This is a genomic window from Rhodococcus ruber (assembly GCF_027270735.1).
Lineage (GTDB): Bacteria > Actinomycetota > Actinomycetes > Mycobacteriales > Mycobacteriaceae > Rhodococcoides > Rhodococcoides rubrum_A.
Window position 1 is genome coordinate 1 of sequence record NZ_JAPWIJ010000018.1, and the last position, 56,308, is coordinate 56,308.

Genomic DNA, 56,308 nt, shown 5'->3' on the forward strand with positions numbered 1-56,308 from the left:
CGAGTCACACCTTCCACCTCGACGAACAACTCCAGTATCACTGAGCGGAAACTCGTAGCAGGGTACGAGTTTCTGCTCACATGCGGCGAAGCCGCTCAGGCGTGCTTGGTGATCAGGTCACCCACCCGAGGCAGTGCCTCGGTGACGTTCTTCTTGGCCGAGCCCCGCAGGCTGCCGTAGAACTTCTTGACGACGGACTTGTCGGTTTCCTCGATACGCGCATCGGTGACCGAGAGCAGCGCGTCGGATGCGGCGTCGCCATTGGCGGCGAGATACTCGCCGAACGTGCCCTGCGGAGCCGCGTTGTACGACTGCCAGAACGGGTCGAGCTTGTCCACGAAATCGGGCCACAGAGCAGAGACCGCGCTGTCGATGTACGACGGCCCGACCTTCTTCACTGCGCCGTATCCCCCCTTGACCGCGAGTCCACTCGCGCCCTTCTTGTCCGCAACCTCGGCGTCGATCAGAGCCAGGACATCGACGCGCAGCGCGTCGGCCTTCGACTCGTCGAGCAGCGAATCCTTCAGTGCAGCAACCACTTCGAAGTTCCTCCCAGATGTGTAGCGGCCCCACGCGGACCGGGCGCAAGACTACCGCAGAAGGGCGTGGCAGCGCCGAACTCGATCGATCCACCACTGCGTGCGCTCGGCGTCGGCACCGAGTTCGATCAGGGCCTGCGCATCCGGTTCGACGCTGTCGACCGGATACGTTCCGTCGACCACGTCCAGTGCCGGTGCGACGTCACGGACGAACAGGCTGCCCGTCCCCAATCCACAGGCGAATTCGAGATGCGGCAGCGCAGCGGCTGCGGCCAACCCGGCCGAGATACCGACCGCAGAATCGAGCGCACTCGACACCACCACCGGCACGCCGTACTCCGCCAACCCGCCGGCCAGTTCGAGCACCGCCCGCATCCCGCCCAGCGGAGCGACCTTCAGCACCGCGATGTCGGCGCCACCGGCCCGCACGACCTTCATCGGGTCCTCGGCTCGGCGGATGCTCTCGTCGGCGGCCACCCGTACCCCCGGCGTCCGACGCCGCAGTTCGACGAGCTCGGCGACCGAGGCGCACGGTTGCTCGGCGTACTCCAGCGGACCGTCGGCTGTCAGGGCCGTCAGCGCCTTCACCGCCTCGTCGACGGTCCAGCCGCCGTTGGCGTCGATTCGGATCCGCGGCACCAGCTCGCGTACTGCGCGGACGCGTGCGACGTCGTCGGCCAGGCTCTGCCCTTTCTCGGCAACCTTCACCTTCGCCGTTTCGGCCCCGGGAGACCGACTCAGCACCGACGCCACGTCGGAGGCGGGCACCGCAGGAACCGTCGCGTTCACCGGGATGCGTCGACGCAACGGGCTCGGCGGGCCCTCCCACGCAGCTTCGATCGCCGAGGCCAACCACGGAGCCGACTCGGGATCGTCGTACTCGGTGAACGGCGAGAACTCGCCCCACCCGGCGGGCCCGTGAATCAACATCACCTCGCGGGTCGTGATGCCGCGAAATTTGGTCCGCATCGGCATCGAGAGCACGTGTGCGCCGTCGAGCAGATCGTCGACCGCCGGGATCATTGCTGCCCCGGGAGCAACTGCACCATCAACGCCTCACAGTCGGCCAACAGGTTGCCGTCCAGATCCGTGAGCCGAGCGTTGATGAACGTCTTACGTCCTTCAACCCTGTCCACCGCACCCTCCACGATCAGCTCGGTATTCAGCGGCGTCACCTTGCGGTAGTCGATGTGCAGGTACGCCGTTCGGCTGATCGGTCTGCCGTAGGCATGCTGGATCAGGCCGAAGAGATCGTCGAACAGCAGTGGCAGCGTGCCGCCGTGCGCGGCGGAGTTACCCCCGAGGTGGAAGCGCCGGAACATACCCCGGCTGCGGACGCCGTCGGCGTCGATCTTCTCGATGATCCAGGGCATCAGCAACAACGAGCCTCGACCCGGCAGACGCGGAACTCGCCCGGCCGTCTGACGTCCCTCGGCAACCACGTGCGGCGTCAACAGCTCGATCAATTCTCGGGCCTTGCCTGCGGCTGCCTCGGCGACCTCCGCAGGCAACGAGGTGGACACCGCGAGGTCCTGCACCGTGCGCAAAGCCTCGAGCAGCTGCCCGTACTCCGGGCCCACCTTCGCCGGCACGAAGCGCGGGAAGCCCCCTCGGGTCGTTCCGCGGGCTCCACTCCTGTCTCCGTGATGGTCGTAATCGCGGTCGAGCTGCTTCGGATCGGTCATGACTGCACGCTAGCTGCACCGACCGGTCGGCACGGATGCAACCCCGACCACCGTTAAGCTGACGCCCGTGACCTTCACTCCCGAGCTGTGGCTCCCCGTTCCCGGTTTCGAAGATCTGACCGACATCACCTATCACCGGCACGTGTCCGACGCGACCGTGCGAGTTGCGTTCGATCGTCCCGAGATTCGCAACGCGTTTCGGCCGCACACCGTCGACGAGCTCTATCGCGCGCTCGAGCACGCACGGGTGAGCTCCGACGTGGGCACGGTGCTGCTCACCGGAAACGGGCCGAGCAGCAAGGACGGCGGCTGGGCCTTCTGCTCCGGCGGCGATCAGCGCATCCGTGGACGAAGTGGCTACCAGTATGCGGACGGTGAAACGGCCGAGACCGTCGACAAGGCTCGCGCCGGCCGCCTGCACATTCTGGAAGTGCAGCGGTTGATCAGATTCATGCCCAAGGTCGTCATCTGTCTGGTCAACGGCTGGGCAGCCGGCGGAGGCCACAGCCTGCACGTGGTGTGCGATCTGACGCTGGCGAGCCGCGAGCATGCTCGGTTCAAGCAGACCGACGCCGACGTCGGCAGCTTCGACGGTGGCTACGGCAGCGCGTACCTGGCCAAGATGGTCGGCCAGAAGTTCGCCCGAGAGATATTCTTCCTCGGCGAGACGTACTCGGCCGAGGAGATGCACCGTATGGGCGCAGTGAACAAGGTGGTCGATCACGCCGAACTCGAGAACACGGCCATCGAGTGGGCAGCGAAGATCAACGCGAAGTCTCCCCAGGCGCAACGGATGCTCAAGTACGCGTTCAACTTGCAGGACGACGGCCTGGTGGGCCAGCAGTTGTTCGCCGGTGAAGCGACTCGCCTGGCGTACATGACGGACGAGGCCGTGGAGGGACGCGATGCCTTCCTGGACAAGCGCGAGCCCGACTGGTCGCCGTTCCCTCGATATTTCTGATCCCCCCGATCTCCGACAGCCCTGTGGACTCGATGACGCATCGCCCCCGCCACGGCGGTGCTGCCAACGCGGTCCGAGCCTGGTTCTTTCAGCCCTTCGACTACCGCTGGATGGCGGATTTTCAGAACTCGCGTCTCACCGGACGACTCATCCGATGGGTGATGGCCGTCCTGACGCTGAACTACGGCGCACTTGCGGTGGTGTCCCTCTTTTCCGCGGACACCTCGCGGAGCGTCGTCGCGATCGGCTGGAAAGCCGTCATGCTCGTCATGGTCGTGGTGGTCGCAGCGGCGTGGATCACCAGACCGTTCCCCGGCCGATTGGGGGTGGTGGCCTTCGCTGTGTTCGCGGACTTGGGCACGGCATCCGCACTCCTGATCAACCCGATCGTGGACGCCGTTCTCACGTGCGCACTGTTCGCCGTGATCGGCACCTTCTGCACGTTCTTCCTCAGCCCGCGCTGGCTGGTGGCCCATTTGTTCTTCGCGGTGGCGTGCACTGTCGCGGCCGCAGTAGCGACCCACGCTGCCGACGACGTGGACATCGCATCGTTGATCTTCCGGACCAACGTGGTGCTGTTGGCGATTGCCGGGGTTCCGCTGACCTCGCACCTGCTGGTGACCGTCCTGACCGAGGATGCTCGAAGTTCTGTGCTCGATCCACTCACCGGGCTGCTCAATCGACGCGGACTCGATGCGGCCGTGGACGACGTGTGGCTGCTCGGGCGGGATCAGGATCGATGCGTGGCGGTGCTGGTGGTGGACATAGACCGCTTCAAATCCATCAACGACCGCTACGGGCACGAGGAAGGGGACGCGGTCATCGTGCGCGTCGCCGAGCGGCTCGAAACTCACCTCGGTGAGTACGGGGTGCTCGCCCGCACCGGCGGTGAGGAGTACCTTGCCGTGGTGTCGACGTCGCGATTGCACGTCGACGCGCTGATCCATGGAGTGCGCCGAGCCCTACGCGACCCGGCCGACTCCGTCTCGGTGACCGTCAGCATCGGGGCAGCCATCGTGTACTGGGATTCGGCGCTGTGGGATCGGGACATCGACATCGTCACGCGTGCAACACGGGTGGCGGACTCGATGATGTACGAGGCCAAAGCTGCGGGCGGCGATCGGGTGATCAAGAGCGTGCTGTGAGAGGACCCGTGGTATCCATGCGGGGTGGACATCCTCGCTTCTCGGACAATTCTGCGCCCGGCCGACTATCGAAAGACCCTCGAGTTCTATCGCGATGGCCTTTCCCTTGCCGTGTTTCGGGAGTATCCCGGCGGCACCGTGTTGTTCGTGGGCCAGGGGTTGCTCGAGATCGCGTCGCATCATCGCGGTGACGAGCCAGGAACGTTCGCCGGCGCGCTCTGGCTGCAGGTACGCGACATCGATTCGGCCACCGAGGAATTGGAATCGGCTGGAATTCCGATCGTGCGCGAGGCGCGAACTGAACCGTGGGGCCTGATCGAAATGTGGATCGAGGATCCGGATGGGATTCGGATCGTGCTGGTGCAGATCCCGCAGGATCACCCGCTCCGACGGGACAACCGCTAACTACTGCCGGCGCTGTCGGCAATCGTGCGCAGTACCGACTGCGCCGACTGTGGACGCGACCACAGGTACCCCTGTGCCAGGGTGCACCCGAGCTCGAGTGCAGCATCGGCCTGTTCGCGGCTCTCGATGCCTTCTACGATCATCGTCAGTTCGAGGTCCTTCGCCACCCCAGCCAACGACCTGATCATCGCCCGTCCGGCGACCGTATCGACGAACCGCGTCAGGTGACCGTCGATCTTGATGCCGTCGGGCTGCAATGTCACCAACCGCTCGAGCGAGGACCAGCCCGAACCGAAATCATCGAGCAGCACCCGGAAACCCAGCCGATGCACGTCGTCGATATGCCTGCGCAGCAGCGGCCCCGGTGTCACCGCGGTGGTTTCGGTGAGTTCGAGCGAGATGGACGACGGAGACACCCCGGACGACGCGATGGCGCGTTCGAGATGGCTGACGCCGTCGGGGTGGGCGAGGTGGCGTCCGGAAATGTTGACCGTCAGTCGAAGGTCAGGACGGTGGACGTGCCACTTCTTCATCTCGGCCGCGGCCTGAGCGAGCACACTGAGGTCGACGTCGATGATGAGTTCGCTGGCCTCGGCGAACGGGACGAAATCCGCTGGTACCACCATCCCGCGGGTGGGGTGGTGCCAACGAGCCAACGCCTCGAAGCCGACGATCTCCTCGGTCCGCAGATCCACGATCGACTGGAACCAGGGCACGATGTGACCGTCGGCGATGGAGTCGGCGATGTCGTTGTCGCTCCCCAGGCGGATGACGCCGGATCCGACGCGGCGATGCAGATCGAGTTGCTCTTCGAGTACCGACGCGAACTGTTCGAGTTCCTGCATCTGCTCACCCGAAAGTGATCGCGGCGTGCGATCGAGTAGGCACAGTGTGCCGATGACCAGGCCCTCTCGACCGCGCAACGGAACGGAGGCGTACGACTCGATGCCGTTCTCGTCCAGGATGGCGCGCTGCCGGGTGGTGGCGTGAACGCGTCCGTGCGCGACGACTGCGGGCACCCCGGTGCGCACCACGTCGTCGCACAGCGTGTCGGCTCGCTCGACGGTGGACACCGGCGGCCCGCCGACGTTGACCAGCGTGTACTGAGTGTCTTCGTCGAGCACGTTGAGCTGGGCGATGGCGAATCCGACGCTGCGAGCGGCGAATTCGACCGTCGAACGCAGCGCGGGAGTGGTGGCCTCGACATCGAGATATCGACGAGCGGAGTCGCTCTGTCGGCGAGACTGGGAGCGCGCGGTGTCCGCGACCTCACCGTCCACCGGCATCTCCTCACCCAAGACGACCGGGCCCGTTCTGGAACCGGATCCAGGTGAGCTTAACCGTGCAAGATCGGCAGATTCGACCGATAGCCCAACTCGGAGTGGTCACAACGACGGATAGCGCGTGTGGAGCAGCCGGTGCCGCAGCACCGCAGCTGCAAGCCGCCTGCCTTCGTCGGTCGCGACCGATCCGGCAGTAGACGACCCGGACGTACGATCGCGATCCGACAACTCGACTGCTCCGAGTGCGCTCAGCTCGACGACCAAGGTCCTGGCCAGGGGTTCGGCATGCTCGGGAGCCGGAACCTTGCCTGCGTGGGTCCACCCCTCCGCACGCAACAGTCGCGCCAGGTCGTCGGCGCTGGTCTCAGTATCGGCGACGTCCTGACCGACGATCATGCGAGCGAGAACGACCTCCGCGGCGATAGTGTCCGGGTGATATCCAGTGCCGACGAGGCCGCCGGTGAGCACACGCCACAGCCCGTCGGAGCTGAGCTGCCGGGTGCGGGCAGTGGGCACCAACCGCCCGGCGGAACGACGCAGCAGACGCACCCTCATGAGCAGGCGTCGGAGCACGAGAACTTTCTCGGTGTCGAGTTCACGACCGACATGCTGATCTTCTGGGTCATTCCGCAGGCTCCACTCCCGCGCACGCTCGTTCGGAGAAAAAACGGTGTTTGCGATGGTTGCCACGAGCTCGTCGGGCAAGTATCCGGCATCGGTCAAGGTGACACCGTCGCCGATGCATCCGATGAAGGTCTCCAGCCTGCGAACGCAGCCGTACATCGGCTCGACGGCATCGTGCAGCGCATCGCGCAGCCCCAGATAGAGCTCTGCCCGCGGTGCGCTGTAGCTGCTCCAGAGTTCTATGCGGTGGTCGAGCAGCTGTTCCAGCAGAACGGCCTCGCAGCCGTCCCTCCCGCGATCGGCGGTCAACACCGCGTCGGTGACGCCGCGTCGCCGCATGGCCCGCGCGTTGGCACCGAGAGGTCTACCACCTGGCCTCGACGGATCGAACTCACCGGCGATGGTCGCCACTTCCAGTGTCTCGCCGATCTTTTCGACGATGACCCGCTCGATGCCGGTGGGGGCGTCCTGCCAGGTGACCAGTTCGGTGTCGAGGGCACCGATGCCCGACTGATCGGTGGCCGCGCGGTACTTCTGCAACCAGGCCGCATCGTCGGGTGTTCGGACGAGCTCCTCGGTGACCGCGCTGCGCGCGATGTCCGCGTATACGACGCGGCCGAGTCGGTCGAGCAACTCGCCGAGCGCGCGAGCAATGTCGACGCCGCGATCGGGACCCTCCGCGGCGTGCCGCAGATAGACCCAGAGAAAGGACTGCACAGAATGTTGAGTGGGGCCAGCCGGCGGAGACACACCGATCAGACCGTCCCACCCCAGACGCGCATCGGCAGCGAGCGCGGGATCGACGGAATCGAAATACGACAGAGCGGCCGACACCGCGTCGTCCATGCTCGATCCCTTCACGGTTCCACTGTTCCACAACGGCTCGGTTCGAGACGACGACCGCCGTGTGCTGCGACACAGCAAAATTGGACATATAAGGCAATTAGGTGAACGGGAGATGAACTGCGGGCGACTTCACAGCGCCCAAGAAGAACACTTCGCAAGAAATTTCCGCGAAACAACGTTCATGTCCCACACTTTCCACCGTGAGCGCTGAATTTCTCGTACTTCTCGTGGTGGTCGTGACGGCATTGGCCTTCGACTTCACCAACGGTTTCCACGACACCGCCAACGCCATGGCGACGTCGATCGCGACCGGGGCGCTGAAGCCCAAGGTCGCGGTCACCCTGTCTGCCGTCCTCAATCTGGTCGGCGCCTTCCTATCCGTAGAGGTGGCCGCCACCGTCGCGAAAGGCATCGTCAACCTCGGCGATACCGGCGGCCAGGCCCTGCTGACCATCATCTTCGCCGGCCTCGTCGGCGGCATCCTGTGGAACCTCGCCACCTGGCTCCTCGGCATCCCGTCGAGCAGCTCGCACGCACTGTTCGGCGGCCTCATCGGTGCCACCATGGCGGGGCTTGGAACCAGCGGTGTCGTGTGGGACGGGGTATGGAGCAAGATCGTGTTGCCCGCCGTGCTGGCTCCCATCGTCGCCGGCCTCGTGGCCACCGTCGGCACCTGGATCATCTACCGCATCACCAACGCAGTGCCCGAGAAGTCGAAGGAGCGCGGATTCCGCTGGGGCCAGATCGGTTCGGCTTCGCTCGTCTCGCTCGCACACGGCACCAACGACGCCCAGAAGACGATGGGCGTGATCTTCCTGGCGCTCGTCGCCTACGGCACCGTCTCACCCGATGCCGAGATGCCCCTGTGGGTCAAGGTCACATGCGCGCTCGCCATCGCGTTGGGCACCTACCTCGGCGGCTGGCGCGTCATCCGCACCCTGGGCAAGGGCCTGGTCGAGATCGCATCTCCGCAGGGCATGGCCGCCGAATCATCCTCTGCAGCAATCATTCTGACGTCGAGCCACCTCGGACTCCCGCTCTCGACCACCCAGGTTGCCACCGGCTCGATCCTCGGATCGGGACTCGGCAAGCCCGGTGCCGCAGTGCGGTGGAACGTCGCAGGCCGTATGGCCGTCGCCTGGGTCATCACCTTGCCGCTGGCCGGAGTGGTCGGTGCCGCGTGCTGGCTGCTCGCCCACACGATCGGCGGTCTACCCGGCATCCTCGTGGTCTTCGCCATCCTCGTCGGCCTGGCCACCGCCATGTACATCCGCTCGCGCCGCGAACCCGTCGATCCGGACAACGTGAACGCCGAGTGGGACGGCGGACTCGTTCCCGCCGCCACCGAAGCCGACTCCCCCGCGAAGGTCTGAAGACACCATGGAAACCCTCAAGCACACGCTCGATTCGCTCTGGCAGGTCGTTCTCGTCGGACTCCTGCTCGGTGCCGGACTGCCCGCGATCTTCGCTTTCGGACTCAAGGCACTCTCGGTCGGTGAGCCCTCGGACGAGGCCACTGCCTCGGGCACCACGCGCGTGGCCCGGCCGGCAGTCGCCACCGCCGCGGCCGTTCTCTGTTTCGTAGTAGTCGTCGTCGCGATCGTCGCCGGAATCCTCTTCATCATGAAGAACTTCCTCGACAGCACGTTCGGCATCTCCGTCTTCTGACACACCCGAGAAGGGGTACAGCTCTCATGACCGACTCCACCAAGACCGCATTCCCGGCCTCGGTGCTCGAATGGCTCCGAGCCGGATATCCCGAGGGCGTTCCGCCCAAGGACCGTTTCCCGCTCGTTGCGCTCCTGCGCCGCGCAGCACTCACCGACGCTCAGGTGCAGGAGATAGTTCTCGAACTCGTCTCTCCCGCCAACGGCGCACTCGACGACGGTGCCATTTCGACCGACGAGATCGCGACGTACATCCGCGAACAGATCGACGCCGAGCCGACGGCCGAGGACATCTCTCGTGTCTCGGCGCGGCTGGCAGCCGGTGGTTGGCCGCTCGCGGATCCGGCGGCCCTGTAAGTCCATGTCGGTCCCGTCGTTCCTCCACTCGATAGTCGGGTGGCTTCGCGGTGGTTATCCCGACGGGGTACCCGAAGCGGATTACGTTCCCCTCCTTGCTCTTCTGAATCGGCGACTGTCCGACGACGAAGTGCAGTCGGTGATGGATGCCCTCATCGCCGACGGCCGGCTGCCTGCCGACAAAGCAGGTATTTCCGTCACCATCACCAAGGTCACCAACGAGATGCCCCGGGAAGAAGACGTCAACCGGGTACGAGCGAACCTCGCCGCCGGTGGCTGGCCCCTGGCCGACCCGTTCACGCTCCGCCGCGAGGACTAATCTCGCACGTGTGCTCGAGAGCGTTCCCATTCCGACCGGACCGGCCGCGGCAGACATCCTGCCGCGGCTGAGCCGTGTGCTGGCCGGTGACGGACCGGCCGTACTTCCTGTTCCCGCCGACGATCCACGCGAGATCCGACGCCTGCACGACGCGTTGGCCCCCGGAACCCCCATCGACGACGACGTCGCATTGGTCGTCGCAACCTCCGGTACGACGGGAACACCCAAGGGCGCCATGCTGTCTGCGTCCGCTCTGGTCGCGTCGGCGACGGCTACCGAGGAGCGACTCGGCGGGCCTGGCTCGTGGCTGCTTGCGTTGCCCGCGCACCACATCGCCGGAATGCAGGTCTTGCTGCGCAGCGTGCTCGCCGGAACGTCGCCGGTGATCATGGATGTCTCCCACGGCTTCGACCCGGTCGCCCTGATCGAGTCGGTGGGCCGAATGTCGGGTCCCCTGCGCTACACGTCACTGGTTCCCGGCCAGTTGGTGAAGGCATTCGAGAACCCCGAGGCCGTTGCTGCGTTGGCCTCGCTCGATGCTGTGTTACTGGGCGGGGCTGCCACGCCGATACCGTTGCGGGAGAAGGCACATGCTGCAGGGATCCGCTTGGTTCGAACGTACGGAATGAGCGAAACCGCAGGCGGCTGCGTGTACGACGGAGTTCCGTTGCGCAACACGGTGGTGCGCATCGACGCAGGCAGAGTCGTGTTGGGCGGTAGGACCCTGGCCTCCGGGTATCGCGGATTACCCGAGCACCCGGCGTTCGCCGAGCCGGGATGGTTCCGCACGGACGACGCGGGAACAATGGTCGACGGGGTATTGAGCATTACCGGCCGACTCGACGAGGCCATCTCGACCGGTGGCCTGACCGTCGTACCGCAGGTTGTCGAAGCAGCGCTGGCAACGCATCCCGCAGTGCTGGAGTGCGCGGTCGTCGGGTTGCCGGACGAGCGCCTCGGCCAGAGAGTGGTGGTCGCAGTGGTCGCCTCTGCGCCGGTGACGTTGGCGGAGTTGCGTTCTCACGTCGAATCGTCATTGGACATCACGGCCGCGCCACGTGAGTTGTTTCTGGTGAAATCACTGCCGACCCGAGGCCCGGGAAAACTGAATCGAGCAGAATTGCGGACTGTGCTCGGGAAGCGCTGAGCGGGCCGCCGCTCGGCTCGTTCGGGCGCAAACGCGAGCGCGTTTGCGGCGGTCAGTTCAGCGGCGTGCCTTGATGGTGTATCGATTCCCATCCCGATGTCGCGCGTCGCCACAGCGAGGTTCGACGCGCTCGCTTGCCCGATGTTTGCGAAATCCAGTGCACAAGAACGAAATCCGTACCGACCGCTCGCCCACTCAGTTCGAGCACCTCGATCTCGACGGAATCTTCGGTGCCCAGTAGTTCGAGGATCGACGTCTTGTCCCACACCGCGCCCGAAGCTCCCACTTCGGTGAAGTCCTCGGCGAACAGACTGACCAGCCGCCCGCGGTTGCGTCGACATTCTGGGGTCTGCAACTCTCGCTCGAGCGCCAGAACAGTCGCAAGATCGGGGTCGAACTCAGTACGACCGGCGTCGTTGGGCAACATGAGTCACTGTCTCACGATGAGTCACTGTCTCACGCACAAACGCGAGCGCATTCGCCAGGTGCGCGCGAGATAGTCAGCGAACTCGCGCGCGTCCGGCAAACGCGCTCGCGTTTGCGCTCGATCCGGTTCCGGGTCAGGCTCAGCGCTCGATCAGCTCAACCCGCCATTTTCTCGTACAGTCGCTCCACGTCGGCGTCGGACCATCCCGGCGGATCGAGGATGTCGGCCCACATGCGCACCGCGTCGGCTCCGTAGCTGTGGCCGTGACCGTCGTCGACGTCGGTGGAGAAGACCTGATCGAAGGTCAACTGCCAGAACGTGACAAACGGGAACCACTGCACACCCGGGTCCACGTCGGTGCCACGCGGTTCGTTCAGCCAGTCGGGTCGGCCCAGAATCAGATCGGGTGACCACCACACGATGGGGTCGGATGCGTGCTGCCAGTATACGATTCGCGGCTCCTCCCACGGTCCGCCGATATCGAGATCACCGGAAGACCCAGCGAAACGGACGTGTTCGCCGCCGTTGATGACAGGCAGGATCTCGCGGGAACCGGCGTCGCGTCCACCGGTGATGCGGGCCCATTGAGGAGTGAAGTTCGGGTTGCCGACCCACAGGGCACCGTCGATGCGCGCAATCATGTCCTGTGCACCGCTGAATGCATCCTGCCCTCCGTACGCACCGAGGCTCTCACCGAACAGCACCAACTTGGGTCGTGAATCTTCCGGAAGTTCGCTCCACACCGCGTAGATCGCCTCGAAGAGTGCTCGTCCGGCATCCTGCGGAGTCTGACGGTCGGCCAGAAATGCCATCGGGCTCGGCAGGAACGAGTACTGCATCGACGCAATTGCCGAATTACCGCCGTACAGATACTCGAGGGGGCCGGCCACGGATTCGTTGACCCACCCACGTCCGGTGGTGGTCGCGACACCGAGCACGGCCCGCGAGAATGCGCCGGTACGTTCGAGTTCGGCCACCACGCGCTCTGCGACGCCCTCGACGGTGTCGGCCGACTCGACACCGGCGTACGCGCGGATCGGTTGCACTGCAGGTCTCCCGGTGAATTCGCTGATCTCGTCGGGCGATGCTCCCGAAACGACAAACCGTCGACCCTCCTGTCCCAGCGAATCCCATTCCTCGTTCGAGGCATCCGAACCCGAAAGCTCCTCCGCCGTTGGCTTTTCCACCCCATCGTGGTTGCCGCGATCGGCAGTCGATGCGGACTTCTCCGCGACGGCCACGATTCCCCGAATCAATGCGCCATTGACAGCGAACACCACCAGCAGGGCAACCACGATCACGCTGGCGATCCTCGCCACCGGCCTCGGTACGTACTGCTTGCCCCAGCGCGTCAGTGCCCGAGTCGCTCTGCGCAGCAGGCGTCCCAGAGCAAGCACGGCCACCGCCACCACCAACGAGAGCACCAGCACCGCGACATACAGCGGCCGGCCGGGGTCTTCCACGCCGACCAGCTTGCGGACGATCTGCTGCCACCAGGATCCGAGGATCAGGAACAGCGGAATCACCACCACCGCAGCCGCGGCCAGCGCCCACCACCCACGTCGACGCCACTGCTGCGACCAGTCCGGTGACACTCCGCAGAGCCGGACCACCCAGGCAATGAGGCATCCCACGCCGTAACCGATCGCGACACTGATACCGGTGGCCACCGCCTGCAGGTACCACGCACGGGGCAGCAGAGAAGGAGTCATCGACAGCGCGTAGAACACGAGCGCGAAAAAGATCCCGACGGGATGTAGTGCGCGGCAGTACCGATCCGCTCGTGAATCCCGCCAGTACGAACGTATCGAGGACGACCGCTGTGTGGTCACCCGACGATCGTATTGGCCCGCCGACTGGGCTGTACCCACTTCGACGTGCAAGCATTCAACGCATGAGTGTTCTGGTCTGCTTCCATGCACATCCCGACGACGAAGTGTTCGGCACCGGCGGGGTGATGCGTCTGGCTGCCGATGCCGGCCATCGCGTCGTTCTCGTCACGGCAACCGACGGTGCCTTCGGAGAGTTTCCGGACGGAATCCTCACCGACGGCGAGACACTGGCAGAGCGCCGACGCACCGAGCTGGATCGTTCGGCCGCCGTTCTGGGAGTGGACCGCATCGTTCGGTTGCACTACGCCGATTCCGGAATGGCGGGCACTCCGGAAAATGCCAATCCGGAGGCCTTCTGCAACGTCGACGTCGACACCGCGGCGGGGCGATTGGCCGACGTGCTGCTCGAAGAGCAGGCCGACGTCGTCACCATTTACGACCCGAACGGTGGATACGGCCATCCCGACCACATTCAGGTGCACGTGGTCGGCAAGCGCGCCACCGAGATCGCCGAGACCAGGTACGTGTACGAAACCACGACCAACCGCGATCACATGCGCCGACTGATGGAGGCAAATCCGCACTGGGGCGAGGAGGCGTCACCGCCGGACATGGAGACGTTCGGACTGCCGGAAACCGAGATCACCACGGTGGTCGACGTGTCCAGCGTGATCGCGGCGAAGCGAGCAGCCATGGAAGCGCACGAGACCCAGGTCGGCGATTTCGGTCCGTTTCTGCAGATGCCCATCGAACAACTCACCACCGCCTTCGGCACCGAATGGTTCAGGAAGCTGCGCGGTACCGGTGGCGTCGGCCTGACAGAGACCTCGCTGCCACTGTGACACCGAAGAACAGGTGACACCACACGGCAGGTGACGGCACGAGACAGGTGACGCAAGCGCGACGTACGCGTCGTGCAAGCGGTCGGGGCGATCGTTGTCCCCATGACCACACCAGCTATCGAGGCCGACGGCCTCGTCAAGACGTTCGGCAAGCAACGCGCGGTCGACGGCGTCAGTCTGATCGTCCCCACCGGGGCGGTCTACGGCGTACTCGGCCCCAACGGCGCGGGCAAGACCACAACGGTCCGCATGCTCGCCACCCTCCTTCGACCCGACGGCGGCTCGGCCCGAGTTTTCGGCCGAGACGTCGTCGCCGACGCCACCGCGGTTCGGTCGCTCGTCGGCGTCACCGGCCAGTACGCAACGGTGGACGAGGATCTCACCGCAACCGAGAATCTTGTCATCTTCTCTCGGCTTCTCGGCCTGAGTCGACGCGACAGCAAAGCCAAAGCCGTCGAACTCCTCGAGGAATTCGGGTTGACGGACGCGGCGTCGCGACCGTTGAAGTTGTTCTCCGGTGGCATGCGGCGGCGCCTCGATCTGGCCGCGAGCCTGATCTCGGCACCGCCGCTGCTGTTCCTCGACGAGCCGACCACCGGGCTCGACCCCCGCACCCGCGCCCAGATGTGGGACACCATCCGTCGGCTCGTCGCGGCGGGCTCGACCGTTCTACTGACCACTCAATACCTCGACGAGGCCGACCAACTGTGCGATCGCATCGCCGTCATCGATCACGGCCGCGTGATCGCCGACGACACTGCCGACGGGCTCAAGTCCTCGGTGGGCACCTCCGCGCTGTCACTGACTCTCACGGACCGAAACCAGATCGACGACGCCCGAGCTTTGGTTGCGAAGCAACTGGGCACCGACGTGTCGGTCAGCCCCGAGTCCGCTCGTCTGACTGCACCCATGACCGACACATCGATGACCCCCGACATCTTGATTCGCCTGCGCGACTTCGGCATCGACGTCAGCGAGATCACCGTCACCAAACCCAGCCTGGACGAGGTCTTCCTGACCCTCACCGGCAAGAGCGCAGACGAGGACGCAGCATGACCACCACTCTCACTCCGCAATCGTCGACGTACATCGACCCCGCCGACCGTCCGGTCGTCCGACACATCGGCCTGGCCCGCACCGCCGCCCAGTCCGCCACCATGGGATATCGCGGGCTGCTCAAGCTCCGACACAACCCCGAACAACTCACCGACGTGGTGCTTCTACCGGTGATCTTCACCCTGATGTTCAGCTACATCTTCGGCGGTGCGGTTGCCGGCGACGTCACGTCCTACCTGCCGATGATCGTGCCCGGAATCCTGGTGCAAACGGTGATCACCGGTTCCGTCGTCACCGGCACACAGCTGCGAGAAGACATGGACAAGGGTGTCTTCGACCGATTCCGATCTCTGCCGATCGCCCGAATCTCGCCGCTTGCAGGAGCATTGATGGCCGACGTCATCCGCTACCTGATCGCCGCGGTCGTCTGTTTCCTCACCGGGTTCGCGATGGGCTACCACCCCGCAGGTGGAGCACTCGGCCTCGTCGGAGCCGTCCTGCTGGTGATGTTCTGCGCCTGGGCGATCAGCTGGATCTTTGCGCTCCTCGGCACCGTGATGAACAAAGCCTCTTCGGTGCAGGGCATCTCGATGCTGGTGCTGTTCCCGCTGACGTTCCTGTCCAACGCCTTCGTCGACACCTCCACGATGCCGAGCTGGCTGCGAGCGTTTGCCGACATCAACCCCGTCTCACACCTGGTGACGGCGGTCCGAGAGCTGGCGAACAACGGGCACTTCGGTATTCACGTCGTGTACTCACTCGTCGGAGCCGTGGTCATCGTCGCCATCTTCGCCCCACTGACCGTGAAGTCGTACATGCGCAAGGCCTAGGACACGGGAAGCGAACTCAAGATCTCTTGCAGTGCAGCATGTCTGGTGATACCAGCAGCCCGCGCGATACCGGCGTCGACCGTAGGGTCACCGACAATCGCGCGGGCTGCGGCCACATGCCGATCGATGCGCATCGACGGAAAATCCTGGCGACCCACCGCCCGGTCCGACGCGGCCAGCAACCGAACTCCACGTTCGCGGTCCCCGCACTGCACCTCGAACGAACCCACTGCGCACGCAACAGCACCGAGCATCGGAATATCGTAGAAACCGCCAGGCACCAACGCATTCCACGGCGTGCGCACCAGCTCCCCCACCGCTTCGCGCATCTCCACCGCACGACCGTGCAATACATGCGCTCCGACGGCCGCGCACACCAGAATCGTCATGAACGGATCACTCGCGTCCTGCGACGGCCAGCCGCCGATGGCCAGTGCTTCCCGAAATTGCGCCAAACCTCGTTCGACGTGACCGTCTTCCACATCCGCCGCTGCCCGTGCCGCAGTCAGCGACGCAGACGTAGACTGCTGCTGCGCACGATCCCACCGAGCGCCGGAATCGTGCGCAGGCCCCCGATCAGCGGTGTCACCGGAATTGCCCGGACTCCAGTCCTGCGCCATACCTCCCGACGCCAATTCCTCCACCAGCGCCCGCCCCTCGTCCACCCGACCCGCGCCGATCAGGGCCATTGCCAGAAAGGTTCGGGTTTGCATGCTCTCCTCGTAGGCATGCATCGCCCACATGACATCGGCGGAGGTTCGATAGTACTCGGCGGCTGTGGCTTGATCACCTGCCAAGCCGTAGGAGCTGGCAAGTGTCTGCGAGGTGGACCCCACTGCCCACAGATCACCGCGACTACGCGCGATGGCGAGAGCGCGCTCACCGTCTCGAATCGACTCGTGCAATCGCCCCGAATTCTGTGCCAGCATCGCGCGAACGACGTACGAGTTGCAGCGAACGTCGTCGAATTCGGAGCGAGTGGCGAGAGCCAGTTTTCGGGCCAAACCCCGACCCCCGATGTGGTGAACGAGTACCTCGGCATTGAACCGCAATCCCGGTGAGATGTCGGTTCTGTGGCGCAACAGTTTTCGTAGATCGACTCGGACTCGCGCTACCCGACGCAGTTGTCGTCCGTACGCGAAATGCGCCGCCAGAACCAGCATGCACATGACGGCGTTGTCGTCGGGTGTCTCGGCGATCCCGCGGCGGATACTGCTCTGCACCCTGTCGGCCCAGTTCAGCACCTCGGAATGCGCGCCACGCATGGCCCAGAAGTAGCCCAGTACCGAGAAAAGAGTGCAGACGTGCTCCGAAACATCATGCGCGAAAGAATGTCTCATCATGGAGAGCAGGTTGTCGTGCTCCGCCTCGAGCAGTAGAACCATCTCGGCCGGACGCCCACCGGCATAGCCCGCGGAAATCCTCGTCGACACCGCAGTCGACCAGGCACGCAGGCGTAGGGAAACCTGCTCTTTCTCCCCACTCGCGTCCAACTGCTCCTCGCCGTACTCGCGGACGGTCTCGAGCATGTGGTAGCGCACGCCCGTCGAAGTCTCGGCAACGGTGACCATGGACTGGTTCACCAGACCGTCGAGCGCGAACGACACATCCTCGACCTCGGACCATTCCGCCACCGTTCGCGCCGCGTCGAGATCGAAGCCCGCAGGAAAACGACAGAGCCGCCGAAGAGTTGCCCGCTCTGTAGCGTCGAGCAGATTCCAACTCCAGTCGATGACCGCGTGCAAGGTTCGATGGCGTTCCGGACGGGTTCGGTCCGTCGATCGCAGCAGCGCGAATCGTTTGTGCAACCGACTGCCGATGTCCTCCACACTCATCGACTTCACTCGCGCTGCAGCCAACTCGATAGCCAGGGGCAGGCCGTCCAAAGTGCGACACAGAGCCGCGACCGCATCGGGTTCGAGCCGTACAGACGGGCGAACAGCACGAGCTCTGATGCAAAAGAGCTCTGTTGCAGGCGAATTCGGGCCGAGAATGCCGAGCGAGGGCAGCGGAAACACCGATTCGGCCGTCGACCCCATCGGCGAACGAGAGGTCGCCAATACCGTCACCAGATCCGTTGCGGCCACCAACTCGTCCACAACTGCCGCCACCTCGTCGATCACGTGCTCGCAGTTGTCGAGGATCAACAAGCCTCGGCGGGTCGAGAAGACGTCGACCAGACGCTCGTGAATCGAGTGCACCCGGGCGACCTGAAGACTGCCGACGGTGAAATCCGCCTCGGTCAATCCGAGGGTGGCTCCGATCGCCGAGGCGACGTCCTCGCCACTGCGCAGCGATGCCAACTCCACGAACGCCACCGGCATCGAATCGGCAGCTCGATGGCCCAGGGCATGCGCGATGCGTGTCTTGCCCGCGCCGCCAGGACCCAGGACGGTGGTGACGCGAGAGGTGCGCAGCAGTTCCTCGATCGCATCGATGTCGTCGCCTCGACCGATCAGGGCATTGGGCGCGGCACGAAGACCGATGGTCTGCAGCACCTTCGGTGCGTCGTGGCCGAGAATTTCGGCATTCAGTGCAGTCGTCGCGGGCGAGGGATCCGCTCCCAACCGCTCGGCGAGATCGCTGCGCAATTCCGCGAACACCGTCAGCGCGTCGTTGGGTCGGCCGACACCGTGCAGTGCGCGCATGAGGTCGGCGGCAGCCTGCTCGTCGGCTGGGTCTTCGGCCGCGCGGGCCTGCGCATGCGGCAGAGCGTCGCCGAATCTTCTCAGACCGAGGAGCGCCGCGACCCGCAGGGACTTCAGCGCCGTGCCGACCTTGTCGGCCTCGACCCGAACGGAGTCGATGGGCTCACCGCGCCACAGATCGAGGGCTTCGACCACCAGGTCGAGTGCATCCTGAAAGTGCTCCTCAGCGAGGTGACCCTCCGCGCCACGGAGCAGAGCACGGGCCTGGCCGAGATCGGTGTCCTCGGTACTCAGAACCAACCGATATCCCCCGGGCCCGCTCTCGAGAGCGCCCCTGGGCAGCGCCGATCGCAGCCGAGAGATCTGTGTCTGCAGAGCATTCTTCGGCGATCGGGGAGGCTCGCCGGGCCACAGCTCCTCGATGAGCACCTGCGAGGAACGCGCCCGCCCCGGATCCAACGCCAACGCCACCAGCAGAGCCTGCGCACGTGTACCCGATACCGGCACGGAACTGCCGTCGATCACGGTCGTCACGACGCCGAGAATCCCCACCACCGGAGGTTCGGCTGTGAGGTGCGTCGTCTCGGGATACGCGATGTCGTTGGGCACTGTCCTCAGATCGTAGGCCGCGGGGCCGAACCCTTCGAATTGACGTTTGGATTGTTTTGAGACCCTAACCAAACCGTGAGACGGTACAGTGACCCCGTCGCCTGTCTCGAGGGCGCGCAACGTACACCTGATCGCCGTCATCGAAATCGGAGAGGCCGGAGAAGAGATGCGTTCGTCCGTGGGTGTGTCACTGGGCACGTGCGGCATCCGCACGGCCCGGACCACCGAAGACGGCACCTGGACCGACGGCACCCCGTTCGACGACTGGCAGCTCTCCCCCTCCGCCGAGGACGTCGCGCGTGTGGTCCGCGGCATCGTCGATCGGCCCGACGCACCGCAGTCCCTCGGTGTCGCCCACCGCACCCCTGCCGAACGGGCGCACATTGCCGCAGCCCTGGCCGAGGAATACGTCTCCGACGTGCACCTCATCGACGAAACCGGCGCGGCCCTGGAATACCTGCGGCCCGGACTGCCGTCACACCACCGAACGATCGCACTGTTCGATGCCGGAGACACAGGGGTCGGCATCGACATCGTGGACGTCGAATCCGGCCGCTCCTACGGATCGACGCGCACCACCGCCATCAGCGGTAGCGCCTTCGACGCCGTCGTCCGCGAGCACATCCTCGGTCTGGGCATCGTGCGATCGCCACAGACTCCCGACGAGGAGAGTGCGCTGACGGCCTTCTGCCGCGGAATCAAGGAAGCGCTGTCCACGCACCAGACCACCAGCACACCCGACGGCGAGCACGTCCTCCTCGAGCGGCACATCTTCGAGTTGTCCATTGCGCGCTCCACCGAGCAGGCCGCCGCGACGGTACGACAACTCGGTCTCGAAGCCGAGTTCTATCCCGACGCCGTCGTCGCCATCGGTGGAACGTCCAATGTTCCGCTGGTCCGGGCCACCCTGGAACGCTTTCTGCAACTGCCGGTCATCGTCCCGGAACGGCCGGAACTGGTGGTTGCCGGTGGAGCGGCTGTCCACGCCACCCGCGTGGACGCGGCCCACGTGCCGCCCCTCGTCTCACACCGACCGGCATTGGCGCGGCTGGGAATGATCGCGCTGCCGATCGTCGGCGTCATCGCCGCCATCGGGCTGTTCACGTCCATCGGGTCCAGCGAGGGAGACCAACCGCTGAGTACCCCGGCCAGCGTGGGCGAGCGCGTCTCGCAGACCACGTCGCCTGCGGCCGGCACCACGACGACCTCGACCTCGACACCCACGCCCGACGTCCCGCCGCCTCCCCCGACGACGACCTCCGCACCGCCGCCTGCTGCCGATCCGGCCCCCTATGTCGAGTACCAACCGCACTACTACCCACCGGCACCTGCGCCGGCACCGACGGTGCCGCTGCCACAGATTCCCGGCGTCCAGATGCCTGTCATCCCACTGCCGGTGTTACCGCGCCTGCCGTTCTGACCGGCCGCGTTCTCGTCCGCCGGACGGATACGGAAGGATCGTCGCTCATGGCCACCACTGCACAATGGATCGAAGGTGCGCGACCGCGCACACTCCCGAACGCGATCGCTCCCGTACTCGTCGGTACCGGTGCAGCCGTGTCACTGGACGCCGGGGTGTGGTGGAAGGCGCTGTTGGCGTTGGTCGTGTCGTTGGCCCTGATCGTCGGCGTCAATTTCGCCAACGATTACTCGGACGGAATCCGCGGCACCGATGACGATCGTGTCGGGCCCTTGCGACTGGTCGGCTCCAAGGCGGCCTCCGCAGGCGCTGTCAAAAAAGCCGCCATCGGCTGCTTCGCCGTCGGTGCTGTGGCCGGTCTGGCACTGGCCGTGACCAGCGCCTGGTGGTTGGTCATCGTAGGTCTGGTCTGCATAGCCGGTGCCTGGTACTACACCGGTGGCTCGAAGCCGTACGGCTACAGCGGATTCGGCGAGATAGCCGTGTTCGTGTTCTTCGGACTCGTCGCAGTTCTCGGCACCCAGTTCGTGCAAGCCGAGCAGATAGACTGGGCCGGAGTGTTGGCCGCGGTAGCCGTCGGGTCGTTCTCGAGCGCAGTACTCGTCGCCAACAACCTACGGGACATCCCCACCGATACCGAGTCCGGGAAGCTCACGCTTGCAGTGCGATTGGGTGACACCCGTACTCGCTACCTGCATCTCGCACTGCTGGTGGTGCCGTTCGCGATGACGGTGGTGCTGATTGCCCGAACTCCGTGGGCACTGGTCGGCCTACTGGCACTCCCCTTCGCTGCTCGCGCGAACTCCCCGGTACGAAAGGGTGCGCACGGGTTCGAATTGATTCCCGCACTGCGCGATTCGGGCTTGGCGATGCTCGTCTGGGGAGCGAGTACCGGAGTTGCGTTGGCGTTCGCCTAACGCTTGTTCGCCTAACGCTTGTCGGGCACGAACGCGCCGAGCAGGAAGTTCACGATCGAGATGATGATCGCGCCCCAGAACGCAGCGGCGAATCCGACGATCTCGAGGCCGTAGCCGGTCTGCGACGACAACCAGCCCGTCAACAGCAGCATCAGCGCATTGATCACGAGAGTGAACAGTCCGAGAGTCAGAATCAACAACGGCAGCGACAGCAGCTTCACCATCGGCTTGATGAACGCGTTGACGATCGTCAGCACGGCTGCGATACCGAGCAGCACCACGATGTCCCACCCGTCACCGCGGCCCGAACTGGTGACGGTGATCCCGTCGACGAATTCCTTGGCGACCCAAATGGCAACAGCGTTGATCACGAGCCGAATCAGAAAGTTCATGGCGCCATCGTAGGGTTCGCAGCGATGGGCGGCTACGGCGTCCGGACGAGCAGGACCGTCGACCGTAGCTCGCCGAGCGAACAATGCCGCTGCACCAGTTCGGTGAACCATGGATCGGCACCTCGAACCAAACCGAGAAGAACATGTTCGACGCCGATCTTGCGATCGTGTCGTTCGACGGCTTCCTTCAGCGACAGCTTCAATACCTCCTTGGCCGATGGCCCGAACGGTATGCGATTCAGGCCGTCCGTCTGCGCCCCGTCGACGGCGTGCGGACCCAGGGCGGCGTCGACGGTCGTCAGGACGGCGTCCAGGTCGATCCCGAGTGAACGCAGCGCACGCGCGTCCTGGGACTGGGCATCCTCGAGTACTCCGTCGACGGTGAATCCGGCCTCGGCGAGCGCGTTCTTCAGCGGCTCTTCGGCAACCGCGAGCGCACCGAGGAACAGATGGGTTGGCTCGATACGCGGTGAGTGCAGTGCCCGCGCTTGTCCCTGTGCTCCCAGGACGACTGCTCTGGCGGACGTGGTGAATCGTTCGAACATGATTGTCTACCTTCCCTTTCCGCCATGCTTCTTGTGGACCGCCTGTCTGCTGACTCCCAGCGAATCGGCTATCGCCTGCCAGGACCATCCTTGACTGCGGGCGGTGCGAACCTGAACGGCTTCCAGCCGCTCGAGCAACCGACGAAGAGCCGCTACCGCACGCAGCCCCTCCCCCGGATCGGGACTGGCGGCTGCGGCTGCAAGTGCAGTGGCTTCGGTCATGGTTGTCAATGTAGGTTGACGGACCGATTGTTGTCAACCTTGATTGACAAGAAGGTGTTCGGATCCAGCACTCCGGGCAGGGTTCGGGCGGCGCTCAGCGATCCACGGCGATGTCGACCGACACCCGCCCGCGCTCGTCGCGGGTGGCCGTCGCGAGGCCTGTGTACCGAACGCCCCCGAGGTCGACGTCGACTCGACCGCCATCGTTCGTGAAGTTTCGCCACCAGCTCTTCTTGTCCGGCATCGCCACCCTGACTTTCAGGTGATCACCTTTCCGGCTGATAGCCAGCGGTAGTGAAATCTTCTTGCCGGACTTCCGGCCGGTGTAGGTCAGGATGCCCATCGACCGTCCGAGCACCCTGTCGAGCACCGGCGCCTTCATCGCGACCATGAAAACCCTGTTGAACGCTGCCGCCGATTTCTGAAATGTGTTCATCGTGCGCTCCTCCGAGCTCGCTCCCGCACCTGCTCGCGAGCGTAGCCCTCGTGCAGGTCGACGGGGCGCTCACTGCGACGACAGACCGACCTCCATCGACTCGGCGAGGATGGACAAGGCCTCGAGGACTCGCTCACGACGAGCGCCCAATGCGTCGAACAGTCGCCCGTGAGCCGCGAGCTCGCGGGGAAAGACGTCGTCCACAACACTTTTCCCCGTCTCGGTCAACGTGATCGAAGCAGACCGTCGATCTTCCGTGTTGGTACGGCGCTCGATGAAACCGCGGCGTTCGAGTTTGGCGAGTGCCTTGCTCACCCCGGCGCGGGTCATGCCGAGCAACTCCGCCAACCGCACCGCTGTCACCTGCTCGACTGCATAACGCAGGGGCACCATCAACTCCACCTCGGCGACGGAGACATCGGCGGCGGCGTATATCGGCTCGACGGCCAGATCCAGCAGCGCGACGATCCGTTTGATCTGGGCCACCACCTGCATCGGCGACGTGTCGAGTTCTGGATTGAACTCGGCCCACCGCGCGCAGGTCAGCTCACGAAGCGAGGCATCGGTCATCGGCACCACCAATTTTGTTAACCAGTTGACAGTTCTGTTACGTTCGGACTTTAGCCCATCGACTTCGAGGAGCTCTCTTGACATACGACACCGTGGTCGTGGGAGGTGGACCCGCTGGGCTCAGTGCCGCAACACTTTTGGCGCGGGCCCGCCGGCGCGTGATCGTCGTCGACGCCGGAGAGCCGCGCAACGCTCCCGCCGACCATGTTCACAACTTTCTCTCCCGCGACGGTTCCGCACCTGGGGACTTGCGCGAGGCCGGACGCCAGGAGGTTCTTCGGTATGGGGGAGATGTTCTGCAGGGCAACGTAACTCGAATCGAGAACGGCGTCGAGATCCACCTCGGTGATGGCACGGTCCTGAATTCGCGATCGGTATTGGTGGCCACCGGGCTTCGCGACGAACTACCCGACATCCCCGGTGTCCGGGAGCAGTGGGGTTCGGGAGTTCTGCACTGCCCGTACTGCCACGGCTACGAGGTACAGGATCAGCCCATCGCCGTTGTCGGCGGATCCAACCGACCGTTCACGGTCCATCAGGCTTCGTTGATTCGGCAATGGTCGGAGGACGTCGTCTTCTTCACCAACGGCATCGAACTGAGCGAGGGCGAACGCCTCCGACTCGACGCTCGCTCCGTCGACATCGTCGACGCGCCCGTTGCCCGAGTCGTCGTGCGAGATGGTTGCGTCGTCGGCATCGAGCTGTCCGACGGGACAGTCGTTCCTCGAACAGTGGTGTTCGTCGGCCCGACGTTCGTCCCGAACGACACGCTCCTGACTCCTATCGGGTGCTCCCGCCTCGACAACGGGTGGGTAGCTACCGACCCGACCGGGCTCACCAGTGTCGACGGCCTGTGGACTGCAGGGCGTCTCGGATTCTCCCGCCCAGCTGATCAATTCGGCGGCAGCAGGATCGAAGGCAGCGATCGCCATCAATCGCTACCTCCTCGAACTCGATGTGAATCGGGCCGTCAGCGCGCTCTGAGGGCCTTCCACCAGGGCCGAGGAATGTGTCGGTGCCCTGGTTTACGCTTGTGGCAACGAGGTCGAATACGTGTTCGATCTCCGGTCGCTGGGGGGTGACATGGGTCTACGAAAAGCAGCGTGGACGACGGACGATCATTCGGCGCTCGCTGATGTTCTGGGCGCGCGTGGGGCGATCAACGCTGCCGTCGCGTCGGAACTTGACCTCATGGACCGATATGTCCGGAATCGAACGGCATGCGCATCACCGTGGGACACCGGGGTGACCGAGAAAGATCTGTACAGCTCGGCAATCTGCGAACTGGCCGCGGCACTGTCGTCCACCTTTGCCGCCGTGAACAACAAGCTGCAGATGTGGCGTCAACTGCGCCCACTCGTGCGTCGGGCTTTCATCGACGGTGCGCTCGACCTGGAGCGAGTCAGGACGATCCACGATCATCTGCTTCATGCCCGGCCGGAGACGGTCGTCTCGCTCGAAGTCGAAATCCTCAAGGCCGCCGGAGAGATGGCCCCGGGCGCTCTGGGGCGCGAGATCGACCGACTGCTCATCGAGGCCGACGCCAACTGGGACCGCGCGGTGCGCAAGCATGCCGCGCGTACCGAGAAGCGGATCCGCCTTCGTCGCCGGGCACGGGGACTCTCCAGCCTGACCACACTGATGACCGACGGCGAAGCCGACGACCAGCTTTCGCGGATCGATGCAGAGGTCACGCGCCTCCACCCGGAGGATCCGCGTTCGGACGACCAACGGCGAGGCGACGCCCAGACTGCGTTGATGCGCGGCGAGGCACTGCAGTGCGAGTGCCCGACGTGCCAGGCGTCTCGCGATGATGTGACGGATCCGGAGGCCGCTGATACCCACGAGTCCCCCGACATCGGCGGTCCGAGTCCGGAGACAACCGAGCCCTCGGACACGAATGTCGAGGCAACCGATGAAACATCCAGCGACAGTTCGACTTCCGCTTCGGATCCGATGCCACCGGCCGCACCGCCACCTGCGCCAGGAACACCGGTGCCCGACACACCGCCGCCCGATACAGTGCCTCGATCGCGGCCGGGCGGAGGAACGCTGATCGAACGGTGGCGTGCCGTCGTCGGGCACGACCCCATCGGCGTCCACGCCGTGTATCCCGACGGCCACGGGGGCATGAAACTGCCGCCTCCGGGCGCACTGAGCTACACGCCCAGTCGAGCTCTCGCGGCGCGAGTTCGTGCCGAACACCCGTACTGCCTCCATCCTGGCTGCAACGTGCCTTCGGAACGATGCGACCTGGACCACATCGTCGAATTCGACCGACAACAACCCGAAAAAGGCGGCTGGACGATTCTCACGAACATCGGTCCGCGCTGTCGGCTCCACCACAACCTCAAAACGCGGAAATTGTGGCGCACCGAACTACTCCCGGAAGGAGTCCTGCATATCGTCGATCCACTCGGAAATCACTACTTCACCCCGCCCGCCCTGTGAAAAGGAATCACCTAGGGTTGGTTCGGTGAGCACCGCAAATCTGACCCGGACCGAAACTCGCAGGCGATCGCGGCACATCGGCGGGGTGAAGTACCTCGTCCATCTGGATCTCCTGCGGGCAGAGGACATGGATGTCGATACATTCGAGACGGTCACGACCATCGAATTCGACGCCACCACTGCGGCGACGTGGGTCGACTTCATCGGTGCCGCTGTCGACGAGGTCACCGTCAACGGCACCGACACTCAGGTCGATTACGACGGCGCTCGCATCCAACTGGTCGGACTCACCGAGCACAACATCGTTCGGATACGTGCACGCGGGCGATACAGCAGGTCGGGGGAAGGACTGCACCGCTTCGTCGACCCCGTAGACGAGAGCGTGTACCTCTACACCCAATACGAGCCGGCCGATGCTCGACGGGTGTTCGCAAACTTCGAGCAACCGGATCTCAAGGCCTCGTTCACGCTGACGGTGACGGCGCCATCGGCGTGGACAGTCTTGTCCAACCGCGCGGGGGTCACCGATGACACAGTCACTACGTTCGCCCCGACCCTCCCCATATCGACCTACATCACCGCGGTTGCGGCCGGTCCGTATCATGGCGTCGAATCATCACGGACGCGAGGCGAACTGACTGTTCCTCTCGGCGCATATTGCCGAGCCTCCCTCGCCGAGTATTTCGACGCCGAGGACATCTTCGACATCACGAAGCAAGGCCTGGACTTCTTCCACGAGAAGTTCGACTATCCGTACCCGTTCGGTAAGTACGACCAGATCTTCGTACCCGAGTACAACCTCGGTGCGATGGAGAACCCCGGGCTCGTCACGTTCACCGAATCGTACGTATTCCGTTCGGCGGCAACCGAAGCGCAGTACGAGGCTCGTGCCAACACGATCTTGCACGAGATGGCACACATGTGGTTCGGCGACCTCGTCACGATGCAGTGGTGGGACGATCTGTGGCTCAAGGAGTCGTTCGCGGACTACATGGGTGCGTACGCATCGGCCGAGGCCACTCGATTCACCGATGCCTGGGTCAGTTTCGCGAACCGCCGAAAAGCGTGGGCGTATCTGCAGGATCAACTCCCCACCACTCATCCGATCGTTGCCGACATCACCGATCTCGAGGCCGCCAAGCTCAACTTCGACGGGATCACTTACGCCAAGGGCGCGAGCGTGCTCAAGCAATTGGGGGCATTCGTCGGCGCCGAGGCCTTCTTTGCGTCCTCCCGCAACTACTTTCGCACCCATGCCTTCGGTAACACGACTCTGACAGACTTGTTGAGCGAGATGTCCACCGCCAGCGGACGCGATCTCGACACCTGGGCGGCCGCGTGGCTGCAGACCACCGGCGTGTCCACACTGTCCTATACGGGTGATGCCATCGAGCAGACCGATCCGCGTCCGCACCGCATCGCCGTTGGACTCTACGACCTGAACGAGGACGGGAATCTGACGAGAACCCACCGCCGGGAACTCGACATCACAGAAGCGCGAACACCGGTCGACTTCGAAGATGCCGCACTGGTTCTGCTCAACGACGACGATCTGACCTACGCCAAGATCCGATTCGACGAGCGCTCCACCGCCACTGTGCGGGCCCACCTCGATCGCATCGTCGACCCTCTCGCGCGAGGGCTCGTGTGGTCTGCGCTGTGGAATTCCACCCGGGACGCCGAGCTCTCTGCGCGCGAATACATCGATGTCGCAACGAGATTTGCAGCCAACGAGCCCAAGATCGGCCTCCTCTCCGCGGTGACGACCAACGTGGCATTCACACTCGGGCACTATCTTCCCGACGATCGACGGGACGAACCCACCCGGCAATGGCTGAATGCGTCGTGGGTGCAGCTGCAGTCGAGCGAACCCGGGAGCGACGCACAGTTGGTGTGGGCGCGTGCGGTCGCATCGACTGCGCAGCTGGACGACCTCCTGGCGGAGGATCTGCGCTCGCTGCTCGATGGAACTCTCACCATCGCGGGGCTGCGACTCGATCCTGATCTCCGCTGGGCATTCTGGCTGGCACTCGCCGCCACCGGCCACGCGACTGCCGACGACCTCGACGGCGAGCTGGCCTCGGACGACACCTTGTCGGGGCGTACCGCTCATACCGCGGCGTCGACGGCAATACCCGACGCCGCGGTCAAGGCGAGGGCGTGGGCCGCTGTAACCGAACGCGAGGACATCTCCAACGATGTGCTCGACGCCTTCATCACCGGCTTCGGGGCGGGTCACCGACCGGACCTGACTGCGCCCTACGACGAACGATACTTCGAGTCCATCTCGTCGTTGTGGACCTCACGCAGCATCGAGATCGCACGGCGAATCGTCGTTCGGCTCTTTCCGCAGCAGTCTTCGACCGACACCGCAGACGCGTGGCTCGCCGACCACGAGTGGGCACCGGCTGCGCTACGGCGCTTGGTGATCGAGCAGCGAGACCACCTGGCCCGGAGTCTGCGCGTCCAGGCCCGGATAGGGTGACGAACATGCCTGACCACGATGCTCGACGCTCGATCGCCACGTCCGCCCTGGCCGCCGGTGGCTTGGTCGGCGGCTTCGCTGTGGCCCGGCAATCGGGCAATCGGCAACTCGGCGGAGCAGTCCTTGCGGCAGTCGGCGTGGCGTGTACAGCGCAGTGGCAGAAATCCTCGGGCTCGGCTCGCGCCGGTGCGCTGCTCGGGACCTACCTCGTCGCGTTCGGCGCATCTCACCCGCTTGCGAAGAAGATCGGTGCGTGGCCGGCTGTCGGAGCGGTCGCCGCTGCAACGGCGGTGGCGTCTTTGGTCGTCAGCAGGTAGGTCGGCTCAGGTACCCGGTCAGAACGCCCCGGTACGAATGAATTCTTCGAGAGCGGCGGTCGGTTCTTCGAGATTCATGCCCTGGTCCGCGACCCAGGTGTCGTCGAAGTACGTCTGCGAGTACCGATCTCCACCGTCACACAGCAACGTCACCACGCTGCCGCGTCGGCCTGCGGCGATCATCTCCGCGATCAATCCGAAGGCTCCCCAGATGTTGGTGCCCGTCGATCCACCAACCCGCTTTCCGATTGCCTCCGAGGTGAATCTCGCAGCGGCGACGGACGCGGCATCGGGAACAGCGATCATTCGGTCGATCACCTGGCCGACGAACGACGGCTCGACGCGCGGTCGTCCGATGCCCTCGATGCGGGAGGACAAGCCGGTCTCGAATCCTGCGTCGCCGGTCTCGTAGCCACCGATGAACGCGGAATTCTCTGGGTCTACCACAGCCAGTTGCGTTGCGTGCCTGCGGTATCGGATGTATCGACCGATTGTGGCGCTGGTTCCACCGGTCCCCGCGCCCACCACCACCCAGTCCGGAATGGGACATTCCTCTAGCCGGAGTTGGTCGAAGATCGACTCGGCGATGTTGTTGTTTCCGCGCCAATCGGTAGCTCGCTCGGCATGGGTGAACTGGTCCATGTAGTGGGAGTCGGGTTCGGCCGCGAGCCTGTGCGCCTCGGTGTACATCTCGCCCGGCCGATCGACGAAATGACAACTCCCACCATGGGACTCGATAAGCGCGACCTTGGCCGGGCTGGTACTCCGCGGCATCACTGCGACGAACTTCAGGCCCAGCAGTCGAGCGAAATACGCCTCACTGACGGCCGTGGAGCCCGACGATGCCTCGATCACCGTCGTACGCTCGGTGACCCACCCGTTGCAGATCGCGTAGAGGAACAGCGACCTGGCCAGCCGATGCTTCAAGCTACCGGTGATATGCGTGGACTCGTCTTTGAGATAGAGCGAAATCCCCCACGCCGCCGGAAGGGGGTAACGCAACAGGTGCGTGTCGGCGCTGCGCTGCGAATCGGCCTCGATCAGCCGGACGGCATTGTCGACCCAGGTCCGTGATCCCGAGTGATCGACCGATGCTGTCATTTCTTGCCGTCGTCCCCGCGCAGTTTCGACTGCAGGTCCGCACGCGCGGTGCGCCGGTCCTCGTCGACTGCTGCGATGGATTCGTTGACGCGGATCCGCAGCTTCTTGAACAGGAGCAGCGACAGCGGCAATGAGATCAGGACTGCGAAAATCGCGGCGACGAGTACCGGCACCTCCACGCCGAACAGTAAACCGACGCCGACGATGACTGCCGCGATCACGATGACAAGGGCCAGTCGCGCGAAGGTGTAGACGCCGAGGTTCATGGCGAGGGACTTCTTGGCCGACCTACCTCGAACGGCATTTCCGCTGGTCGGTTCGCTGCTGTCGGCATTCATCGCGTCACTCACGGCCTCCAGGTTACCGGGCTCGCCGGGCATTCCGACCCACCCCTTCGGTGACCGATTTGTCCATTACCTCCCCTTTACCAACCTTGTATCAGTCGAGTACCTAGGGGTTCGAGTGCAACCATGGGTTCCGAACGCAGCAGACCGATATCTCCGGTTCGACGCAAATGCACCGAACCGCATCGTAGGAGGACACGACAGATGAGCGCACCCACATTCCACAAGGCTCAGGACTCACTGCTCACGCCGGGTCAGGTAGCCGCGCTTTTTCACGTCGACCCCAAGACCGTGACTCGCTGGGCCCACGCCGGACGCCTCGGATCGCTCCGCACTCCCGGCGGACACCGTCGATTCCGTGAGACCGAGGTCATGCAGCTGCTGACCTCTCTGACGACCGAAGCCGGCGCCCACCACTGATTCGGACGCGGTACCGAAGTACGCGCAAAATCCGCACCCGTACGAACTCATCGAACATTCTCAGGAATCTTCGATGCTCGACGGGTGCGGAGGGTGTTGCATCGCGGCTACCCTCGTAGTAGGAGGTGCGTCGTGATTTATCTATTGGCGTTGATCGGCTTGGTGGCAGTTGTGGTTCTGTTCTGGAAGGCTTTCGGTCCCAGCGCAGGCGCAGAACCGACCCGCACGGTCGGACCCGATGACGATCCCGATTTTCTGTGGCGAATCAACCGTGAAGCTCGCCGCGGCGGAAAAGACGGAACCGAGGCCGGCACCGAACCGACCGAGTAAGGGTCCGGCAGCTTTCAATTGGGGCGAGAAGCGGTGGGCGAGTCCGGGAATCCGGCCGCTACCGCTGCCGCCACTTCCAGCAGCGCCGTGCGGGTACGTCCACGCAGACGATCCAGCTCGATCTCAGCACCTTCCTCGAGATGCGGATCGAACGGAATCGTCCGTACGTGGGCGCATCGTTGCTCGAAGTGCTCGATGACCTTCTGCAAGTCGACTTTTCCCGCTCTGGGCCGAACGCCGTTGACCACGGCCACCGACGTGGCCACCAACGCGCGATACCCGTGAGCATCGAGCCAGTCCAACGTCGCCGATGCGCTTCGCGCACCGTCCACCGACGCCGAGCTGACGACCACGAGGGTATCGGTGCCTTCGAGAATGCTCTCCATGGCCGAATGCATCAAACCGGTTCCACAATCCGTGATCACGATGCTGTAGAACTTCTCCAACATGTCGACGGCACGGTCGTAGTCTTCGCCACTGAACGCCTCCGACGCCGCCGGATCCGAGTCGGACGCCAACACCTCCAATCGGTTGGCATTCTGCGACGTGTAGGCACGGACGTCGCTGTAGCGATCCAGAGAATCGATGTCACGCAACAAGTTTCGAACGGTTGCAGTTGTTTCGCAGGGAACCTTCTGCCCCAGTGTTCCGCGGTCGGGGTTCGCATCGATCGCGATCACTCGATCACCTCGGATGTCGGCGAACGTCGACCCAAGCGTCGCGGTGGTGGTCGTCTTACCGACACCGCCTTTCAATGAGAGCACCGCGACGCGATAACACCCCACGAGCGTCCGATCCACCTGTGCGGTCAGCTCGAGCCGACGCTGCTGAGCGGCGCTGTTACCGACATCGATGCGGCCTCCGGACATCACGTACAGCGCCCGCCGCCACCCGGAAACCGGTGCCACATTCGCCGATCGAACGAGCAACGAGTTGCCGAGATCGCGCGAGGAGACCGGCTGCACCGTCGGCCGATCACCCGGCAGGCTCTGACCGACCGCCACTGCCTGAGGAACCAGAACCTGCGCGTCGACGGCGCCGTGCTGCTGGGGATGGAACGGTGCGACGGGATGCGGATGCGGAAGTTGGGGCCACTGACCGGCCGGACCTGGCCACTGGTTCTGCGGATTCCTTTGCCCCTGCGGCGCGCCCTGCCCCTGCGGCACGCCCTGGCCCTGCACCATCGGCCCCTGTTGCACAACCTGACCCTGCTGCTGTGCCCAATTGTTCTGCGGTGCCCAATTGTTCTGCGGTCCCCAGTTGTTCTGCGGTGCCCCATAATTCTGCGGCATCCACTGCTGAGAGGGCGGTGGCCCCGATGACACCGGCGGACTCTCGATCGGCTTCGCCTCGGGCGGTGGGGCCACGGTGCTCTGCAGCGCAGCATTCGCCTGCTCAGGTGACGCTACTGGAGTCTTCGGCAGCTCCGTCGACGTCCCGCTCTCGGTGGTCTTGTCCACCTCATCGACCAGCAATGCCACCTCATCGGAACTCACGGCCGCGCCGGAATCCGCTACCGCATCAGATCCGTCGGCCGCAGCATCTGTCCCGCTCTCTGCTTCACCCCCGATGTCGGTCGGCTCGGAAGGATCTTTCGACACAACCGCAGATTCCGCGGTGACCGGCGGCGGAGTAGGCGAGGGCTCGGCATCGTGTGGCGCTACCGGTGGGTTGTCGACGCTCTCGGGCGGCATGGTGATGGGGGTCGAGCGAAACGGTTTCCGTTGAATCGCGGGTTTCTCGTCGGATACAGGTGTGGTTTCGACTGCGGCCGCGGGCGGGGCGGTTTTCGGCTCGGGGTTCACCTCGGGCTCCGCCGCTCGGTCGTCCGGCAGGTCGTCGTCCAACGGTCGGACAGGTTGCCAATTGTTCTCGTGCCGATCGGCCATGACCGATTTCCCCCCAGTTCGCGTCCTACATCCTTCGATCCGGCTCGGATGTCTCCCCCATCGAGCCGGATCGGACGCTACCAGCTGAGCGGCCTGCGCAGCGGCCGAGTGCTAGTTCAGGCCCGCATAGCTGTGCAGGCCTGAAACCACCATGTTGATGATGAAGAGGTTGAACAGCATGGCGGTGAATCCGGCGACGTTGATCCACGCGGCGCGGGTGTTGCGCCAGCCGGAGGTGGCGCGGGCGTGCAGGTAGGCGGCGTAGATGATCCAGGTGATGAAGGACATCGTTTCCTTGGGGTCCCAGCCCCAGAAGCGTCCCCATGCGGCCTCGGCCCAGATCGCACCGAGGATGACGCCTGCTCCGAAGAGCGGGAAGGCGACGATGGTCGTCTTGTATGCGAGTCGGTCAAGGGCCTGGGCGTCGGGCAGCTTGGATGCGAATGTGCCCCAAAAACCAACGCTTTCCTCGCCGAGGGGCTGCTTGATGCGCAGCAGGAACAGCAGGGACGCGACGCCGGAGACCAGCAGGATGCCGCTGCCGACGCTGACGATGGTGACGTGAATGGGCAGCCAGTAGGACCGCAGTGCCGGGACAACCGGGGCGGCGTCGGCGTAGAGCTTGGTGGCGGCGAAGAACATCAGCACGATGATCGGTGCGAGAACGAACACCAGCATCGGACGCATCGTCTTCTTGCGCAGGGCGACGACGGACGTCAGGGCCGCGGCTGCGGTGGCCATGGTGACGAACTCGTACATGTTGCCGAGAGGGAAGCGGTGCGTGGCGAACCCGCGCAGCACCACCGCGGTGATGTGCAGGATGAGGGCCGGCGCAAGCAATGCGAAGCCCATGCCTGCCAGGCGATCGGAGAGCGGGCGTTTCGGTGCTTCGGTGACGCGACCCGGCCGGGTCTCGACCACCGGGGCGCCTGCACCGACGAGTTCCTTGGCCTGAGCAGCCGTAGCCTTGGCTGACGCGTACTGAGCGATGAGCAGAACGAATGCGAGCACGTAAATGGTGAACGCTGATTCGAACGACCAATCGCTGTACTGCGAGAGGGTCTCGTTGATCGGCATCGGTCAGTTCTCCTGTTTCGAGGTGTCGCCGAGCAGGCGGGTGCACAGGCGGTCGAACTCTTCGCCCCACCCTGCCTGATCGGTGCGTGCAAGTCCGCCGAGGTCTACTACAGTACGTCGTGCCTGGGCGTCGGCGGTGAGCCGGACCCAGATTCTGCGACGCTTGATCACCAGTGAGACGAGCAGTCCGCCCATCATCGTGAGTGCGAAGACGAGCACCCAGGTCTGGGCGGGGTCGTGGGAGACCTGGAGATTGACGAACTCCTTCGCCCCGTCGAACGTGACGACGGTGCCGTCGCTCAGCGTCGCGGATTCTCCCGGCATCAGGTTGACGCGGTCCTGCTTGACCAACCGACCCTGGGCGATCATTTCCTGATCGAGCGAGAAGATGGACTGCGGTAGTCCGGTGTCGAGGCCGGTATCGCCCTTGTAGATGTCGACGGCGACGGCGGGGTCGTTCATCGCGGGGAAGCTCGACGACAGCAGGCTGCCGTGGAACGACGCCGTCGGGGCGAACAGTCCTTCGATGGCGATCTGGTTCTTCCGGCGGTCCAGGGGGTCGGTGTAAAGGCCGCCGGGCGGGTCCACGCGCAGCACGCCACTGGACAGGAAGGTCGTGGCGTCCGTCGGTTGCCACTGGATGGTGTCGGTACGGGTCTCACCGTTCGGGAACGTCACGGTGAAGGTCGGCGCGTAGCCGTGGCCCTGCAGGTAGACGCGGTCTCCTGCGACACGCAGCGGGTGGTTGACCTGGAGCTGATCGTCGCGCCACACATTGTTCGTCAGGTCGTCGCCGGCCTGGTATTCGATGTTGGAGGTGAACATCTCGGCCTGGCCGTTGTCCAAGTAGTCGGCCTGAAAGTCCTTGACCCGCAAGCACAGTGGCTCGAGGTCGGTGCCGTCGACGAGGTTGCCTGCGCGGAACGAGTCGTAGTTCGCGGGGGTCGAGGTGCAGAACCCGGGGCCGTCGTCGGCGATCACGATGCGGTTGCCCTCGTAGCCGAGCAGTTTGCCCATGGCGATCGCGGCCAACAGTCCGACGAGGGAGAGGTGGAACACGAGGTTGCCGAGTTCGCGGACGTATCCCTTCTCCGCAGAGAGCGTCACCGCTCCGCCGTCCTCGGTTCGCTGGGCGACGCGCCAGCCGCGCAGCTGAGCACGCACCTGCCCGGCAATGTCCTCGGGTGTGCCGTCGACGTCGTAGCGACTGTGGTGCGGCAGCCGCGAGAGGTTGCGCGGGGCGCGAACAGGCTTGGTACGCAACTGCTTTGCATGCTCGATGCACCGCGGCAGGATGCAGCCGATCAACGAGACGAACAACAGTGCGTAGATCGCGGTGAACCAGAAGCTGCCGAAGACGTCGAACAGCTCGAACTTGTCCATGATCGGGCCGAGGGTCGGCCGGTCGGCGATGTATTGATCGACCTTGCCTGCGTTGAGGCTGCGCTGCGGCACCAGGGCACCGGGCACCGCAGCGAACGCCAGCAGGAACAGCAGCACCAGAGCGGTGCGCATGCTGGTCAGACCGCGCCAGGTGTTGCGAATCAGGGCCACTCCCCTGCCCAGCACCGACTGCTTGTGAGGCGGCGACGCTTCGGTGCGCTCTTCGGTATCGGCGGTCATATCGGCAACACCACATCGGAGACGAAGGCGTCGCGTACCCAGCCGACGAACTGATCCCAGGCACCGGTGACCAGTGCAATTCCTACCGCTATCAACATGATTCCGCCGAACACCTGTATCTGTCGTGCGTGTGTACGTAGCCAGCCGACGCCTCGCAGCGCGCTGACCGAACCGAACGCGAGGATCACGAACGGCAGCCCGAGGCCGAGGCAATAGGCCACGATGAGGGTGACGCCGCGCGCTGCCGTCGCACCGTCGGTGCCGGCGGCGAGCGAGATGACGCCTGCGAGTGTGGGCCCGAGGCACGGGGTCCAGCCGAGTGCGAACACGCCTCCGAGCAGTGGAGCGCCTGCCAGTGAACCGATCTGCTTGGGCTCGAACCGCACATCGCGCTGCAGCGCGGGGATCAGTCCGACGAACACCAGACCCATGGCGATGGTGACGACGCCGCCGATGCGCATGAGCAGCTCACGGTTGATCGCCAGCACCGATATTGCCCCGAACACCGACGCGGTGGCGAGGACGAACACCACGGTGAAGCCGAGTACGAACAGGCCCGCTGCTCCGGCCACGCGCACTCGGCCGCTGCGCACCTCGGTCTTGACGGCGGCCTCGTCGGCGCTGACGGCCGGGGTGTCCGCGCCGACGACTCCGGCGAGATACGACAGATAGCCCGGCACCAGCGGTACGACGCACGGCGACGCGAAAGAGACGAGACCGGCCAGTACGCAGGCTCCGAGAGCCAGGATCAGCGGCCCGGAGGCCGCGGCTTCCTGGAAACTCGCGCCGACCCCGGCAAGGTAGATCTCGTTCACTGTTGCACTGGCTCCTCGGCTGCTATCCGTTCTACGACGGGCTGCAGGTCCTCGGCGAGCAGTTCACGCAGGAACACTGCGGCGACGCGGTGCTGTCGGTCGAGCACGATGGTCGTCGGGATGACGGAGGTGGGGACGCCACCGAGCGCATTGAGCGTTCGCATCGGCGGGTCGTAGATCGAGGAGTAGGTGACGTTGTTGCTGACGACGAAATCCTGTGCGGCGGTTTGCGATTCGTCGCGCACGTTGATGCCGAGGAATTCGACGCCGGAGGTCTTGGTGGCCTCGTAGACCTTCTCGAGATCGTCGGCTTCACCGCGGCATGGACCGCACCACTGGCCCCAGACGTTGAGGACGACGACGTCACCGTCGTAGTCCGACAACGATGTCGTCTTGCCCTCGGTCATCAGGTCGGGTCCGGACAGTTCGCCGAGCGCACCACGGTCGGACGGCGGATCGTAGAAGATATCGGTCTTGCCGCCCGGTGACACGAACTGGAAGGTGCCGCCCTGAGCAACCGCGTCGGTGCCGGTCGAACAGCCGGCGACGAGGGCCATCGCGGCAATTGCGATCAGAAACCTATGCACCGGTGATCCTCGGGTCGGATGCTCCCGCTGGCTCGGAGTAGACGAGGTCGACGAGCTGATCGCCCTCGTAGACCAGCGACGTCAACGACGCGAGTCCGCACTGACGATTGCGCGGGTCGTGCCACAGCCGGTCGCCCTGCAGGAAGCGGCGAAGCGTCCATACCGGGAGTTGGTGGCTGACGCAGACGGCCTCGTGCCCGACGGCCGCGACGCGGGCTGCATTGACGGCGGCGAGCATGCGATGCGCGATCTGCAGGTACGGCTCGCCCCAGGACGGGGTGAATGGATCGCGCAGCTTCCACCAGTGTCGTGGCCGCCGCAGTGCGCCGTCGCCTACTGCCACGCGCAGTCCCTCGAACTCGTTACCCGCTTCGATGAGGTTCTCGTCTTCGACGATCGTCAGGCCGTGCGCGGCCGCGATGGGAGCCGCGGTCTCCTGAGCGCGCAAGAGCGGAGATGCGACGACGTGAGTGATGTCGTGCCCGGCGAGCGCATCTGCCACCGACTTGGCCTGCGACTGACCGGTGACCGAGAGCTTGAAGCCCGGCAGCCGTCCGTAGAGGATGCCCTTGGGGTTGTGCACCTCGCCGTGCCGGAGGACGTGCACGATGGTGCGCGTCGTCGAGTGCGGATGTGTTGCGGGGGCCTCGGTCACGTCGGGGTCCTGTTTCTCGCTAGTCGGGTGGGAAGTCAGTTCTGTGTAGACGTCACAGTGGTGCCGCAGCAGCTGCCGCGGCCTTCGCGGCAGCCGGGGCCGCGTCGGCGATGATCGAGAAGGCGTCGTCGTCGAGGGCTGCGGAGACGAACCAGGCCTCGAATGCGCTCGGCGGCGGATAGACACCGCGCGAGAGAAAAGCGTGGAAGAACGCCGGGTATCGCCATGTCTGCGCAGCTTTGGCCTGCGCGTAATCGGTGACGGGTCCATCGGCGAAGAACACACTCACCATAGTGCCCGCGAACTGCACCTGATGGGTGACGCCTTCGGCGGTGAGTGCGTCGCCGAGCAGCGTTCCGAGCCGTTGCGAGTTTGCCTGCAACTTCGCGTAGACGGCTGCGTCGGCCAGTTGCAGGCTCGTCAGACCGGCTGCGACGGCCACGGGGTTACCGCTGAGCGTGCCCGCCTGGTACACCGGTCCGGCCGGCGCGAGGTAAGCCATGATGTCTGCGCGGCCACCGAATGCGGCAGCGGGCAGTCCACCGGACATGACCTTGCCGAAGGTGTACAGGTCGCCTGCAACACCGTCGATGCCGTACCAACCGGAGGCACTGACGCGGAACCCGGTCATCACCTCGTCCATGATCAGCAGCGCGCCGTGCTCGGTCGCAAGACGGCGCAGTCCCTCGTTGAAGCCGGTGACCGGGGCGATTGCGCCCATGTTGCCTGCGGCGGCCTCGGTGATGATGCAGGCGATCTGGCCGGGGTTGGCCTCGAACGCGGCGGAAACGGCGGCGAGGTCGTTGTAGGGAACGACGATGGTGTCCGACGCCTGTGCGCCGGTGACTCCCGGAGAAGTGGGGAGCCCGAAGGTGGCCAGACCCGAACCGGCGTCGGCGAGCAGCGCATCGACGTGACCGTGGTAGCAGCCGGAGAACTTCAGGATCTTGGTGCGGCCGGTGAATCCGCGAGCCAGACGCACCGCGCTCATGGTGGCCTCTGTGCCCGAATTCACAAGGCGAACCTGGTCGACGGGGCCGACTCGACGGACGATCTCTTCGGCGAGTTCGATTTCTCGCTCGGTGGGTGCGCCGAACGACAGGCCGGTTGCCGCGGCTTTCTGGACGGCTTCGACGATGGCCGGGTGAGCGTGCCCGTGGATCATCGGACCCCAGGAAGAGATGAGGTCGACGTAGGACTTCCCGTCGGCGTCGGTCATCGTGTATCCGCTGGCCTGCGTGATGAACCGCGGGGTTCCTCCGACCGATGCGAAGGCCCGCACCGGCGAGTTGACGCCACCGGGAATCACCGCGCTTGCGCGAGCGAAAAGTTGGGCCGATACGGGGGCGTCGTCGCCGAGAGGAGCAGTCACGACTTCCAGTGTCCCAGGTTCGGCGAAATCACCAACTACAGGGCGTAATAATGCACTCGCCCGACGGCCTCAGTCGCTGTCGGTTTTCTTGTCCTCGGGCATGAACACCATCGCGATCAGGATGATGCCCCAGATGCCGAGGGGCCACAGAGGCCAGTAGGAGGTCGGCTCACCGTCGGAGATCCACTGAACGGCCCAGATTCCGTTCATGACGACGGCACCACCGAACCACCAGCGCCACTCGTCCAGATACTCGCGCCACTCGCTCCTCGTGTGGGCGACGTCCGTTGCTTTCGACGTGTCGGCGGCCGGTAAGTCGCGAACGACCTCGGCCAAGTCACCCCGAGTGGTCGACGCCCATACCGCATCGAGACGCTGTTCGTACTCGACCAACGTCAAGCGGCCCTCGCCCATCGCCAGGCCGAGTGTGTTCACGACGACCTCACGCTCGTCATTGCTCACGCGCAGGTCCAGCCGATCGTTCTTGTCGAGATTCTTTCCCATGCGAAGCCTCCCGATACCCGTGTCCGTTTTGTCACCTTAACGGTTGAGTGAGCTGCACACCGGGTAGTTGGTTTCGATGACGAACACCGATAGAACGAACACCGAAAGCTCCGCGGACGGCGTTTCCAAAGTTGCAGGACTGATGTCCGAAGCCGGACTGTGCATGTTCACCACGGTTGGCCGAGACGGCCACCTCATCTCGCGTCCGATGGCGCTGCAGGAAGCCGAGTTCGACGGCGACCTGTGGTTTTTTGCCGCCCACGACTCGCGCAAGGTCGCCGACATCGCGGCGAATCCGACGGTCAACGTCTCGTTTCAGTCGGGCGAGGGTTGGGTGTCCCTGTCCGGCACCGCGGCCGTCGTCGAGAACCGAACGAAGGCCGAGGAACTGTGGAACACCCGGGCGGCCACGTGGTTCGAGAAGAACCCCGATTCCCGGGAGGTGGCGCTGATCCACGTGGCCGCCGAAGGTGCGGAGTACTGGTCGACCCCCGGATCGAAGGTCTCGAATCTCATGGCTTACGCCAAGGCCAAAATCACCAACGAGCGGCCGAATCTCGGCGAACACGAGGTCGTCGAGCTCGAGCTACCCCACAATTCGACCGACTAGTTCCGCTCGTGCCGGGGTGCTGTCGGGGGCACGTCCGGATCGCCCACGACGTTCCGGTGGCCTGTGACGTTGCGGTCGTCCGTCACACCGCGGTCGCTGGCGATGCCCCGGTCATCTGCGACGTTCCGGTCGTCCGCGAAGTTCCGGTCATCTCGCACGTTGCGGTCGTCTGTCGCGTTACGGCCGTTCTTCACGTCCGGGTCGATCCGATTCGCACGCTCGAACTCCGAGTCGACCTCGTCGCGGGACGACGCGGCGACACCCTGATGAGACTGCGCCTGCTGCGCAAGTTTTTCCGCCTCGGCGGCTTTGACGTCGGCCTCGGCCTGCGCCCGACGCGCTTTGGCCTCACTTTCGCGAGCCAGCAGCTCACGCTCCTCGACGATGGCCGCTTGATCGGCTGCCTTCTCGCGAATGTCGTTCGCTTCCAACCTCTTTCGTTCCTTGCCCTTGCGCGCCACGACCAGGGCGACGGCAACGACCAACACTACGACGACTACTGCAACGACGATCCACACTGCGGTACTCATAATTGGAACTCCCGATCTGTTTCGAATGCCGAAGCGGCAGACGTTCCCTGCCGGTTACCCGAGTAACGAATCAGTAAACTCGCCGGCCATCCTGCGGGCGAGTGCACCGAACTCCTTCTCGTCCAACGCGCCTGCACCGTCGGGCACACATGCGATCAGCTCGACGCCCGTCACGAGCGGCAATTCCTCCAGGTTGACCCGCGCCGCCAGACTCGGTTCGATCGGCCACGACCCGATGACCAGGCCGGAACACCTCACGCCCGCTGCACGCACAGCTGCGACGGTCAGCGCGCTGTGATTGAGCGTCCCCAGCTCTGCCCCTGCCACGACCAGAACCGATGCGCCGACGGCATCGGCGATATCGAGGGCGGTGAACCCTTCGGCACCCAGACGCACCGCTACTCCGCCCGCACCCTCGACCAGGACGAGGTCGTGCGTTTGGTCGAGTACGAGAACCGCGTCGACGACGTCGTCGAGTTCGAGCATTGCCCGACCCGACCGGCGGGCCGCGACATCGGGTGCGAGCGGCTCGGGGTACCGCGCTAGCTCGATTCCGCGAACTCCCGAAAGACGTTCCACCACATCGATATCCGACTCGTCCTGGCAGCCGTCACCCACTCCGGTCTGCGCCGGTTTGCATACCGCCACCGTCCGTCCGCGTGCCCGGGCCGCGGCCGCGAGCGCTGCGGTCACCACGGTTTTTCCGACGCCGGTCGACGTTCCGGTGACGAGCAGCACGGTCATCCCTGCACCGCCGCATCCAATACCGCCGCATTCAATACCGCAGCATTCAATACCGTCGCCAGAACGTCGGTGGCACAGTCGATATCGGCGTCGGTGAGGTCGGCGCGGGCGGTCAATCGCAGCCGAGATGCGTTCGCGGGAACCGATGGCGGTCGAAAGCACCCGACGCGGACGCCGAGGTTCAGACAGTCCCCTGCCGCACGGACGGCACGTTCGGCATCGCCGAGTATCACCGGAACGACCGCCGATGCAGTCGGTTCCACTCCCACTGCAGAGGCCAATTGGGTTGCCCGAACACCGATCGCAGCCACCCGATCGGGTTCTGCGCGCACAATGTCGAGCGCGGCCGACGCTGCGCCCACCGACGCCGGGGCGAGCCCGGTGTCGAAGACGAAGGTGCGCGCGCCGTGCAGCACCTCGTTGCGGACAGCGGCCGGGCCGAGTACGACGCCACCCTGCGACCCGAGCGCCTTGGACAACGTCGCGGTGATCACCAGATCTGGCGCACCGGCCAGTCCGGCGTCGTGGACGGCCCCGCGTCCGCCGGCCCCGCGAACACCGAGCCCGTGAGCTTCGTCGACGACGAGCACGGCGCCTCGTCGCCGACATACCGCGTACAGCTCGGGCAGCGGTGCGAGGTCGCCGTCGGCGCTGAACACCGAGTCGGTCACCACCAGAGCTCGCGTCTCGGTGCGCTCCTGCAAGAGTCGGTCGACGTGCTCGGGATCGCAGTGTTGCGCGACGGCAACCCGTGCCCGAGACAGTCGACAGGCGTCGATCAGCGATGCGTGCGACGCGGCATCGGAGATCACCAGCGCGTCACGTCCCGCCAGTGCGGTCACGATGCCGAGATTGGCGGTGTAGCCGGAGGAGAACACCAACCCGGACTCGGCCCCGACGAAATCGGCGAGTTCCTCCTCCAGTCGCTCGTGTGCCGTTGTCGTGCCGGTGACCAGCCTCGATCCGGTGGATCCGCCGCCCCATCGGCGGACGGCAGCGCAGGCCCCGTCGACGACGGCCGGATGCCGGGCCAGACCGAGGTAGTCGTTCGAGGCCAGATCCAGAACCGTGTCCCCGGCTGTGCGCGCGATGACGACGCGCTCGAGTCCGGCCTCGCGTCGGTCGCGCGCGGCAGCGTCGAGCCACTCCAGTGCGGTCATGGCAGCACCATACTTGAACGCTGTTCAAGTATGGCTTCGGGCCACCGCCAGCATGGCCTCGGTGATGGCCGCGACGTCCTCGCCGGTGCAGATGTACGGCGGCATCGCGTAGACGAGTCGACCGAACGGCCGCAGCCACACTCCCGCGTCGACGGCCGCGGCGGTCGCCCGTGCCATGTCCACCGGAGTGTGCATCTCGATCACCCCGATCCCGCCCAGCACTCGGACGTCGGCGACGCCCGGCAGCGAGCGAGCGGGTGCCAACCCCTCTGCCAGAGCCGATGCCAGATCTGCGACCTCGGCGCGCCAATCGCGCGAGAGCAACAGTTCCACCGATGCCACCGCGACAGCGCACGCGAGCGGATTGCCCATGAACGTCGGCCCGTGCATCAGGCCACCGGCCTCACCATTCGAGACCGTCGTGGCCACCTCGGTGGTGCACAGCGTCGCCGCCAGGGCCAGATAACCGCCGGTCAAGGCCTTGCCGACGCACATGATGTCCGGCGCAACACCGGCATGATCGGCGGCGAACAACTCCCCGGTCCGGCCGAAACCCGTCGCGATCTCGTCGAAGATCAGCAGTACGCCGTACTCGTCGGCCAGGCGACGCAGCTCGACCAAGTACTGCGCATCGTGGAATCGCATACCGCCTGCACCCTGCACGATCGGTTCGACGATGATCGCCGCCAGCTCTCTGCCGTGCGCCGAGAGCACCTGCTCGAACCGGGCGATGTAGGACTCGTCGAAATCAGCGGGTGGGGCCGGTGCGAACACCTGTCTCGCGAGCACGTCGGTCCACAGCGTGTGCATCCCGCCGTCCGGATCGCACACACTCATCGGCGCAAACGTGTCGCCGTGGTAGCCACCGCGCCAGGTCAACAGCCGTGTGCGAGCGTGCTCGCCGCGGGCACGCCAGTACTGCAACGCCATCTTCACCGCGACCTCGACCGAGACCGATCCTGAATCGGCGAGGAACACCTTGTCGAGCCCTGCGGGCGTGATCTCGACCAACAGCTCGGCCAATCTCGCCGCCGGAGCGTGCGTGAGTCCGCCGAACATCACGTGACTCATCCGGCCCAGCTGATCGTGCGCCGCGGCGTCGAGCACCGGGTGGCGGTAGCCGTGTACCGCCGCCCACCACGAACTCATCCCGTCGATCAGCTGCCGGCCGTCCGCAAGGCTCAGTCGCACCCCGGATGCACTCTCGACCACCAGCGGTGTCCCACTCGCCGGAAACCGGCTGTAGGGGTGCCACAGGTGGTCGGAATCGATTCGACGGACGTCCTCGGAAGTCAGCACGCCACAGCACCCTGCCACAGCGAACTGGCGACACCGACTCCCTCACCCTCGAAGGCGAAATGTCCGAATCCGTTAGCATCGCATCATGATGACGCCGCGCACCACGACGAGACTCGCAGGTGCTGCCCTCGTGGCAACTCTGACACTCGCCGGCTGCGGGGGTGCAGCCGAGGCACCGTCGCCCACGAGCACCACCACGGCACCGGCCTTCGCCGTCGACACCTCCACTCCGGTGGGGGCGCTCAACGACCGGATTCTGCAGTGGATCAACGGCGAGAACGCACCCGACCCCACCGAAGTGGAGGCCGTCGTCGGCCCCGAGTTGGCCGAGGCGGTCGCTCCGCTCGGCGGACTCGTCACCCCACTCGAACAGCTGCGCGCCGGTGCACCGAACGTAGCCACGGGCTTCGAGGCCGGCCCCGATACCGGCGTCCTGCGCTTCACCACCGCGGGTATCCCGGCCACGATCTCCACCTCCGTCGGTGCCGATGGCAAGCTCGACGGATTCCTGGCCAGACCCGACACCCCCGAGATCTCGTCGTTCGACGACCTCGATGCGGCGCTGTCGAAGGTGGCCCCGAAGTACTCCTACAGTGCGTCGCGCCTCAACGGTGGTGACTGCGAGGCCGTCTACTCCACCAATGCGGACGCCGTGCTCCCACTGGGGTCGGTGTTCAAGTTGTACGTCCTCGGCGCGCTCACCGACGAGATCGAGGCGGGCACGGTCCGGTGGGACGAGCAGCTCACCGTTCGTGATGCGACCAAGAGCGCGCCATCCGGCGAGTTGCAGAATCTGCCCGACGGCACCGCGGTGTCGGTTCGGGAGGCTGCCGAGAAAATGATTTCGTTGTCCGACAACACCGCAACGGATCTGTTGATGGAACGTCTCGGCCGCGACCGCGTCGAACGGCAGCTCCGGGTCATGGGACATCACGATCCGTCGGTCATGACGCCGATGATGGACACCCGGCAGTTCTTCGTCATCGGATTCGGCGATCCGAACATGCGGGCCGAGTGGTCCGGTGCGGACCCGGACGGCCGGGTCGAGCTGCTCGTCCGAGCGGACGCGCGGCCGCTCGAGATCGACTTCGAGAATTTCCTCGACAATCCGGCGTCGGCCGACGGCGTCGAGTGGTTCGCCAACGCGCAGGACGTCTGTGCAGCAATGGGTTACCTCGCCTCGGGTCCGGCAGCGGAGGAGAACCGCCGGATTCTGGCGATCACCCCGGGCGTACAGCTCGACGCGGCGCTGTGGCCGTATTCGGGCTTCAAAGGCGGCAATGCACCCGGTGATCTCGCCGGCGCATTCCTGGCCACCGATGCGTCCGGTCAGGACTGGATCGTCACCGAACAATTTCAGGCCGAAGGAGCGATCGATCTGATCCCGTCCAGCTACGCGTTCCTCGTTGCTCAGGAGGCGTTCGCGCTACTGAAGTAGGTGTGATTTGTAACATCGATGTTACTGCTGCATTACACTCGCGGTCGTGGAGGCACAACACGAACCAGCCCAGCACGCGTGGCCGTCGGGCTTCAAAGAGTTCCTGGTCAGCGAATTCACCGACTTCAGTCCCCTGGTCAACCGGGCGCTGGAAGACAACTGTGCGTCGCTGTTCCACGACGGTCCGTACGCGAAAACGGGCTTCTGGCGCAACTGCAGAGCGGTGTTCAAAGAATTCGTCTGGCCGGTCTGAGTTTCCGGCCCTCACGCGCGGCGGCAAAAGGTTACCGTCGAGTATGGCAACCACAACGGATCACCTTCGGAACACTCTGGACGGCCGCTGGCGAGATGTGAAGAACGAGGCGCGCACGCAGCTCGCGCGCGACGAGTTCCGACCGCACTACACGCCGAACACCGTCATCGCCCGCACCAAAGCACTCGAGCAACTCAAGCTCCTCGCCGCCGCCGGTGCAGCCGACAACGGCTTCAAGAAGGAACACGGCGGTACCGGGGATGTCGGCGCTGCAGTGACGATGATCGAGATGCTCGCGATGAGCGACCTGTCACTGATGGTGAAGGCCGGCGTCCAGTGGGGACTGTTCGGTGGTGCCATCGAGAATCTCGGCACCGAACGCCACCACGAGGCGTACGTCCCCAAGATCATCAACCTCGAACTGCTCGGTTGTTTCGCCATGACCGAGACCGGACACGGCAGCGACGTGCAGTCGCTCGAGACCACGGCCACCTACGACCCGAAGACGGACGAGTTCGTCGTCAACTCTCCTACACCGTCCTCGCGCAAGGACTACATCGGCGGTGCCGCCGAGACTGCGACCGTCGCCGCTGTGTTCGCCCAACTCATCACCGCCGGACCGGGCCAGGAACCCGAAAGCCATGGCGTGCACTGTTTCTTCGTGCCACTGCGCGACGAAAACGGCGACGACCTGCCCGGTGTCACCACCTCGGACTGCCAGTACAAGGGCGGCCTGCCCGGAGTGGACAACGGCCGCATCATGTTCGATCAAGTCCGCATCCCGCGAGACAACCTCCTCAACAAGTACGCCGATGTGTCCGACGACGGTACGTACTCCTCCCCCATCGAGAACAAGTCCCGACGGTTCTTCACGATGCTCGGCACGTTGATCCGTGGCCGCGTCACGGTCGGCGGCAGTGCCGCCGCTGCGGCACGGGTCGCTCTCGACATCGCGACGCGATACGCATTGCAGCGCAGGCAGTTCGCTGCACCCGACTCCGATCAGGAAGTTCTGATCATGGACTACCTGGTGCATCAGCGTCGGCTGTTCCCGCTCATCGCCAAGTCCTACGCCCTTCAATTCGCACAGAACGAGCTCGTGTCGAAGATGCACGAGTTGCAGACCGCGGACAGCCCCGATGCCGAGGAGCAACGCGAACTCGAGTCACGTGCAGCCGGCCTCAAGGCCGCGAACACCTGGCATGCGACGGCCGCGATTCAGGAAGCCCGCGAGGCATGCGGCGGCGCAGGATATCTCGCCGAGAACCGGCTGATCTCGCTCAAGGCCGACACCGATGTGTTCACCACCTTCGAGGGTGACAACCATGTGCTCACCCAGTTGGTGGCCAAGGAACTGCTCACCGCGTACGCCGACGACGTCAAGTCCATGAGCCCGGTCGAGTGGGTCAAGTTCGCCGCCGATATGGTCGGCGACCGAGTGGTCAAACGGACTGCAGCGCAAGCGATCATGCAGACGATCCTGGACCGCCGCCAGGACAACGAGGAAGAGGGTTCGCTGTTCAACCGCGGCACCCAGGTCAAGATGTTCGAGGATCGCGAGGAGTACCTGCTCTCCACCGTCGCTCGCCGGTTGCAGTCCAAGTCCAAGGAGACCAGCCCGTTCGAGGCGTTCAACGCGGTGCAGGATCACGTCCTGCATGCTGCGAGCGCGCACATCGATCGCATCGTCTTCGAGGCCTTCATCGCCGGCATCGAATCGTGCGAGGACTCGACCACCAAGGATCTCCTCGAAGAGGTCTGCGACCTGTACGCCCTCTCGGTGATCGAGAAGGACAAGGCCTGGTTCATCGAGCACCGCTACCTGTCCACCGAGCGGTCCAAGGCCGTCACCCGCGCCATCAACGAACGCTGCCGCACACTGCGTCCGCACGCGGAGTTGCTCGTCGACGGCTTCGGTGTGCCCGACGCGTTGGTCGGTGCGGCGATGCTCGGTGAGCCCGGAGCGGGAACCGAGGAAGAGCCGGCTGCCAACCCCAGTCACGCGCACTGACGCGTAGCGGGATCGAAACCCCCTAGGGGACGATCGCGAAAACCCGGCAGGGGCCACCGGTCGCGCCCGCGTGCTTCGGTGCGCCGACGACGACCGTCGCCCCTGCCGGGGGCACCGCCTCCAGATTTGCAAGCGTTTCGACTCCGTACCGACCCGCCCCGAGAACGGCTGTGTGCGCTGGGTATTCGCGGTCGTTCATCCGGTCGAGACTGAGCGTATCGACCCCGATTCCGACGACGTTGCGCTCGCGCACCAGCATCTGCGCCGAGTCGCCGCCGAACCCGGGTGCCGCTCGCTCGGCCAGTCTGTGCTGCCAGCCGCTGTGCATCACCACCAACGCACGGTCCGGAATCCGGCCGTGCTCGCGCTCCCATTGCACGACGTCCTCGGTCGTCACCACGGCGTCCGGGTCGGACTCGGCCCGAGCCGAGATGTCCACGACGACCAGCGGGGCGATCAGGTCCTCCAAAGGCAGGATGTCGGCCGTCGCACCGCCGCGAACACGGTGTGCCGGGGCATCGATGTGCGTGCCGGTGTGCTCCCAGTACGAGAGCTCGTTCACCAGGAATCCGCCGAGCTCGTAGGCCGCGACCGGGCGCATCGAGAACGGTTCGTTGCCCGGCCACACCGGAAACGAGGGGCTCAGAGTGTGTGTCAGATCCACCAAGCGGCCTGCCGGAATCGCCGAGGCGACCACCGGTTCGGCACGCACCACTCCGGCCGCCGCTACCGTCAGCGCAGCGGCACCCAGCGACCCGAACAGTGCTCTACGGCCGATTCTCCGATGGACCGTCTCGACGACCTCGGGGCCACACATCAGCCGGCAGCGGGCGTGACGAGCAGAACCTTGTCGTCGGACCCGTTGTCGGTCGTGAGCAGAAAAGCTCCGTCGTTGCCGAAGCTGGTGAGCGAACGCAGGCGTCCGTACTCGCCCTCCAGCGCGTCCGCCTCGTCGACGTATTCGGTGCCGTCCTCGGACAGCTTCAGGAACACGAGCTTCTCGCCCTGCTGACTCGACACCACGGCCGACCCGTTCCACGAACCCCATCCCGCGCCGCTCGCGAACGTCAGACCGGGCGTCGCGATGGTGGGGCTGCCCGAGCTCCACACTGCGGCGCGCGCACCGGGCACGCGGGTCGGATCGGTCATCGGTACCGACTCGTCGTAGATGAACGGGAGTCGATCGGGGCGGTACCCGTAGTTGCCGCCGGGCACCAGGAGGTTCAGCTCGTCGTCTCGGGTCGTGCCCTGCTCGACCTCGTACAGCTGACCGGTGCCGGGACGAATCGCCAGCCCCTGCACGTTCCGATGGCCGAGCGTGAAGATGCGATCCGGCGAACCCGCGGCTGCCGAACCGTCGGAGTTGATGTGCAGAACCTTGCCGCCCAACGAGTTTCGATCCTGCGGAACCGTCGGCGTTGCAGTGTCTCCGGTACCGACGTACAGGGTGCCGTCGGGATGAGCGAGGATGCGGCAGCCACCGTGACGACCGCCGTCGGCGACGGGAATGTCGTCGACGAGGGTGCCGGTGCGCGTGAGCGCCGTCCACCCCGGGTCGACGGTCCACGAGAGCACCGCGATGTGGTTGTCGCTGCCACCGCCCGAGCTGCCGGTTCCGGCGCTACCGGTCCCGCCTCCGCCGCCCTGTACGCCCTGGCACGTGTAGATGGTTCTCGAAGTCCCGAAATCTTCAGCCAGAGCGATGCCCATGAGGCCGGTCTCGCCGGAGGCGTACAGATCGTCGAGGTCCGCGGCGAGCTCGCGCGTGTCACCGCCGACGTCGCGGATCACGAACCGTCCGGCACGCTCACCCGTCAGCACCGTCCCATCCGGCGCGACCACCGCATCCCACGGTTTCGCGAGTCCAGTGAGCACCTCGGTGACCGTCAGATCGGGCAGCGGATCGGCCTGTGCCGTCGCGACCGTCGAACCGGCAAGCGTCAGGACGACGCTGGCGGCGAGTACTCCGGAACTGGACACCAGCTTGTTCATCCACACTCCTGACGACGATCGGTGATCGGCCCGATATGACCGATATCACATGATTTTAAACACACTTCAGGGGAGGCCCGCCGACTCGGAACGCAAATCGCTGCCCGGCAGCACACGGAGTCCGCGGCGATCCCAGGTCACGCACCGACCCCACCACTGGTCACTCGTGATGACGGCAACCTCGGTTCAGCCGACCTCGGGCGTGACGAGCAGTACCTGATCGTCGGATCCGTTGTCGGTGGTGAGCAGGAAGCCGCCGTCGCTTCCGAAGGGGGTGAGCGAACGCAGCCTGCCGTAGGTGCCGTCCAGTGCCTCCGCCTCGGCGACGTACTCGGTTCCGTCCTCCGACAACGCCAGGAAGACGAGCTTCTCTCCCTGCTGACTCGAGATCACGGCGGCACCGTTCCAGGAGCCCCACTGCTCACCGTCGGTGAACGTGACGTCGGGGGTCGCGATGGTCGGATCACCCGAACTCCACACTGCGGGCTGAGCACCGGGAACCCGGTCGGGGTCGGTCATGGGGACCGATTCGTCGTAGACCGACGACCGTCGGTCGGGCCGATAACCGTAGTTGCCGCCCGGCACCAACAGGTTCAGCTCGTCGTCTCGGCTCGTCCCCTGCTCGACCTCGAAGATCTGATCGGTTCCGGGACGGATCGCCAGTCCCTGCACGTTGCGATGACCGAGAGTGAAGATGCGATCCGGTGCGTCGGCTGCGGCGGTGCCGTCTGCGTTGACGTGTAATACCTTGCCGCCCAGCGAGTTTCGATCCTGGGGAACACTGGGGCTCGCAGTGTCCCCGGTGCCGATGTACAGCGTGCCGTCGGGATGAGCCAGGATGCGGCAGCCACCGTGACGCCCGCCGTCGGCGACGGGAATGTCGTCGACGAGAGTGCCGGTTCTGGTCAGGGCCGTCCACCCCGGATCGACGGTCCACGACACGACGGCAATGCTGTTCCCGCCGCTACCTCGGAGCCCCTGGCAGGTGAACACGGTTCGAGAGGCCTCGAAATCCACCGCCAGTGCGATACCCATGAGCCCGGTCTCACCGGCGGCGTAGAGATCACCGAGGTCCGCATTCAGTTCACGCCGGACTCCTCCGGAGTCGCGGATGACGAACCGGCCGGAACGCTCTCCGGTCAGCACCGTGCCATCGGGAGCAACCACCACGTCCCATGGTTTGTCGAGGCCGTCGAGCACGGTGGTGACCGACAGGTTCGGCAGCGGCCCGGCAGGCGCGGCCTGGGAGGGACCAGCTTCGGAAGAAGAGCCCTGCGACGACGAGGCCCCGGACGACTCGGTCGACTCTGCAGTGCTGTCCCGCTCGGTGGCGTCCGCCGAACAGGCCGCTACCAGGGCGACGCTCATGGCGATGACCGCAGCGCCGGTGACCGGTCTCTTCACGAGCCCTCCTGACGAGTTTCGATGAGTCCCATTTTTCCGGTATCACCGTTTTCGCAGGTTCCGAACCACCGACCGAGCGCGGTCGTGAAGTAATGCCCGTTCCGCGGGCTCGGATCAGGACACCAGTCGATACCCGGCTTCGACGACCGCGGCGTCCACCGTCGCGGTATCGAGCGTCGAATCGCTGCTCACCACGACCGCACCGGAATCCACGTCCACATCGACACCGGTGACCCCCACGATCTCGGAGACTTCTTCCTTCACCGACGCAGCACAATGTGCGCACGTCATGCCCTCGACCGAATATGTCGTCTGCATCGTCGACTCCCTTCTGTCGTCAGGAGCGCACGAGGCGCGCGATGGCCTCGGACGCTTCTTTCACTTTCGCGTCTGCTTCCGGCCCGCCTTGCCTCGCCGCCTCCACGACGCATCCGGCGAGGTGGGCATCGAGCAGCTTCAACGAGACCGACTGCAGCGCCTTGGTTGCGGCAGAGACCTGGGTGAGGACGTCGATGCAGTAGCGGTCGTCGGCGACCATGCGGGATATCCCGGCCACTTGACCCTCGATGCGACGCAATCGCTTCAGCAGGTCGTCCTGCTCGGCGCTGTAGCTGCTCATATCCCTCAGCATACCCCTACCCGGTAGGGGGTGCCTCAGTTCGACACGACTCGACGAACGCCGTCGACCATCAGCAATCCCGCGACGACGACGGCGAGGGCGGCCAGCGCGATCCAGGACCCCGAGTAGAACGTTCCCTGGTATGCCGGAGACACATCGGGAACCGCGGGGAACTCGGTGGTACGCACGCCCATGTTCCAGCACACCACGGCTCCGATGACCGCCAGCAGCGCAACCACGAGTTCCACCCAGCCGACGGACTTCCTCACAGGTACTCCTGTTTGGCCGTTTCGAGGGCCGCGCGCAACCCGTCGTCGTCCTTGGCCCAGGCCTGAACCAGCCCGCCGCCGACCAACCGCAGCCCGATGCCGTGGCGCTTGCGCGGCACACCCGAGAGCTCACCGAGCACTCGTGCCGTCTCCCATCTCTTGGGCTCGTACTCGTCGTCGGCGTACTCGGCCGCAGGGAAGATGTCTTCGATGTCGGCGACGTCGACGGTCTCCGTGCCCTGGCGCAGCGATCGGGTGGTGAGTTCGACGCTGACGTGCATACGAGCAGCGCGCAGCTGAACGTAGGTCAGACCCACGAGAATCAGCGAGAACAGCGCGAGGGCGAACCAGTGGATCACCGGACCGGAAGCGAGCTCGACGGCCAGTACCACGAGGCAGAACACGGGCCCCCAGGCCAGCATGCGCCATCGGCCACCGGGTTCGTGGAACAGCACGGTCTCACTCGCCGACATTTCACTGCTCACGATGAAACCACTCCCGTGCCGACGGTCGGTAGACGAGAACGGCCGCGAGAACGAGGCCGACGGTGATCACCAGCGGAACGAACGGGAACACCAGTGCCGCGAAGATCAGCAGCAGCGCGGCAACTCCCGACAGCGCCACCAGAGCGCGCCGAAATCTACGGTCGCCGCCGCGGACGTGGCTCGACATCAGCCCGACGGCCAATCCGACCACTCCGGAGATAACGCCGAGGCCACGAAAAACGGTCAAGAACGAATTGCCCTGTGCTTCCGAGCTGAACGACGCACGAATCTGATCGGCGGGGAGCGTCAAGGCGATCATGCAGACGACGATCAGCAACACGGCCGAGGCCAACCACAGCCAGTAGGCGGCCGAGACCACCCGAGGACGGACGATCGATGCGTCGGTGTCTGCGCTCACGCCAGACATCCTGCCACCGCGGGGTGGGGAAGGGTTCCGCCGGCAGAAATTCCGGACGAGCCCCGAACGCTCAGCCGGCAGAAATCCCCAGCGCCATGATTGCGATCGCGGCCGAGACGGCGAGGAGCAACCCGAGCAGCGCCCAACCGGGACGGCCGCTCTCCTGGGGACAGGGCTCGCTCTCGACTGCAGGCTGGGCGACGCTCGCTACTGCAGGGGTGTTCTCTGCCATCTCGGATCCGATCACTCGAAAAGGTATCGGGAGTGATGCTAGTCACATAGCAGGGCCTGCAGCCGCGAACACGCCCGAAACTACCGAGTTTCGCCAACTACTGCCGTCTGGACGCGGCGAAGTACTCGTTGGATTCACGACGATGCATCAGGTAGATCGCCCCGGCGGCAAGTACACCCTGGCCGATGCTCAGCACGCCCATCACGATGTTCATGGCACCCGCCGTCGATGCCATGGCGAACAGATCGAGGATCGTGGTGAACACGATGAACGATCCGATGACGGTCAGCAGCATCCGAGCCCACATCTTGCCCGCGCGCATCCGCTTGACCCAGAACAGGAACAACGCCCCGAAACCGAGCACGACGAATATGGTGACGACCAGCATCACCGTCACCATCGACTGCGTGGACTCGACGGTCATGTCCGCTGCCGCGTCCTGCGCCGCGAGTTCGTCGAGCAGAGACTGCGCAAATTCCTCACGCGCCCCGAACAATGTCCATACCGAATACAGCGCCGAGAGAGCGCCGATCAGCGCCACTCCCCACCACAGATGACGGGCCGTCTCGACGTCGACCGGTGCCGGTCGTGGAATCGGCTCGAGCTCCGGACCCGATTGTGGGAACCCGTGCTCGAGCTCCCAGCGCTGCCAATCCGGTTGCGACGGTGGATTGTTGGGCGTATTGCTGTCGGGGTTGTTTCCCGGTGGAAAATCGTTCACAGCCAGCCCGCCACTTCGGTTGCCCAGTAGGTCAGTACGACATCGGCGCCCGCACGCCGGATTCCGACGAGCGATTCCAGCACCGCCGCGTCGCGATCGATCCACCCGTTCTGTGCGGCGGCGGTGATCATGGCATATTCCCCGGAGATCTGATACGCCGCAACCGGAACCGGCGACATCTCGGCGACATCGCGGAGTATGTCGAGGTACGACATGGCCGGCTTGACCATCACCATGTCGGCACCCTCGGCGAGATCGAGCTCCACCTCGTGGGTGGCCTCTCGGCGGTTCCGTGCGTCCTGCTGATACGTCCGGCGATCGCCCTGCAACGACGAGCCGACGGCTTCGCGGAACGGGCCGTAGAAGGCCGAGGCGTACTTCGCGGAATATGCCAGCTGCCCCACCTCTACGTGGCCTGCCGCATCCAGTCCGGCGCGGATCGCCCCGACCTGTCCGTCCATCATCCCGCTGGGTCCGAGCAGATGAGCACCCGCATCGGCCTGCGCGATGGCCATGTCGACGTAGCGCAGCAGGGTGGCGTCGTTGTCGATCGAGCCATCCGCCCCCAGCACCCCGCAGTGACCGTGCGAGGTGAACTCGTCCAGACACGTGTCGGCCATGATGACCGTCGAATCCCCGAGGTCGGTCTTCAGCCGAGCCAGCCCGCGGTTCAGGATTCCGTCCGGATCGGTTGCCCCCGAGCCGGTTTCGTCCTTGTCCTCGGATTTGGGTACACCGAACAGCATGACGCCACCGACGCCTGCCGTCACGGCGGCCTCGGCCGCGGCGCTCAGCGAATCGAGCGTGTGCTGGAACACCCCGGGCATCGAGCTGATCTCCCGCGGCTCGGCGATGCCGTCGGCCACGAACATCGGCAGTATCAGATGCCGTGGCTCCAAGGATGTTTCGGCTACCAGCCGGCGCAGCGCCGGGGTGCGGCGCAGGCGTCGAGGGCGGTCGGTGGGGAACACAGCGGAACCTGCCTCACTTAGTTCGGCTAGTCCGCGCCTGTGCGTACTCCTGGTACTCACAGGCTCGGACGAGGCGCGTCAGCGCCTACGTGACTTCTTGCGCGGCGGGGGCAGTGCACCCTCGGCGCGCAGGCGAGCAGCGTGCTCGGCGAGCGCCTCGACCAGCGGTCCGACCTGAGCCGACTCGGGCTGCACATCCACGCGCAGACCGAATTCGACGGCCGTCTCGGCGGTCTTGGGGCCGATGCACGCAACGAGTGTGCGGGCGTGCGGCTTTCCGGCGATGCCGACCAGGTTCCGGACGGTGGAGCTCGACGTGAAGCACACTGCGTCGAATCCGCCGGTCTTGATCATTTCGCGGGTCTCGGCGGGCGGCGGCGCTGCCCGGACCGTGCGGTACGCGGTGACGTCGTCGATCTCCCAGCCGCGTTCGCGCAAACCTTCGGCGAGCGTTTCGGTCGCGATGTCGGCTCGCGGCAACAGAACTCGATTGACCGGATCGAACACCTCGTCGTACGGCGGGAAGTCCTCGAGCAGTCCGAGCGAGCTCTGCTCCCCCGACGGCACGAGCTCGGGATTGATGCCGAACGAGCGCACCTTCGCTGCGGTTGCCTCACCGACGCACGCGATCTTGACGCCGGAGAACGCGCGGGCGTCCAGACCGAACTCCTCGAACTTCTCCCACACTGCCCGGACGGCATTGGTGGAGGTGAAGACGACCCACTGGTAGCGGCCGTCGACCAGGCCCTTGACGGAACGTTCCATCTGGGCCGGGCTGCGCGGGGGCTCGACGGCGATGGTCGGGACTTCGATGGGGATGGCCCCGTGCGTGACGAGGCGATCGCTCATCTCACCGGCCTGGTCCTTGGTGCGCGGCACCAGCACGGTCCAGCCGTACAGTGCGCGAGACTCCCACCAGGACATCTTGTTTCGGCCCGAGACGACCTTGCCCACGGTGACCACGAGAGACCCGACGAGCTCGGATCCGGCGTCGTTCAGAGTGGCGAGCGTGGCCTCGACGGTGCGCTGCTGGCGAGTGGTGCCTCGAACGGTGATGGCTGCAGGCGTCTGCGGTGCCAAACCGTGTTCGACGAGGGCACTGGCGGTTTCGGCCAAATGACCCGACGTAGCGTGCAGCACGAGCGGGCCGGGAGCAGCCGCGAGTGCTGCCCAGTCGACCTCGCCGCGGACGTCGGCCTCGGTGTGGCCCGAGCCCAGTGCCATACCGGCGTAGCTGGGCACCGCGGATCCCGCGGGCAGGCCGGGGAGCACCTCGAAGGGCACGTGCGTCCGAGCGACGGCACTGACCTCGGCGATCACCGAATCGGTGGTGAGCGGATCGCCGGAAACCAGGCGAACCACGTCGTGGCCGTTCTTGGCCTCGGCGAGAAGCGTTTTGGCGACCTCGGCGGGCTCGCCGAGCGCCGGACGAACCTCGACACCGTTCTCGCCCGTCTC

62 protein-coding genes (1 of these 62 cut by a window edge) are annotated in these 56,308 nt (G+C 65.2%); 23 read left to right on the plus strand and 39 right to left on the minus strand.

What is annotated here, in order from left to right; genetic code table 11:
- Nucleotides 1–95 precede the first annotated feature (95 nt).
- Genes O4220_RS26465 through O4220_RS26475 form a run of 3 tightly spaced genes read right to left on the minus strand, consistent with a single transcriptional unit; the run spans nt 96 to nt 2,224 of the window.
- Entirely contained in the window at nt 96–539 is a 444-nt protein-coding gene (locus O4220_RS26465) for a DUF6918 family protein (RefSeq protein ID WP_269608524.1), read from the minus strand.
- 51 nt (nt 540–590) lie between these two features.
- Nucleotides 591–1,562 (minus strand): o-succinylbenzoate synthase, encoded by a 972-nt coding sequence (locus O4220_RS26470; RefSeq protein ID WP_269608525.1) that lies wholly within the window; start codon nt 1,560–1,562, stop codon nt 591–593.
- Entirely contained in the window at nt 1,559–2,224 is a 666-nt protein-coding gene (locus O4220_RS26475) for a PaaI family thioesterase (RefSeq protein ID WP_269608526.1), read from the minus strand. The genes O4220_RS26470 and O4220_RS26475 overlap by 4 nt, the downstream gene beginning before the upstream one ends.
- A 67-nt stretch (nt 2,225–2,291) precedes the next feature.
- Here O4220_RS26475 and O4220_RS26480 point away from each other — a divergent pair, with 67 nt between their 5' ends.
- Genes O4220_RS26480 through O4220_RS26490 form a run of 3 tightly spaced genes read left to right on the plus strand, consistent with a single transcriptional unit; the run spans nt 2,292 to nt 4,735 of the window.
- Nucleotides 2,292–3,185: a 1,4-dihydroxy-2-naphthoyl-CoA synthase gene (locus O4220_RS26480; protein ID WP_037171788.1), complete on the plus strand. Its 894-nt coding sequence runs from the start codon at nt 2,292–2,294 to the stop codon at nt 3,183–3,185.
- Nucleotides 3,186–3,217: 32 nt separating this feature from the next.
- A complete protein-coding gene (locus O4220_RS26485; protein ID WP_269608527.1) occupies nt 3,218–4,330 on the plus strand; it encodes a sensor domain-containing diguanylate cyclase in 1,113 nt (370 codons plus the stop codon).
- A 24-nt stretch (nt 4,331–4,354) separates the two neighbouring features.
- Nucleotides 4,355–4,735: a VOC family protein gene (locus O4220_RS26490; protein WP_269608528.1), complete on the plus strand. Its 381-nt coding sequence runs from the start codon at nt 4,355–4,357 to the stop codon at nt 4,733–4,735.
- Here the strand turns inward: O4220_RS26490 and O4220_RS26495 are convergent.
- Together O4220_RS26495 and O4220_RS26500 are read right to left on the minus strand one after the other, a co-directional pair.
- Nucleotides 4,732–6,015, minus strand: a complete 1,284-nt coding sequence (locus O4220_RS26495) for an EAL domain-containing protein (RefSeq protein ID WP_269608529.1) — start codon at nt 6,013–6,015, stop codon at nt 4,732–4,734. The genes O4220_RS26490 and O4220_RS26495 overlap by 4 nt on opposite strands.
- Nucleotides 6,016–6,120: 105 nt before the next feature.
- The gene (locus tag O4220_RS26500) at nt 6,121–7,503 is read right to left on the minus strand and encodes a hypothetical protein (protein ID WP_269608530.1); all 1,383 of its coding nucleotides are present in this window, start codon (nt 7,501–7,503) and stop codon (nt 6,121–6,123) included.
- Between the two features lie 185 nt (nt 7,504–7,688).
- Here O4220_RS26500 and O4220_RS26505 point away from each other — a divergent pair, with 185 nt between their 5' ends.
- Genes O4220_RS26505 through menE form a run of 5 tightly spaced genes read left to right on the plus strand, consistent with a single transcriptional unit; the run spans nt 7,689 to nt 10,978 of the window.
- A complete protein-coding gene (locus O4220_RS26505; RefSeq protein WP_269608531.1) occupies nt 7,689–8,861 on the plus strand; it encodes an inorganic phosphate transporter in 1,173 nt (390 codons plus the stop codon).
- A 7-nt stretch (nt 8,862–8,868) separates the two neighbouring features.
- Nucleotides 8,869–9,156 carry a hypothetical protein gene (locus tag O4220_RS26510; protein ID WP_269608532.1) on the plus strand — a complete coding sequence of 96 codons (288 nt, stop codon included), beginning with the start codon at nt 8,869–8,871 and terminating at the stop codon, nt 9,154–9,156.
- 26 nt (nt 9,157–9,182) lie between these two features.
- Complete coding sequence (locus O4220_RS26515) at nt 9,183–9,512, plus strand: DUF3349 domain-containing protein (RefSeq protein ID WP_037171792.1); 330 nt, start codon at nt 9,183–9,185, stop codon at nt 9,510–9,512.
- Between the two features lie 4 nt (nt 9,513–9,516).
- Complete coding sequence (locus O4220_RS26520; protein WP_269608533.1) at nt 9,517–9,831, plus strand: DUF3349 domain-containing protein; 315 nt, start codon at nt 9,517–9,519, stop codon at nt 9,829–9,831.
- 10 nt (nt 9,832–9,841) lie between these two features.
- Complete coding sequence (gene menE / locus O4220_RS26525) at nt 9,842–10,978, plus strand: o-succinylbenzoate--CoA ligase (RefSeq protein ID WP_269608534.1); 1,137 nt, start codon at nt 9,842–9,844, stop codon at nt 10,976–10,978.
- 52 nt (nt 10,979–11,030) lie between these two features.
- Here the strand turns inward: menE and O4220_RS26530 are convergent, their stop codons facing one another.
- Nucleotides 11,031–11,405, minus strand: coding sequence for a DUF4440 domain-containing protein (locus O4220_RS26530; protein WP_269608535.1), 375 nt, complete (start codon nt 11,403–11,405; stop codon nt 11,031–11,033).
- Between the two features lie 155 nt (nt 11,406–11,560).
- Nucleotides 11,561–13,237: an alpha/beta hydrolase gene (locus O4220_RS26535; RefSeq protein WP_269608536.1), complete on the minus strand. Its 1,677-nt coding sequence runs from the start codon at nt 13,235–13,237 to the stop codon at nt 11,561–11,563.
- A 62-nt stretch (nt 13,238–13,299) separates the two neighbouring features.
- On the opposite strand from O4220_RS26535, the gene O4220_RS26540 reads away from it, so the two are divergent.
- The 3 genes from O4220_RS26540 to O4220_RS26550 all read left to right on the plus strand — a co-directional run bounded on the left by O4220_RS26540 (nt 13,300) and on the right by O4220_RS26550 (nt 15,965).
- Nucleotides 13,300–14,079: a PIG-L family deacetylase gene (locus tag O4220_RS26540; protein WP_269608537.1), complete on the plus strand. Its 780-nt coding sequence runs from the start codon at nt 13,300–13,302 to the stop codon at nt 14,077–14,079.
- A gap of 102 nt (nt 14,080–14,181) precedes the next feature.
- Nucleotides 14,182–15,135 (plus strand): ATP-binding cassette domain-containing protein, encoded by a 954-nt coding sequence (locus O4220_RS26545; RefSeq protein WP_269608538.1) that lies wholly within the window; start codon nt 14,182–14,184, stop codon nt 15,133–15,135.
- Nucleotides 15,132–15,965, plus strand: a complete 834-nt coding sequence (locus tag O4220_RS26550) for an ABC transporter permease (RefSeq protein ID WP_269608539.1) — start codon at nt 15,132–15,134, stop codon at nt 15,963–15,965. Before O4220_RS26545 ends, O4220_RS26550 begins: the two co-directional genes overlap by 4 nt.
- Here O4220_RS26550 and O4220_RS26555 read toward each other — a convergent pair.
- Nucleotides 15,962–19,222 carry a BTAD domain-containing putative transcriptional regulator gene (locus O4220_RS26555; RefSeq protein WP_269608540.1) on the minus strand — a complete coding sequence of 1,087 codons (3,261 nt, stop codon included), beginning with the start codon at nt 19,220–19,222 and terminating at the stop codon, nt 15,962–15,964. The two genes, O4220_RS26550 and O4220_RS26555, sit on opposite strands and share 4 nt — an antisense overlap.
- An 88-nt stretch (nt 19,223–19,310) precedes the next feature.
- On the opposite strand from O4220_RS26555, the gene O4220_RS26560 reads away from it, so the two are divergent.
- Together O4220_RS26560 and O4220_RS26565 are read left to right on the plus strand one after the other, a co-directional pair.
- Nucleotides 19,311–20,642, plus strand: a complete 1,332-nt coding sequence (locus O4220_RS26560) for an Hsp70 family protein (RefSeq protein ID WP_269608541.1) — start codon at nt 19,311–19,313, stop codon at nt 20,640–20,642.
- A gap of 47 nt (nt 20,643–20,689) precedes the next feature.
- On the plus strand, nt 20,690–21,559 hold the full coding sequence (locus O4220_RS26565) for a 1,4-dihydroxy-2-naphthoate polyprenyltransferase (RefSeq protein WP_269608542.1): 870 nt from the start codon (nt 20,690–20,692) through the stop codon (nt 21,557–21,559).
- An 11-nt stretch (nt 21,560–21,570) separates the two neighbouring features.
- Here O4220_RS26565 and O4220_RS26570 read toward each other — a convergent pair whose 3' ends face one another.
- The 5 genes from O4220_RS26570 to O4220_RS26590 form a co-directional block, all read right to left on the minus strand.
- On the minus strand, nt 21,571–21,951 hold the full coding sequence (locus tag O4220_RS26570) for a phage holin family protein (RefSeq protein ID WP_032380413.1): 381 nt from the start codon (nt 21,949–21,951) through the stop codon (nt 21,571–21,573).
- A gap of 32 nt (nt 21,952–21,983) precedes the next feature.
- Nucleotides 21,984–22,496, minus strand: coding sequence for a Clp protease N-terminal domain-containing protein (locus tag O4220_RS26575; RefSeq protein ID WP_269608543.1), 513 nt, complete (start codon nt 22,494–22,496; stop codon nt 21,984–21,986).
- Nucleotides 22,497–22,502: 6 nt separating this feature from the next.
- Nucleotides 22,503–22,718, minus strand: a complete 216-nt coding sequence (locus O4220_RS26580; protein WP_269608544.1) for a helix-turn-helix domain-containing protein — start codon at nt 22,716–22,718, stop codon at nt 22,503–22,505.
- A gap of 94 nt (nt 22,719–22,812) precedes the next feature.
- Complete coding sequence (locus O4220_RS26585; RefSeq protein WP_269608545.1) at nt 22,813–23,154, minus strand: nitroreductase/quinone reductase family protein; 342 nt, start codon at nt 23,152–23,154, stop codon at nt 22,813–22,815.
- A gap of 69 nt (nt 23,155–23,223) precedes the next feature.
- Nucleotides 23,224–23,724 (minus strand): MarR family winged helix-turn-helix transcriptional regulator, encoded by a 501-nt coding sequence (locus O4220_RS26590; protein WP_269608546.1) that lies wholly within the window; start codon nt 23,722–23,724, stop codon nt 23,224–23,226.
- 77 nt (nt 23,725–23,801) lie between these two features.
- Here O4220_RS26590 and O4220_RS26595 point away from each other — a divergent pair, with 77 nt between their 5' ends.
- From O4220_RS26595 to O4220_RS26610, 4 genes are read left to right on the plus strand one after another with little or no spacing between them, the layout of a single operon-like run.
- Nucleotides 23,802–24,806, plus strand: coding sequence for an NAD(P)/FAD-dependent oxidoreductase (locus O4220_RS26595; RefSeq protein WP_269608548.1), 1,005 nt, complete (start codon nt 23,802–23,804; stop codon nt 24,804–24,806).
- Between the two features lies 1 nt (nt 24,807).
- Entirely contained in the window at nt 24,808–26,175 is a 1,368-nt protein-coding gene (locus O4220_RS26600) for an HNH endonuclease signature motif containing protein (RefSeq protein ID WP_269608549.1), read from the plus strand.
- Between the two features lie 25 nt (nt 26,176–26,200).
- Nucleotides 26,201–28,660: an aminopeptidase N gene (pepN, locus tag O4220_RS26605; RefSeq protein ID WP_269608550.1), complete on the plus strand. Its 2,460-nt coding sequence runs from the start codon at nt 26,201–26,203 to the stop codon at nt 28,658–28,660.
- Between the two features lie 5 nt (nt 28,661–28,665).
- Nucleotides 28,666–28,977 carry a hypothetical protein gene (locus O4220_RS26610; protein ID WP_269608551.1) on the plus strand — a complete coding sequence of 104 codons (312 nt, stop codon included), beginning with the start codon at nt 28,666–28,668 and terminating at the stop codon, nt 28,975–28,977.
- Nucleotides 28,978–28,995: 18 nt separating this feature from the next.
- Here the strand turns inward: O4220_RS26610 and O4220_RS26615 are convergent, their stop codons facing one another.
- The gene (locus O4220_RS26615) at nt 28,996–30,078 is read right to left on the minus strand and encodes a PLP-dependent cysteine synthase family protein (RefSeq protein ID WP_269608552.1); all 1,083 of its coding nucleotides are present in this window, start codon (nt 30,076–30,078) and stop codon (nt 28,996–28,998) included.
- Entirely contained in the window at nt 30,075–30,416 is a 342-nt protein-coding gene (locus tag O4220_RS26620) for a DUF4229 domain-containing protein (RefSeq protein WP_420030471.1), read from the minus strand. The genes O4220_RS26615 and O4220_RS26620 overlap by 4 nt, the downstream gene beginning before the upstream one ends.
- A gap of 210 nt (nt 30,417–30,626) precedes the next feature.
- Here O4220_RS26620 and O4220_RS26625 point away from each other — a divergent pair, with 210 nt between their 5' ends.
- Nucleotides 30,627–30,842 carry a BldC family transcriptional regulator gene (locus tag O4220_RS26625; RefSeq protein WP_037187021.1) on the plus strand — a complete coding sequence of 72 codons (216 nt, stop codon included), beginning with the start codon at nt 30,627–30,629 and terminating at the stop codon, nt 30,840–30,842.
- Between the two features lie 132 nt (nt 30,843–30,974).
- The gene (locus tag O4220_RS26630; protein WP_269608553.1) at nt 30,975–31,172 is read left to right on the plus strand and encodes a hypothetical protein; all 198 of its coding nucleotides are present in this window, start codon (nt 30,975–30,977) and stop codon (nt 31,170–31,172) included.
- A 14-nt stretch (nt 31,173–31,186) separates the two neighbouring features.
- Here O4220_RS26630 and O4220_RS27975 read toward each other — a convergent pair whose 3' ends face one another.
- The 8 genes from O4220_RS27975 to O4220_RS26670 all read right to left on the minus strand — a co-directional run bounded on the left by O4220_RS27975 (nt 31,187) and on the right by O4220_RS26670 (nt 39,694).
- A complete protein-coding gene (locus tag O4220_RS27975; RefSeq protein ID WP_269608554.1) occupies nt 31,187–33,061 on the minus strand; it encodes an AAA family ATPase in 1,875 nt (624 codons plus the stop codon).
- 111 nt (nt 33,062–33,172) lie between these two features.
- Nucleotides 33,173–34,138: a c-type cytochrome biogenesis protein CcsB gene (gene ccsB / locus O4220_RS26640; RefSeq protein WP_269608555.1), complete on the minus strand. Its 966-nt coding sequence runs from the start codon at nt 34,136–34,138 to the stop codon at nt 33,173–33,175.
- A gap of 3 nt (nt 34,139–34,141) precedes the next feature.
- Nucleotides 34,142–35,761, minus strand: a complete 1,620-nt coding sequence (resB, locus tag O4220_RS26645; RefSeq protein ID WP_269608558.1) for a cytochrome c biogenesis protein ResB — start codon at nt 35,759–35,761, stop codon at nt 34,142–34,144.
- Nucleotides 35,758–36,576: a cytochrome c biogenesis CcdA family protein gene (locus tag O4220_RS26650; protein ID WP_269608559.1), complete on the minus strand. Its 819-nt coding sequence runs from the start codon at nt 36,574–36,576 to the stop codon at nt 35,758–35,760. Before O4220_RS26650 ends, resB begins: the two co-directional genes overlap by 4 nt.
- Nucleotides 36,573–37,133: a TlpA family protein disulfide reductase gene (locus tag O4220_RS26655; RefSeq protein ID WP_269608593.1), complete on the minus strand. Its 561-nt coding sequence runs from the start codon at nt 37,131–37,133 to the stop codon at nt 36,573–36,575. Before O4220_RS26655 ends, O4220_RS26650 begins: the two co-directional genes overlap by 4 nt.
- A 22-nt stretch (nt 37,134–37,155) precedes the next feature.
- Nucleotides 37,156–37,818, minus strand: a complete 663-nt coding sequence (locus O4220_RS26660) for a histidine phosphatase family protein (protein ID WP_269608560.1) — start codon at nt 37,816–37,818, stop codon at nt 37,156–37,158.
- A 52-nt stretch (nt 37,819–37,870) separates the two neighbouring features.
- Nucleotides 37,871–39,190 carry a glutamate-1-semialdehyde 2,1-aminomutase gene (gene hemL / locus O4220_RS26665; protein WP_269608561.1) on the minus strand — a complete coding sequence of 440 codons (1,320 nt, stop codon included), beginning with the start codon at nt 39,188–39,190 and terminating at the stop codon, nt 37,871–37,873.
- Nucleotides 39,191–39,259: 69 nt separating this feature from the next.
- Nucleotides 39,260–39,694, minus strand: a complete 435-nt coding sequence (locus O4220_RS26670) for a DUF1707 SHOCT-like domain-containing protein (RefSeq protein WP_269608562.1) — start codon at nt 39,692–39,694, stop codon at nt 39,260–39,262.
- 76 nt (nt 39,695–39,770) lie between these two features.
- Here O4220_RS26670 and O4220_RS26675 point away from each other — a divergent pair, with 76 nt between their 5' ends.
- The gene (locus O4220_RS26675; RefSeq protein ID WP_269608563.1) at nt 39,771–40,304 is read left to right on the plus strand and encodes a pyridoxamine 5'-phosphate oxidase family protein; all 534 of its coding nucleotides are present in this window, start codon (nt 39,771–39,773) and stop codon (nt 40,302–40,304) included.
- On the opposite strand, the gene O4220_RS26680 is transcribed toward O4220_RS26675, so the two are convergent.
- From O4220_RS26680 to O4220_RS26695, 4 genes are read right to left on the minus strand one after another with little or no spacing between them, the layout of a single operon-like run.
- Nucleotides 40,301–40,834: a hypothetical protein gene (locus O4220_RS26680; protein WP_269608564.1), complete on the minus strand. Its 534-nt coding sequence runs from the start codon at nt 40,832–40,834 to the stop codon at nt 40,301–40,303. The genes O4220_RS26675 and O4220_RS26680 overlap by 4 nt on opposite strands.
- A gap of 54 nt (nt 40,835–40,888) precedes the next feature.
- On the minus strand, nt 40,889–41,578 hold the full coding sequence (gene bioD / locus O4220_RS26685) for a dethiobiotin synthase (RefSeq protein WP_269608565.1): 690 nt from the start codon (nt 41,576–41,578) through the stop codon (nt 40,889–40,891).
- Nucleotides 41,575–42,738: an 8-amino-7-oxononanoate synthase gene (locus tag O4220_RS26690; protein WP_269608566.1), complete on the minus strand. Its 1,164-nt coding sequence runs from the start codon at nt 42,736–42,738 to the stop codon at nt 41,575–41,577. The genes bioD and O4220_RS26690 overlap by 4 nt, the downstream gene beginning before the upstream one ends.
- A 24-nt stretch (nt 42,739–42,762) precedes the next feature.
- A complete protein-coding gene (locus O4220_RS26695; protein ID WP_420030472.1) occupies nt 42,763–44,034 on the minus strand; it encodes an adenosylmethionine--8-amino-7-oxononanoate transaminase in 1,272 nt (423 codons plus the stop codon).
- Between the two features lie 88 nt (nt 44,035–44,122).
- Here O4220_RS26695 and O4220_RS26700 point away from each other — a divergent pair, with 88 nt between their 5' ends.
- Genes O4220_RS26700 through O4220_RS26710 form a run of 3 tightly spaced genes read left to right on the plus strand, consistent with a single transcriptional unit; the run spans nt 44,123 to nt 47,739 of the window.
- Nucleotides 44,123–45,475 carry a serine hydrolase gene (locus tag O4220_RS26700; RefSeq protein ID WP_269608568.1) on the plus strand — a complete coding sequence of 451 codons (1,353 nt, stop codon included), beginning with the start codon at nt 44,123–44,125 and terminating at the stop codon, nt 45,473–45,475.
- Nucleotides 45,476–45,521: 46 nt separating this feature from the next.
- Entirely contained in the window at nt 45,522–45,728 is a 207-nt protein-coding gene (locus O4220_RS26705; RefSeq protein WP_269608569.1) for an inositol 2-dehydrogenase, read from the plus strand.
- Nucleotides 45,729–45,771: 43 nt separating this feature from the next.
- Nucleotides 45,772–47,739, plus strand: coding sequence for an acyl-CoA dehydrogenase (locus O4220_RS26710; protein ID WP_269608571.1), 1,968 nt, complete (start codon nt 45,772–45,774; stop codon nt 47,737–47,739).
- A gap of 22 nt (nt 47,740–47,761) precedes the next feature.
- Here the strand turns inward: O4220_RS26710 and O4220_RS26715 are convergent, their stop codons facing one another.
- The 12 genes from O4220_RS26715 to O4220_RS26770 form a co-directional block, all read right to left on the minus strand.
- On the minus strand, nt 47,762–48,556 hold the full coding sequence (locus O4220_RS26715; protein ID WP_269608572.1) for a cyclase family protein: 795 nt from the start codon (nt 48,554–48,556) through the stop codon (nt 47,762–47,764).
- Nucleotides 48,556–49,731: a PQQ-dependent sugar dehydrogenase gene (locus tag O4220_RS26720; RefSeq protein ID WP_269608573.1), complete on the minus strand. Its 1,176-nt coding sequence runs from the start codon at nt 49,729–49,731 to the stop codon at nt 48,556–48,558. Before O4220_RS26720 ends, O4220_RS26715 begins: the two co-directional genes overlap by 1 nt.
- A gap of 186 nt (nt 49,732–49,917) precedes the next feature.
- Nucleotides 49,918–51,135: a PQQ-dependent sugar dehydrogenase gene (locus O4220_RS26725; RefSeq protein ID WP_269608574.1), complete on the minus strand. Its 1,218-nt coding sequence runs from the start codon at nt 51,133–51,135 to the stop codon at nt 49,918–49,920.
- Between the two features lie 114 nt (nt 51,136–51,249).
- Complete coding sequence (locus O4220_RS26730; RefSeq protein WP_269608575.1) at nt 51,250–51,453, minus strand: heavy-metal-associated domain-containing protein; 204 nt, start codon at nt 51,451–51,453, stop codon at nt 51,250–51,252.
- Between the two features lie 19 nt (nt 51,454–51,472).
- Nucleotides 51,473–51,754, minus strand: coding sequence for a metal-sensitive transcriptional regulator (locus O4220_RS26735; RefSeq protein WP_037188667.1), 282 nt, complete (start codon nt 51,752–51,754; stop codon nt 51,473–51,475).
- Between the two features lie 35 nt (nt 51,755–51,789).
- A complete protein-coding gene (locus tag O4220_RS26740) occupies nt 51,790–52,023 on the minus strand; it encodes a hypothetical protein (RefSeq protein WP_269608576.1) in 234 nt (77 codons plus the stop codon).
- The gene (locus O4220_RS26745; protein ID WP_269608594.1) at nt 52,020–52,496 is read right to left on the minus strand and encodes a hypothetical protein; all 477 of its coding nucleotides are present in this window, start codon (nt 52,494–52,496) and stop codon (nt 52,020–52,022) included. Before O4220_RS26745 ends, O4220_RS26740 begins: the two co-directional genes overlap by 4 nt.
- A 1-nt stretch (nt 52,497) precedes the next feature.
- The gene (locus O4220_RS26750) at nt 52,498–52,926 is read right to left on the minus strand and encodes a hypothetical protein (protein ID WP_269608577.1); all 429 of its coding nucleotides are present in this window, start codon (nt 52,924–52,926) and stop codon (nt 52,498–52,500) included.
- Nucleotides 52,927–52,996: 70 nt separating this feature from the next.
- Entirely contained in the window at nt 52,997–53,158 is a 162-nt protein-coding gene (locus tag O4220_RS26755; RefSeq protein ID WP_269608578.1) for a hypothetical protein, read from the minus strand.
- Between the two features lie 97 nt (nt 53,159–53,255).
- On the minus strand, nt 53,256–53,879 hold the full coding sequence (locus O4220_RS26760) for a hypothetical protein (protein WP_269608579.1): 624 nt from the start codon (nt 53,877–53,879) through the stop codon (nt 53,256–53,258).
- Nucleotides 53,876–54,850, minus strand: coding sequence for a porphobilinogen synthase (gene hemB, locus O4220_RS26765; RefSeq protein WP_269608580.1), 975 nt, complete (start codon nt 54,848–54,850; stop codon nt 53,876–53,878). Before hemB ends, O4220_RS26760 begins: the two co-directional genes overlap by 4 nt.
- A gap of 78 nt (nt 54,851–54,928) precedes the next feature.
- Nucleotides 54,929–56,308, minus strand: the 3' portion of a protein-coding gene (locus O4220_RS26770) for a uroporphyrinogen-III synthase (RefSeq protein WP_032401867.1). Its footprint extends 183 nt past the window's final position; 1,380 of the gene's 1,563 nt are visible here — the last part of the coding sequence; its start codon lies beyond the right edge, outside the window; it ends in the stop codon at nt 54,929–54,931.

Bases quoted from the DNA above. Each gene is read 5' to 3' on its own strand.
- O4220_RS26470 (WP_269608525.1), bottom strand. From the start codon at position 1,562: ATGATCCCGGCGGTCGACGATCTGCTCGACGGCGCACACGTGCTCTCG.
- O4220_RS26475 (WP_269608526.1), bottom strand. From the start codon at position 2,224: ATGACCGATCCGAAGCAGCTCGACCGCGATTACGACCATCACGGAGAC.
- O4220_RS26485 (WP_269608527.1), top strand. From the start codon at position 3,218: ATGACGCATCGCCCCCGCCACGGCGGTGCTGCCAACGCGGTCCGAGCC.
- O4220_RS26510 (WP_269608532.1), top strand. From the start codon at position 8,869: ATGGAAACCCTCAAGCACACGCTCGATTCGCTCTGGCAGGTCGTTCTC.
- O4220_RS26515 (WP_037171792.1), top strand. From the start codon at position 9,183: ATGACCGACTCCACCAAGACCGCATTCCCGGCCTCGGTGCTCGAATGG.
- O4220_RS26520 (WP_269608533.1), top strand. From the start codon at position 9,517: ATGTCGGTCCCGTCGTTCCTCCACTCGATAGTCGGGTGGCTTCGCGGT.
- O4220_RS26530 (WP_269608535.1), bottom strand. From the start codon at position 11,405: ATGTTGCCCAACGACGCCGGTCGTACTGAGTTCGACCCCGATCTTGCG.
- O4220_RS26540 (WP_269608537.1), top strand. From the start codon at position 13,300: ATGAGTGTTCTGGTCTGCTTCCATGCACATCCCGACGACGAAGTGTTC.
- O4220_RS26545 (WP_269608538.1), top strand. From the start codon at position 14,182: ATGACCACACCAGCTATCGAGGCCGACGGCCTCGTCAAGACGTTCGGC.
- O4220_RS26550 (WP_269608539.1), top strand. From the start codon at position 15,132: ATGACCACCACTCTCACTCCGCAATCGTCGACGTACATCGACCCCGCC.
- O4220_RS26565 (WP_269608542.1), top strand. From the start codon at position 20,690: ATGGCCACCACTGCACAATGGATCGAAGGTGCGCGACCGCGCACACTC.
- O4220_RS26570 (WP_032380413.1), bottom strand. From the start codon at position 21,951: ATGAACTTTCTGATTCGGCTCGTGATCAACGCTGTTGCCATTTGGGTC.
- O4220_RS26575 (WP_269608543.1), bottom strand. From the start codon at position 22,496: ATGTTCGAACGATTCACCACGTCCGCCAGAGCAGTCGTCCTGGGAGCA.
- O4220_RS26580 (WP_269608544.1), bottom strand. From the start codon at position 22,718: ATGACCGAAGCCACTGCACTTGCAGCCGCAGCCGCCAGTCCCGATCCG.
- O4220_RS26585 (WP_269608545.1), bottom strand. From the start codon at position 23,154: ATGAACACATTTCAGAAATCGGCGGCAGCGTTCAACAGGGTTTTCATG.
- O4220_RS26590 (WP_269608546.1), bottom strand. From the start codon at position 23,724: ATGACCGATGCCTCGCTTCGTGAGCTGACCTGCGCGCGGTGGGCCGAG.
- O4220_RS26600 (WP_269608549.1), top strand. From the start codon at position 24,808: ATGGGTCTACGAAAAGCAGCGTGGACGACGGACGATCATTCGGCGCTC.
- O4220_RS26610 (WP_269608551.1), top strand. From the start codon at position 28,666: ATGCCTGACCACGATGCTCGACGCTCGATCGCCACGTCCGCCCTGGCC.
- O4220_RS26615 (WP_269608552.1), bottom strand. From the start codon at position 30,078: ATGACAGCATCGGTCGATCACTCGGGATCACGGACCTGGGTCGACAAT.
- O4220_RS26620 (WP_420030471.1), bottom strand. From the start codon at position 30,416: ATGAATGCCGACAGCAGCGAACCGACCAGCGGAAATGCCGTTCGAGGT.
- O4220_RS26625 (WP_037187021.1), top strand. From the start codon at position 30,627: ATGAGCGCACCCACATTCCACAAGGCTCAGGACTCACTGCTCACGCCG.
- O4220_RS27975 (WP_269608554.1), bottom strand. From the start codon at position 33,061: ATGGCCGATCGGCACGAGAACAATTGGCAACCTGTCCGACCGTTGGAC.
- ccsB (WP_269608555.1), bottom strand. From the start codon at position 34,138: ATGCCGATCAACGAGACCCTCTCGCAGTACAGCGATTGGTCGTTCGAA.
- resB (WP_269608558.1), bottom strand. From the start codon at position 35,761: ATGACCGCCGATACCGAAGAGCGCACCGAAGCGTCGCCGCCTCACAAG.
- O4220_RS26655 (WP_269608593.1), bottom strand. From the start codon at position 37,133: ATGGCCCTCGTCGCCGGCTGTTCGACCGGCACCGACGCGGTTGCTCAG.
- O4220_RS26670 (WP_269608562.1), bottom strand. From the start codon at position 39,694: ATGGGAAAGAATCTCGACAAGAACGATCGGCTGGACCTGCGCGTGAGC.
- O4220_RS26675 (WP_269608563.1), top strand. From the start codon at position 39,771: ATGACGAACACCGATAGAACGAACACCGAAAGCTCCGCGGACGGCGTT.
- O4220_RS26680 (WP_269608564.1), bottom strand. From the start codon at position 40,834: ATGAGTACCGCAGTGTGGATCGTCGTTGCAGTAGTCGTCGTAGTGTTG.
- bioD (WP_269608565.1), bottom strand. From the start codon at position 41,578: ATGACCGTGCTGCTCGTCACCGGAACGTCGACCGGCGTCGGAAAAACC.
- O4220_RS26690 (WP_269608566.1), bottom strand. From the start codon at position 42,738: ATGACCGCACTGGAGTGGCTCGACGCTGCCGCGCGCGACCGACGCGAG.
- O4220_RS26700 (WP_269608568.1), top strand. From the start codon at position 44,123: ATGATGACGCCGCGCACCACGACGAGACTCGCAGGTGCTGCCCTCGTG.
- O4220_RS26710 (WP_269608571.1), top strand. From the start codon at position 45,772: ATGGCAACCACAACGGATCACCTTCGGAACACTCTGGACGGCCGCTGG.
- O4220_RS26715 (WP_269608572.1), bottom strand. From the start codon at position 48,556: ATGTGTGGCCCCGAGGTCGTCGAGACGGTCCATCGGAGAATCGGCCGT.
- O4220_RS26720 (WP_269608573.1), bottom strand. From the start codon at position 49,731: ATGAACAAGCTGGTGTCCAGTTCCGGAGTACTCGCCGCCAGCGTCGTC.
- O4220_RS26730 (WP_269608575.1), bottom strand. From the start codon at position 51,453: ATGCAGACGACATATTCGGTCGAGGGCATGACGTGCGCACATTGTGCT.
- O4220_RS26735 (WP_037188667.1), bottom strand. From the start codon at position 51,754: ATGAGCAGCTACAGCGCCGAGCAGGACGACCTGCTGAAGCGATTGCGT.
- O4220_RS26745 (WP_269608594.1), bottom strand. From the start codon at position 52,496: ATGTCGGCGAGTGAGACCGTGCTGTTCCACGAACCCGGTGGCCGATGG.
- O4220_RS26755 (WP_269608578.1), bottom strand. From the start codon at position 53,158: ATGGCAGAGAACACCCCTGCAGTAGCGAGCGTCGCCCAGCCTGCAGTC.